This is a genomic window from Bacillus cereus (assembly GCF_002567495.1).
GTDB lineage: Bacteria > Bacillota > Bacilli > Bacillales > Bacillaceae_G > Bacillus_A > Bacillus_A cereus_AQ.
Genome location: NZ_NVAP01000068.1, coordinates 1 through 41,637 on the forward strand (window position 1 = coordinate 1; position 41,637 = coordinate 41,637).

Below are 41,637 nucleotides of genomic sequence, written 5' to 3' on the forward strand. Positions count from 1 at the left end.
GGGTTAAATGGGGTAAATCTAATTACACCAACAAGGTGACGACAAAGCATAAACGCTTATATGTCGCCATCTTGAGGGAGCTTAGGGTAAAGCACAAGTTCGAAATCATCGAGCCTTTGCCACTTTTCCTTTTTATAAACAGCCTTTTCTAAAACCGACTTTAGGAGGCTGTTTTTCTTTTTGGGATCATCTGTTTTAAAGTACAAATCAAGAACATGTTCTACTTGAGGAATTGTATCCTTCTTCACTTTTTCCTTCTTAATTTCTGTTTTAATTTCTTTCTTTAAGTTTTCCATAGTGAAAGTAATTTCAGTTATACGGTCAGAAACTACATTCGAGCGTTCTAAAAACATATCGACTGTGTAAACGCCACGTTCTAATAAATCATGTAAATTATTTTTTTGTTTTTGGACATCTACTAATTCTTTTTCAAGCTTACGTAATGCAGCTTCATTCATTTGAATAACTTGTGTTTCTTTTAATTTGTCATCTTGCTTATGTTTTTCAAAATCAGCTTTATAATTGATGTACCATTCTTTTAATGCCTCGAGTAAACGCTTCTCAATTAATTCTGTATAACTTGATTTGTTTTCACAGCCACGGTGTTTACAATCCATCGTTTCTTTTCGATTCTTTGGATAACGTTGTACCATACTGTAATTACATTTAGCGCATTTAATAATACCAGCCAATGGATTCTTTATTCCGTTCGTATTGTAGGGAATGTGATATCTTGAGTTTAATTTTTCTTGTACTTGCTCAAATAAGCTTTCGGGTATGATAGGCTCATGTTTGCCATCAGCAATAATCCAATCTGATTTATCTTGTCTTGCACAACTACGTTTCAAAGCGTCAGGACGTTTTACTTCTTTTCTCTTTTGCCAAGTCACCTTTCCGATGTACACATGGTTTTTTAATATATCTAAGATGCTGTAGGGGTTCCAGTCATTACCTAACTTACTTTTGTAGCCAAGATCATTTAACTTGCTCCTAATTGCATTTGCTCCCATATCCTCATTTGCATACCAATCAAATATCATTCTTACAACTGAAGCTTCTTCTGGATTAATCGTTAAAGTACGTTCTCGTTTATTTAAGCGATGGATATCATATCCGAATGGTGCATGTGTACCAAGGTAATTTCCAGCCTCTACACTGGCGATACGACCTCGTTGCATACGTCGTGTAATAATCTTTAACTCCTTACGAGCCATAAACGCTTCAAATTCGCTGTATTCTTCGTCCCACTCATCATTAAGGTCATAAGTCTTCCTAGGTGTCATAATCTTCGTATTCGAGCGTTTAAACGTCTCTAAAATGATTCCTTGCTCTTTCATACCGCCACGACCTAAACGGTCCATATCCATACAAAGAACAACATCATATTTGTTATCTTCAATTTCTTCAAGCAATGCTAACATTTCAGGTCGTTTCACTAAACTTTCACCAGAAACGATTTCCTCACGAACAGCTAAAACATTTAAGTTCATTTCCTTGGCAATTTTCAGCAGGGTAGTGCGGTGTTTTGCTAAAGTTTCACCTTCGCCGCGTGCTTCGGCTTCGAGATCGGCGCGGGATTTTCTTAGGTAAATTGCGGTTTTCATAGATAGACCTCCTTATTAATATATTATTTTAGGTGAGGTAATAAGTTTATGAAACAATTAGAATAAAAGAAAAGCCCAAAACAATTGGGCGTAGAGGGGGAATGTGAAAATTAAACATTTTTCAGTGGGCTGATATAACTATCTTTCTTAATTTCAGTTCCCTTCCCTTCCACTTATAACTTCCTTGAAAAGTCTCAGGTTTGTTTAATATTGTTTTGGGTATTAATTGAATAAGTGAATAAGCATTTTTATCAAATATATTCTTATTTATATTCACTTTTGATGCAATAAATTTGCTGCGATAATGTATTTTTTTATCTATTATAAACTCCAGGTATGATTATCTTTCATCTTCAGATATATTATCATGGTTCGAATCAGAAGTATTTTTAGAAAATTTATTTTTTAGATATTCATAAATGTTTTTAAGTGTATTTCCACCGAAAGATTCTACTAATATGGGTTCTTTTTTTACATCGTCAATAGGTAAAATGATTATTTTTCTATTCATGTCCTTACTTTTCATATATAGGCGCGGTTGACTATATAGAATAACCTCATTTTTATTTGTTAATCTTATTATATACATTTTACCATGTTTTTCGTGCTCTATATAAAAGGATTCTTTTCCTAAGTAGTCGGCAAACGTACTGAAATATACTTGTGCGACTATTATCCAGGTAAATATGAAACATACCAAAAAGTAGGCAGCAATGAAATTAACATCTTTTCTTAATTCAGGGTTTGGTAGTGATATGTATTTTTCGAAAACATTTACAGAAATGGCTGTTAGAAATAAGGAGATTATGGTTACATGTAACAGGCGAATAAATAAGTTTTTTTCAGCTGTGAAAAATAATTTTTCTATTTTAGGAGTTGATACTAAAACAAGAGCTTTTAAAGTTAAAAGTATTATGGCACCAATGGTGGCTATGTATGGTATTGGAATTGATTTTAATATTGTTTGTGTATCCATTTGTTTAAGTCCTACCTTTTGTACGTTTATAGTGATTTGATAAGATAAGTAGATTTATTAATAAAAACATATTAATGTCTTTTAAACGTTTTTAGTATGTTTTTAAGTTAGAAAAATTTTGTAGCTAGATAATAGAGATAGTATCAGCTAATAGTCGAAAGAAAAGCTCATAAAAATTATGAGCTTTTAAAGATTATTGAACAACAATAAATTTCTTAAAGAAGGCCTTACGTTTTGTCTTATCGTACACGTAGGGATCATTAAATTTCTTGACCCAAGATTTGTCTTCAACTTTTAAATCTTCAATTTTAAAGCCTAAGTATGTATTTAAAGATTTTCTATCTAAGTTAATACTGTATGTTTTTCCTTCAAATGGAACAGTCATTTTTACAGCATTTAAATCTGGAAATTGTCTTAGTAATCTTGCAGGTTCACTTACAAGCATTTTTTCAATAGCATCTCCAGTTGAAAAATACTGTTTATATTGTTCTTCTGTGACATTACTATCTGGTTTTGCTGATTTAAAAGCTGAAAATGAATCATGGAATGTAATTTCTGCTTCTTTTGCATTCAATTTCATATCTTTAATAAAAGCATTGCCCTTAATGTTTTGAGCATAAGCAACAAAAGCATCTTCACTGATTTCTACCTGTTTTGGTTGTTCTTGTTGCGTTGTTTCATTTTTCTTTGTTTCATTATCTTTATTGTTTGCAGTTGTTTTTACATTTTCAGTAGAAGTTGCTTCCTTCTTTTCCTGTGGCTTGTAAGTTGAAACTGCTATAATAAGAAAAATGATAGCTAAAATAGAGGCAATACCAGCGAATTTGAAAAACTTTTTGGCATTTTGTTTTTTTCTAATAAGAAAAACAAATGATGTGACTAGTAAAACTAATGCAGCTAGAATTGATAATAAGCATAATGTTGAAAATAGAGCGTTCATTTTTAGTTCTCCTATTCTTAATTTATGTATTTAATTATTTTAATGTATTAAACGACTTTAAGCGAGTAAAATTCCATAAATTTCTGCTACCTCTCGGATTGAGAGGGTAGTATTTTGATGTTCAGAAATCATTTCATCAGAGAGTAGGAGTTCGACCGCAAATGTATTTGCTCTAAATTTTAATCAATCTACAGAAAATAGAGTTTTATTTCTTGAAAATGGAGTATTGGTTTTGGGTTGTAATAGAGCATACCAAAATTAAAAACTTTAAATTACTACAAAAAAATTTCTGAAATTGATTTACCTTTTTCGAGTTGTTTAATTACTTGCTTTGTTGCAACTTGCTATTTTATCTTAATAATCAAGTGCCTGTTTTTTTGCGATCGGATTGTCATCCATTTGTTCTAATTGAGATAACGCAGAACGTGCTGTATCGCAATCCATTTTTTCAATTTCTTGTCTCTCGAATCGTTCACGGCGAGAGGCTGCCGCCCTATCGAAAGCTTCCTCTTTCTCTTTTGGATCAGCGGCTTGAAGTTTTCTTATTTGCTCCTCCTTGAATCGCTCCGATTCGGGTCCTTCTATTTTTGGTGCTGATTGATTACTGGAATCATTTTCGTCGAGTTGTTTTTGTTTTTCTTGATTCTGTTGTTGTTCTGCTTTGGCTGCTTGTTCTTGCTTCGCTTTTTCTTCTGCTTGGCGTTGGGCTTCAGCTTCCTGATGTCGTTGTTCTTCTTGCTTCATTTTTTCCTCTGCTTGGCGTTGGACTTCAGCTTCTTGACGTTGTTGTTCTTCTACATTCTTTATTTCTTCTTGTGTGTGTTGTTCGTCTTCTTTAACTGGATTGTTAGTATCACAACCAACTAGTCCAATAGATAAAAAGAGCGCTGTAAATGGTACTAGGTATTTTTTCATTATTAATCCTCCATAAGTTAATAGAATTACGCCTGCTTTCTTAATAAACGTAAGTTTTTAAACGAGCAAATCCTCCAGGAATCCCATGGACCTCCGCAATTTCTTGAATAGATAAACGAGTATCTTTATAAGCAAAAATCATTTCATCGGTAAGTAACAATTCTACAGCAAATGTATTTGCTTCGATTTCTAAGCGATCCACTGAAAAGAAGGTTTGGTTACGCAAGAAGGGGGTATTTGCTTTAGGATGAAGTACAGCATGACCTAATTCATGCGCACAAACAAATTGTTGAGTAGTTTCGTTAATTTGATTATTAATATGAATGAATTTAAAGCGTTTATAAGTGTTGTAAAAACCAAGAGTATTCCCAAGGTCTTCAAACAACACTATAATATCTTTTCGTTTAGCAATTTCAAAGGGGTTTGTTGTGCCGTGTTTTTTTACGATTTTCATTACGTAGTCTTTAATTTTCATTTCTCGCTCCGTTCAATCTTTTTTATACTTGTTTGGAGTGAATTTTTGTTTTGCTAATTGTTTTGCCATGCGCATAGAGTTTTCTAGAGAAATGCGAATCATTTCTTTTGTATGATCGTCTATTGGTTCCCCGTCAAACATTAACGCTTCATCGCTGTTTTCTAGCTCTTCTAAGGTTTTTTCTAAATCACGTGCAATATCACGTTCTTCCTTAATTGATAATTTAGATGGATTATTAGATACCATTTCTTTTGTTTGTGTTCTATCTAACAGATAATCTGTTGATACCTCAAAAAAGTCTGCAATTTTCTTTAAAGTATCATAATCTGGTTCACGCTGGCCCTGCTCATAATTAGCTAATTTTCCTCTTGAAAAGCCCAAACGATCAGCGAGTTCATATTGACTTAGTTTTTGTTTTTTTCTAAGTTCCGAAATCTTTTTTCCAAGCATAAATTCTTCCTTCTTTCTAAATAAGAATAGGCGCTTTTTATTAATTATAGAAACGTTTAGTTTCTAAATCTATAAAGGAAACAAAAAGTTTCCAATAAACATTGACAGAAACGATTCGTTTCTTTATATTGGAGTTACAAGGAAACAAAACGTTTCTTTCTGGAGGTGGTATATTGAATGAAAAAAGAAATAAAATGATTGAATTTAGAAGTAATCAATCAAGAAAAGTCGTAGCAAGGCTTTTAAAAATTACCCCTCAAATGCTAGGAGCAATTGAACGTGGTGATAGAACGCCTTCATTAGAATTAGCTAAAAGAATAGCTGATTTTTATAAAACAACAATAGACGATCTTTTTTTTAGTTAAAAAAGAAACGAAATGTTTCTAGGGGGGTGAGAAAATGCCATCAACTAACATGGCAGTACCAACAGATCCGTCGCATAAACATATAAAAAGCACTTCAAGAGGTGACACCATGAGCCAACAAGAAGAATATGCGGCGACTTATGAATTTGGAAAAACGAAAGTCCATGTTGTGGCTCCTGAGCCAAAATCACAAAAGGATATTGATAAAATCCGTCAAGCATATTACAAGGCTGGTTGGGCCATCATCAAAGAAATACAAGTAAAAGAAAATGTTGAGGAATAGTTCCTCTCTTTTTATAAGAAAAGTAGACAAGTTACATATGTACTAAGTTCATTGTAACCATTTGAAAACTAAATATGGAGGCGAACAGATATGGGAACAAGCATATACTGCAATTCAGCAATAGGAGAATTATTACAGAATGCTAGAGAATGTTGTGACAATGTTCAGCTGAAAACGAAGAAAGGGCTATCTAAGTACCTTGGTATTACACATGAACGATTAACTCGTATTGAATCTGGACTTTCTAAACCAGAATTTGAACTTGCTATGGATTGGTGCCATGCAACAGGAGCAAAATTGAATCAACAAGCAATCAAACATATTTATGGTGTTGGGTTACCGCCTACAGATCCACGTTTAACTCAAGATGTAAATCTACAATTGATGAATTACATTAAACAAGCTGAAGAGGGAATTGCGGCAGCAAAGGAAATTATGAACTTACAAGTTACGACAAGGTCATGGAAGCATGATGAAAAAAAGAAACATGAATACGCAGTTCATGCAAAAGAAATCTTCGATACAATCCAAGCTACTCAATGTGTAGTACAAGCTCTTGAGCAAGTTCATTTTGGCATTATGGAACAAATACAAAGAAGTTGGTTGCAAAAGGCTATGGCGGAAAACGTTATTATTCAATCGGTGGATAGCTTAATGAATTTAACAAGGGTGCTGTAAAGGAGGAAGGAAAATGACAGTAGATTATAAGAAACCGAGTCTAAGAGAATACAAGGAATTAATTCGATATGATGCAAAATTAACTGGTGAAATTAAAATAGCCGAATTACTTAATGAGGATTCAAAAACAGTCGAGTTAAAGCAAGAGAAGAAATTATTGGGGATTCGAATCAAGATTATTGAAGCGTCATTTATTTTGAAACATAAATGGGTAAATAAAAAAGCTACCGCCTAGACAACAGTAGCTCTGAAAAATATCGTAAAGCAATTATAACATTATATAAATCATTTGGACAAGCCACTGTGCTTGTCGTTATGACCAGAAAGGGATTGTTCCTCCCATACCCCTACAATATGTTCCTTTCTGGTTGTAACGATGCGTACAGCATCAAATTAATTAGAAAGGAGATGTAATTCATGAACGATAAAAACAATCGTCTTCATGATTTAGTTCTTCCTGGGGATTTTTCATTTGCGAATAAACTTCGTAACTGTATGAGTGAATGTATTTATAACATGTTTAATGCAGAATCAACCGAAGAATCGAATCACTGGGAAGAAGAGCTTGAGCGATGTATAAGGGAATTTAAAATGCTTCGTGATACAAAAGAGGAACATGAGGCATCGATGAGTTATCGTGTAGTAATTAAAGATTTAAGAGCAAGAGGAGTTAACGCTTCGTTAGTAACACGTAGAAAATAAAAAAGATCTATCACTTGGCAGAGTGATAGACAAACGGTTTTGCAAAAGATCTTAGGATTAATTATATCAAATTAGCATTCGTATAACAACGGAGTGTGCTACATGCTTTTAGACAAATCATTACATAGAGTGTTGCTGAATCCTAAAGTGTTTCAACAAGTGACATCAGAGCAACACCTAATTTACTTAGTAAAACAATATCTCAAAATAGGATACAAGAATTATCGCTTATTACGTGTAGAGGACGGATTCGCGATATGTAAACGGGAGGATGAATAATATGGCAGTTTATAGACCAGTACACGTTTCATTTTGGCAGGATTCATTTGTTTTAGATCTTACACCGGAGGAGAAGTATTTCTACTTATATTTGATGACAAACAGTAAGACGTCTCAATCAGGAATCTATGAGCTTCCACTTCGTATCATTGAAACTGATACAGGATATAACCGTGAAACTGTTATGAAGCTATTAGAACGTTTTGCTGAGTACGGAAAAATTAATTACAACCAAAAAACAAAAGAGCTGTTCTTAATCAACTGGTTAAAATTCAATCCAATTAAAAATGTAAACATTGAAAAGTGTGTCTTAAAAGAGATTCAAACTGTGAAGGACCAGGATTTTTTAGTTGATTTCTATGAAACTTGCTTGCAATTAGAACGAGAACAAGATTTTAAAATTCCTCGTATTAAGGAGTATTTATCAGTCCGTTTGGAGGGGCTTATAAGGGGCTTCCAAGACCCTAGCAAGGAAGAAGAAAAAGAAGAAGAAAAAGAAAAAGAACAACAACAAGAAGAACGCGCAAGCGCGGAAGAAGTTGTTGAGGTTAATCCAATTTCTTTTTACGAGCAAAACTTCGGATTCATTACACCTTTTATCGCAGATGGTATTTATGCTTGGATAGATGATTTAAATGCAGAACTAGTTATTAAGGCTATGGAGCTTGCTTTAGAAAAGAATACGAGAAACATGTCTTACGTAAATACGATTTTAAGAGATTGGCATCTTAAAGGTTTTAAAACAGTAACTGATGTTGAGGCAGCTGATAAAGCATTTCGTGTTAAGAGATTAACAAAAGCGCAGCAACAGACACAAGCGCCTTATCAACAAAAAGGTTTATCAGAATCTACTAAAAACGTAATACAGCAGCAACAAGCATGGGAGCAGAACATTCCAACAGAAGAAGAACTTGCAGTACTTAACCAACAGAATGCGTGGTTGGCCAAATGAGTAACGATATGATTCGTAATGTTGAAGCTGAACAAAGTGTTTTAGGTAGCATAATCCAAGAAGGCGATTTAATTAAAGATTGTCAGCTAAAGGTAAAACAGTTTTCTTTACCAACGCACCAAGTGATTTTTAGGGCAATGAGAGAATTAGAGGATGCTGAGGTTCCCATAGATCTTGTTGCTCTCATTGGAAAATTCGATGAAAGCTTTATGCATCAAATTGGCGGAATTGAATTCTTTGTAAACTTAACAGAAGTTGTTACGACTACTAAAAATTTCTCGTATCACGAAGGCTTAGTTATTGAAGCTTGGAAAATGCGACATGCTCAGGAGGTTGCTGGTAATTTATATAACCGCCTTCAGCAAGATAGGGATATGAGTGCTATTAGTACATCAATTGATGAATTAAGCGCCATTGAAGAAACGGGTTACTCAGATGAATTTAACTTGAAAGATACGCTTGTTGATTTGTATAAGAACATGCAAATTGATGTAGGAGATTTAACCGGTATACCAACTGGTTATGACGACCTGAACAGAATGACAGCAGGATTACAAGAAGGTGATTTAATTATTGTTGGGGCCCGCCCTTCAATGGGGAAAACAGCATTCGTATTAAACGTTGCTTTTCATGCAGCGAGTGCTCATACAGCAACAGGAATCTTCTCGCTCGAGATGGGGGAGGAACAGCTACTTAAGAGGATGATTTCAAGTACTGGAAATATTGATGCTACAAAATTAAAAAATCCTAAGAAGCTATGTAATTTAAAAGATTGGGAAAAGATTAGTCAAGCGATGGGATTAATTAATGATTTGCCATTAGAAATTTATGATAAAGCAAATGTAACGATGCAAGAGATTTATGCAAAGGCTAGGAAATTAAAGCGTAAGTACCCTGATAAAAAGGTTTTAATTGCAATTGATTACTTGCAGCTTATTGTAGGGGATCCAAAGCATAGAGGGAACCGCATGCAAGAAATCGGTGAGATTAGTCGTAAGTTAAAACTGATGGCAAGAGAGCTAAATGTATGTGTAGTTGCATTATCACAGTTAAGTCGTGCTGTAGAAAGTAGACAAGATAAGAGACCATTGTTATCAGATTTACGTGAGAATGGTCAAATTGAGCAAGATGCGGATTTAATAGCATTCTTATATCGTGAAGATTACTATGACCGCGAGACAGAAAATAAAAACATCACAGAAATTATTTTAGCGAAACAGAGGAACGGTCCAGTTGGTGTTGTTGAACTAGCATTTATTAAAGAATTTAGTAAGTTTGTAAATTTAGAGAGAAAGTTCAACCATCAAAAGGAGGCTTAATGATGTTGTTACATCAGGAAGTAGGGCGTAGAAAACTAATAATCATTCGTAAATTATTGGGATTAGGATTAGCTGAAATTAACGGACAAACATTAGATCAATTAACGTTAACGCAGCTTGAAAGAATTTTACTTGCAAGCTTGCAGGTATTGGAGGGACAAAACAATGCCAAAGCAATTAACAATTTTTGACGTGGAATCAGTTGTATCATTTGATCCTAAGAAAGCTCATATTCACCGTTTGAATTCAAAATTAAGGTATACAGATGTGGTTGTGCAAATACCACGCCAAGCCAAAGCGATTGATGAATTAAAACCAACGACGGCGCCTGATGAACGTTATGAGTTGTTTGAAGATTACACAATTGGAATTTGGCGTTACAAACGAAAGGAGGATAAACAATTTGTATGGGAAGAAGCTGAAGAAATGTGTAAGCGAGCAAGAGATGAAAAAAAGCCGATTCCAATTCGGCTCCATCTATCACTGGAACAATCATTTGTTCCGGAAAATGTTATGCAATATTTGTAGACAAATAAAAAAAGCCGAGATTACTCTCAACTTACTTCGACAAAGTAATTATAACATATGGGAGTGATTTTGGTGGGAATTAGAAAAGAAAATCTTGTTGAAATGACAGCTGAAATAGATTTGAAAACAAACGGAATATATATTGTTAAAAATGGTCAGGTTCATCTAATAGAGCCACCTCAAGGTGGATTTGGTGAACAATCATTTGTATATCAAAGTGGAAAAGTAATTCGTATGGAAGAACGAAAAACACAGTTATTATAATCAAATTTGAATTTTGTACAAAAATACACAGAGTGATAAATACAGTTCTATAAATAAAAGCTCCACTCTCAAAAGGGTGAGAGTGGAGCCTATGGATGAAATTACTGAGTTCTTGGGATGGTGAACATCAGCACATAAATAATAGCATGAGTATTCGGAAAAATCATTGAATAAATGTTTCCGATTTTTCAAATTATAGTTAATTAATTTTTATTAAACAAAAGCGTTATTTGAATAGAAAATGGCAGGTAATTGAATAAGTTACCTGCCGCGATCCAAAACAGTTCGGAGGAGCAAGCTCCGATTTTAAAGAGTGTAGTTATGGGAAGCTGACTTGTAGTTATTATGTGTAAGGTAAAAAAGATTATTCTTTATTCGTAAAGGGGAATGAAAAAAGAGTACATATCAAATATGTACTCTTAAAAAAAGGAGAACCCTATGAGAATGATAGTACATCATATGCTTGTCCAAATAAAAGGTGAGAAGTTTTTAACAAAATAGTTATTTAAAAACAAGAAGCCTTAGAGTTAGGGCTCTAGGGCTTCTTGTTTTGGTATTCTCACATGGTTTTTCAAAAAGATTAGAACATATTGAAGATAACATGTGAATGTTTCATAAATGTATCAAAAAAGTGAACAAAATTGCTATTGCAGAAGAAGAAGAAATGAAGTTTCTAATACGTAAGTACATGAAAGGTATTATTTCCAATGGATAAAATGAGCATGGGGCACCTAATCATTATTTTATGGGAAGAAAAGAATATGTTATGAACTTGGTTGAATGAAAAAATGAAAATTTAAATTTTAGAGTGAAATTGCACAAAATTCTTATTTCATAACAAGCAAAAAAGAGCACCCGGGAAAGCGCTCTTTAACTAAGACACATATCATATTGAAAAGTGAAAATGTAGCAGCAATATATCTTATGTATGTTTTAAGTGTATGTGCCAAGTTAAAACAAAGTCCTCATTTGGATAGTAAAAAGGAAAAAGACAACGACCGGAGGGCTTGTTGTCTGAAAAAAAGTGGAATGTCATCAAAATATTAGTTGAAGACATAATAGGTTATTTAATGTATATGAATTGTGTATAAAAATATGCATTAGAAATAAAAAGAGCGCTGATCGAGAGCGCTCCTTATACCCAATCATAATGGAGGTGGCGTGCTCACATTATATAGAAAGGTAGTAATAAGATCAGTGAATAGATGTAATCTGTATTTAACAGTAAATAAAAAGAGTGCATTTTTATTTGCACTCTTAGTAAGGTAGGTGAATGTCTCATGAGATAGAAAAATCTGTAGATTGTAATCAGATTTTCATGAGTAAATTTTTAATATTGTATGCTTTGCTTGGAGTTATGGAGCCTGTCATTAAAGGAAAGAGGTAAGATGGAGTTTTAACACAAACGATATTTCATAATAAGCGAAAAAGAGCACACATATAAGTATGCTCTTCGATAAGAAAGGTAGGACTCTATGAGCGGAGAGTCTCCATAAAATAGCGTATGTTTGTGTCTTTTAAATGTGCAGAAAAAATCAACAAAATGTCAACGGAAACTCAATGAAAATGCTATTGTAGTAAAAAAATTAAAAAGAACCTGCTGTGGGATAGCAGGTCCTTTACAAAAATACCTATGAGGAAAATCAATGTCAACAATATAGTATCAATAAACGAGAATTCATTCCAGATGCTAAGTATTGAGAAAAAAATATTTGGCGTAACAAAGTGGTCAACTGTATTAGCTAACCACTTGTTACACAAAAGAAAATTAGGCCCTACAAGTAATAGATATGTAACTTAAAGTTACAGTTATAGTGTAAGCCAGATTGGAAATGTTATACGAAAGTTAATCTGATAAAAATCTCATTTTGTAGAAATAAGGAAATTAGAAAAGAGCACCATGCATCAGTGCTCTTTAAGAAAGGAGGTAACTCTTTAAGCGGAACGTCTAGGTTAGAAATATAAGATATGAAAAGGGAATAAGAACAAAATTTTATTTTAGATTTAATATAAAAGAGCAGCTAGCAAAAGCTAACTGCTCTTTTAAAGAACATTTAAGAAGGAAGTTCAAAAATTAAGTGTATTTATAATATAGACAAGTTTAGAGAATTTATTCAAGTGGGAGGATTTTTATGATAAAAAATACATTAGGTGGTTTAAATAACCACTTTTTTTATAAAAATAAAATTTTATTAGTAGAAGTTTTTTAAAAGGGCCTGTTGCGAGGGTAGGCCCTTTTGAGAAGAAATTAATAGTAAAGTTTACGTTGAGGTCACTTATATAATACACAATGAAACTTATTAATTCTATACGTTGAATGTTGAGAAAGAATTTTATGGAAAGAGGAGCAGCTAGCAAAAGCTAACTGCTCAATACAGAGAAGAGAGAATGGGACGGATTAAATGAGTTCTGGCTTATAGCCTGTGTATAGTATTTGTTTAATATTTAGAAATATTCAGTTGTGTCAAAATGAAAAAGAGCACCTTCGAACAGTGCTCTTTCTCGGAGTATATAGTCAAATGAGCCCAAAAATGAAGGTGTATAATAATGTTCAATCCAAAGTATGTAGTACTATATAAAATCGTGCAAAAAAAGAGCAGTTAGCTTTTTGCTAGCTGCTCCATCTAGGTATGCATCTCTGGATGTAATTATAGTATGAACGAAATATTGATTTTTATTAAGAGAGGAAAAATAAAATGAATAAAATTAGGCTGTTCCAACTTGATTTTGGTCTGCAACATCAGCATCAAATGTGTTTGTCGCGCTAACACCGTTAAGAGTATTCACGACAAATCCAACATTAGAAGAGCCAGAACCGTTATAAGCTTTCGTATTTTCTTTCGGTGATACGTTGTAAAAATCCCCTAAATTGAAAGCACCATTACTGTTTTGAACGACGAGATTTCCAACAATAGAAGGCATAGTACGCACCTGCTTTTCTAGAAAGTATTTAAATTAGCATATGGTGTATTGGTCTAGAGGTTCATTTGGATTTAAGATTTCAAAGTTATTGCTTGGAAAGGTCTGAATGAAATAACTATTATAAAATAGGTACAATTCACGTTCAGATTATTTTTGAATGTAATATAGGTATCAAAAGGAGTAAAACGCTCAAAAATGGAAGTGAGAGACATTTGTATGAGAGGGATGAGAGAAATGGAAAATGCAAAGAAAAAGAAAATAAGAAAAGCTATCGCTCGGCGTGCAATATCCGTTGATAAATACCAGGTTAACAAAGCTTGGAGAAACATCTTTGTGCAGGCTGGTATTATCAAATAAATGAAAACAGAATACAGTCCGGCTAGAAAACTAGAGGACACCAATTCATTAAAGCAGCAATAAAAGCTGTTTTAGGGATAGGTGTCCTTTTTATTTTGAAAAGGGGATGGGGGAAATGAAGGCGCTAAAACATCAATTATGTAAATGGAAAAAGCAATTCAAACAAGCAAAGAAGAAAAACAAGAGAAAAAGAAAAGAGAAATTAAGTACTCGTGACATTAAAGTTTTAATGGGAATTCATGGTCCACGTTATGAACGTAGACGCGGAGCTTTAAGACAAAAGTAATTTAAAAATAAAAAGGAGTGGTCTTACATGACTAAACAATTATCTTTCTTACCAAAAATTGATAGAACAGCAACACAGGAGGAATTAGAAGGTGTGTTGGAAAGCGTACGTATACATAGACAATTTGGGATGATGCGTAAAGAAATGAAAGTCACTCCTTCTTATGAAATGCGTGAGCACGGTCCTACACATGCAGTTGGAAAACCATTAGAAGATGTTGCTATAGCAAATATCCAACAAAGTAAACGAGAAGAGTGGCTTGAAAGAATGTCAGCACGTGTTGATCAGTTTCTAAATCGATTAGGGAATGGACGTGCAGGAAGCATTCAAAGAGATATTATTTATAAACGTTATTTAGAAGAAGAGGACGTATGTGACTACATGGTTTATAACGAAATAGGGATGTCAGAGCGTACTTATCGACGTTGGAAATCTAAAGCGTTTTATAAACTTGCTTTTGCACTTGGATTAGAAGTTTACGAGATAGAAGAAACGGGAGGTAATGAATAATGAATTTTGTTCAGCCAATACGTGATCCGGAAGAAATAAATCAGCTAAAAAAGTATTTTAAAGAAAAGAACTTACGTAATTACATTCTCTTCATTATGGGAATCAATACAGGCCTGAGAATCTCGGACATTTTGAAATTGAAGGTAGGAGATGTCAAAGGTAGTCATATATCTATGAGAGAAAAGAAAACCGGGAAACAGAAACGAATACAAATTACTGCAGCACTGAAAAGAGAACTTAAATGGTTTATTATAGAAAGAGAAGACAATGAGTATTTATTGCAAAGCAGACAAGGTAAGAATCGTCCAATTGGTCGTAGCATGGCATATAAGATATTAAGCGGAGCAGCGGCAGAGTTCGGGTTAGATGAAATAGGAACACATACGTTAAGAAAAACATATGGGTATCATATGTACATGCAAACAAAAAACATAGCATTACTTATGGAGATATTCAATCACTCGTCAGAGAAGGTCACGTTACGCTATATAGGTGTAAACCAAGATGCAATGGATAAAGCGATGACTAGGTTTAAAATCTAATCACTGGTTATTTCTTTTTAAATCTAGGGGAATTGTAGCATTTTGGAAAAAACTCAGGCTAAGAGTATGCAAGATTTTATACAGTTCCAGTAACAAACGAGAAATCTAAAACCGCGCCATAATAGGAATGTATAAAAAGATGAATAGCTTTATAGAAAATAAAAAAGGGGGATCCTTCTGAGAGTAAGGATCCCCCTTTTTTTATTGCTACCGATAATGAGGCGTTATGTCAACTTTTTCGTTGAATAAGGAATTTTAATTTAGATAATGCTCCTTATTCCTCCATAAAAAATGCTTTTCGCTCTGTAGTAATCCAATTCTCCAAATTGTCTTGGCTACGTCTAACAAGTCGGTTTACTAGCACGTCATGCCACACATAATCCTCTAATAAATAAATATGAACAGGGTCATCTGTATAAAAAGCAATACTACGCTCATTAACTGATGGTCCATAAATCATCTCTTTAGAATCTATCGACAAAATAAACCAATGCTCTGTAGACTGGGTTTCCGTATAAGGTGTTATACGGTGGGTTTCTAGATTTTTAATGGGATTTTCGACATGCAGGGTGATACCTTGTACCGTGACTTTATCAGCCACCTCAGATAGTTCTTCCTTTAACACTTCGTACATATCATTCCACATCGAAATGACAATACGTTTTTCTGCTTTGTTTATTAATGCCTGACAATAACTAATTATTGTTTTATTGTCTTTTAAAGTAATCACTCGATTATCCGCTTTTTCCTCGGAAGTTTCTAGTTTTTTTAATGAATCACTGATTCCTTCATAAGTAGACTGCCATTCTGATTGCGCCTTCTGTAAAAAGATTTCAACAGGTAGAGGTGAATAGCGGGTGGTGTCATTTATTTCTTCCTTCATGACAATTCCTTTTTCTACAAGGTTACCCAAAATCTCATAAATTCGCGCTCTTGGGACACCCGAATCCTTACTTACTTGGTAGGCTGTAACAGGACCTTGTTTAACAAGAGATACATAAGATTTAGCTTCATATTCATTAAAACCAATTTTTTTAAGCTGTTGCACCATGTAGTCCACTTTTTTCGTCCTCCGATGTTTGTTTTTATATTTCAACGTTACAATAACTCTTTACATTTAGCAAATTATTAGTTACTATTCCAATAGTGACTAAAGAAAGGTTGATAATATGGATTTTTACTTAGACCCATCAGTATTAATTATTTTGATTGTTTTTGGATTTTTAGCTTCATTTATTGATTCAGTTGTAGGTGGTGGTGGACTGATAGCTTTACCAGCTTTATTATTTACAGGACTGAATCCAGCAAGTGCAGTAGCCACAAATAAACTAGCATCGACAATGGGATGTGCAACTAGTAATATTGTGTTTTATCGTTCTGGTAATCTTGATTTGAAATCAGCATTTAAATTATTTCCACTCACTTTCATAGGTTCCATAATAGGGGCATGGACCGTTCATTTAATGAACCCAGAGCTACTGAAACCATTGATGTTGATAATGCTCGGTGTGGTTGCTATTTATACGATATTCAAAAAGGATTGGGGGAGTATTTCTACTCATAAGAAGTTGTCTGGTCGACACTTCATTATTTTTACTTTTTTTGTCCTTGTTATTGGTTTTTATGATGGATTTTTAGGTCCTGGTACAGGTTCATTTTTAATGTTTTCTCTTTTGTTTATGGGGTATGATTTTTTAAAAGCAGCAGGTAATGCGAAGTTTCTTAATTTAGGAAGCGATATTGGGGCATTGTTGATGTTTATGTATGTAGGACAAGTAAACTATACGTATGGCTTCATAATGGGAATTGCACAAATTGCTGGAGGGATCATTGGCTCCAAATTTGCTATAAAAAAAGGAAGTGGGTATGTTCGTGCCCTTTTCATTACAGTAACTTGTTTATTATTAGCGAAAAATATTTATGATTATATTCAATGATTTTTAAAATTAACTTCCTATAACTATAATTATGTAAATAAGCTGTCCACATGGGCAGCTTATTTTATTTTTCCGCATAGCTTAGGTTATTTTGCAAAATGCTGGTGGCATCTCTATACAGTTACTCATAATTTTTGTACTGTGTAACTCAAAAGAGAAAGTTAAATGAAATCAATGATACCAAGGGATTCAGCGAAGGGGGCAGTTACACACAATATAAGATATGGGTAAGTGGTAGTATCAAGGAATTGAATGGTGTATATACATAAATATAAAATGTAAGGGGGAGGTAATGGTGATTCATGTTAAATGAAGAACTATTAGAAGTAATAATTAGATACAAAAGGAATACTGGAAAAAATCCAGATGTGTTAAAGCTAAATCCAACTTATTTTAGAAATATTTTAGAAGAATTGAATTATCCAAAGTGGATTATTAAAAAGAAAATGACAGAAATGAAAAAGAGTATATTTGGTGTACCAGTGGAATTAACAGATGCAGTGGAAAAATTTGAACTATGAAAAGGTTGGCAGAGTCGTGACCGCTTTTTGGCAGGAAATGTGTCGGCTATTTTTGAATTAACGTGTTATATTTGTATTGTGGGAAGTGGCGGGAAACACAACTCACTATATTGTTTCTAAAATTCTAAACGGTTCGTGATGATGGCACATCAAATCCGAAACCAGCAGATGGTAACGATTGAATGATACCGTTATTAAGGAGAGCTTTTGCTCTTCTTCCAGTTACTTAATATTGTTGGAGCAGATGAATGTAGCGATATTAAGTGATTGGAAGAAGAATAAAACTTCATTTACCGTAATTGAATCACTGAATAATATACTGGAAAAGAGGACATTCACAAACGTGGTTGTCCTCTTTTTATTAGAAAGCCTGTACATTTACAGGAACAATAAAGAAAGTACCAGTATACCACCTAGAATGAAACCAACACATAGTGAAGAGTATTTAAGGAAAAGCATTGCGAACACTCCTTTTAGGTAAAGTATGAGTCAATAATGAAGATTTTATTAAAAAGCATCCATTCAGGTGCTTTTTATTTTGGAGGATGAAAGGAATGGCTAATAATAAATTAAAGATTAATATTGATGCTGATACAACTGAAGCATTAAAACAAATGAAGGAAGTAACCGAAGCTGCTAATGAATGTGTGGAAGCATTCGAGAAGTTGGAAAAGGTTATAGGTAAGAGTGAATTGAATGGAATCACAGTAAAAGTTTCTACTATTTTAGATGAGAAGGAAATTAGTGAAACTGTTTCTAGAATTCAGCCAACGGTAAATACAATTGTTTCAAGAACATGCTAAGGAAAGATAAGAGGTGAGAGAAGATGAAGATGGTGGTGTAATGTGTGTAATGAAGGAATACAAAACCAAACAACAGAAGCGTAAGTTCTATGACAGTGGTGAGTGGAAGAGGATACGAGAACAAGTAAAGAAGCGTGACAACTATGAATGCCAAGAGTGTAAGCGAAACGGTCGAATACAAACAGATACCAATGAGTACAGTGAGAGTGCAAAGCGTAAGAAGATACAACTCGTTGTTCATCATAAAAAAGAACTCGCACATCATCCAGAGCTTGCTTTAGAAATAGACAATCTCGAAACAGTTTGTGTGGATTGCCATAATGAAGAACACGGTAGAACATTCAAAAAGAAAATTAACAAATGGGAACACGATGAAAAGTGGTAAAAATGATTCAGTAATAACACCCCCCCTTAAAATATTTCATCAAAAATTGCTCTAAGGGGCACCGGAGGAGGGGGTCGTTTTTCCAGATTTTTAAGTTGTTTCGTATAGGACCCCTACCCAGTATGAAAATATGATTGAATCGAGGTGATATTATGGCGGACATTGATGAACGTGAGGTGCTAGTTAACAAAGAAAAAAATCGTTTAAAAAGATTATTTAAAGACATCCCACCTAGTAAGTTAAAAGTGGTTGAAGGATTAATTATTCAGGCAGCAAGATTACGAGTTTTATTAAATGAGATGTGGATGGATATATCTGAGAATGGTGACTATGAAATGTTCTCACAATCTGATAAAACAGAGCCGTATGAAAGAGAACGACCTGTTGCCCGGTTATATAATACCCGTGATCAATCATATCAAAGGGTCATTAAACAACTAACGGATTTGTTGCCAGAAGGAAATAATAAAAAAGAAATTAAGAAATATTCGGCAAGTGATTTAATATGATTGTTCATAAGTATGTAAGTGAATATATAGAACTATATGAAATAGGAACAGTGGTATTAAATAAAGAACGTATCATGCTTATAAGTTATTTAAAGCAAGATATATTAACACGTAATGATTTACATTTTGATGTGGATTTAATTCATAAATGTGTAACTTTCATAGAAAAGTGGCATTTTAAATTAAATTCTTTTCAGAAATTTTTAATAGCATTTGTGTTTTTATTTGATGAATATGAGGATGTTTATTTTGATCAACACTTCTGGATGATGGCAAGGGGTGCTGGTAAAAACGGATTAATTAGTGCATTAACACACTTCTTTATTAGCGAATTGCACGGTATTGAGCATTACAACGTATCAGTAGTTGCTAATACAGAAAGGCAGGCTAAAACTTCTTTTACAGATGTTTATGAAAAGAATAAAAAACATGAAATATTAGACGAGTTATTTGTATCAACAAAACAATTGATAACAAATAAAGCTACTCGTTCGACTTTTGAATTTCATACGTCTAATGCAGGGAGTAAAGACTCGTTAAGGGACGGGTGTGTTATTTATGATGAGATACATAGATATGAAAATAGCGACGTTGTAGAAGTGTTCTCTAGTGGTTTAGGTAAAGTTCCTAACTCTAGGGAATTTTTTATTACTACAGATGGATTTGTTCGTGAGGGTTATCTTGACAAAATGAAAGAGCGAGCTATGAATATCCTGAAAGGGAAAGAAAAAGAAGATAGATTGTTTCCTTTTATTTGTAAGATTGATAACGCTGAAGAAGTAGATAATCCTGATATGTGGGAAAAAGCAAATCCGATGTTTAGTAAGCCAATGAGTCAATATGCTAGAGGATTGTTTAAGAAAGTTATGCGTCAGTATAAAAATCTAGAAAACGATCCGTCTAATAGAGAAAATTTCATGACTAAGAGGATGAATATACCGGAAGTAGATTTAACAAAGTCTGTAGCTTCATGGGAAGAAATCATGCGTACTGGTTTTGAAGAAGATGGAGAAACGCTGAGAGAAGTTCCAGATTTAAAGCACAAAGTAGCTGTAGGCGGTCTCGACTTTGCCAGCATTAAAGACTTCGCGGCAGTCGGCTTGCTATTTAAGCATGGTGAAGATTATATATGGAAAGGTCATTCATTTGTACGTAAAGGATTCTTGGACAAGGTGAAATTAAAAGCGCCTATTTATGAATGGGCTGAAAATGGCTTACTAACTATTGTGGATGAGCCAGTTATTAATATCTCTCATATTGTGGATTGGTTTGTAAAAATGCGTGAGATATACGGATTTAACACAATAGTAGCTGATACATTCCGTCTTGATCTTGTTAAAACAGCACTTGAAGCTGAAGGTTTCATATTGTTATATATTCGTAATCCAAAAGCGATTCATTCTTTATTAGCACCAAGGGTTGAAACGTTATTTGCGAACAATCGTATTATTTTTGGAGATAATCCATTAATGCGTTGGTACACCAACAATGTTTACGTCCACATCAAAAAGGACGGCAACAAAGAATATCTGAAAAAAGATGAATTTAAGCGCAAAACAGATGGATTCCAAGCCTTTATCCATGCATTATGGCAAGCGGATAACATTCTTGTTGATGAATTCGATTTTATGTTAGACGGTATTAAATTCTAATAAAGGAGGTGATAATCATTGGATGGCTAGATGCGGTTTTTAAAAGAAATAGTGAAGTAGGATTTATGTTTGATGTGGAAATGTTTATTGAGAAAGCCAATAGAGTACACATGAAGCGACTGGCGATTGATACCTGTATATCCTTTTTAGGGAGAACAATTAGTCAGTCAGAATTTAGAGTGAAAAATGGTGAAGAATTTGAAAAGGATGAGCTTTACTACCGATTAAATGTCAGACCGAATAAGAATATGACTGCAAGTACCTTTTGGGAGAGTTTCATTTACAGACTTATTTATGATAATGAAGCTTTGATTATCCAAGTGGATGATGGTGATTTACTTATTGCTGATGACTTTGAACATAACGAATATGCTGTGTTTGAAGATACTTTTACAAATGTCACTGTAAAAGATTATCAGTTTAAGAGAAGTTTTAAACAAAGTGAAGTCATTCATTTAAGATACAGGAATGATAAGTTATCACCTCTTATCGATGGTTTGTTTACTGATTATGGGGATTTATTCGGTAGAATATTAAGTTCTCAAAAACGTAAGAATCAAATTCGCGGAACAGTTGATATGGACATGCTCGCTGCAAAGAGTAAAGAACATCAAGCAAAGCTTCAAGAATTCATTGATAACATGTATAAAGCGATTGGAGAAAAAGACGTTGCTATCATTCCACAGCAACCAGGATTTAAATATGCTGAAACATCGGATGGTGGAAACTCCGGTCAAAGTGTGGAGGAAATCAATAAAGTAACGAACGGTTTCTTAAACCAAGTAGCAATGGCTTTTGGTATTCCAACTGCTTTATTATATGGGGAAATGGCTGATGTAGAGAAGCAAACGAAGAATTACATGCTTTTCACAGTAAAACCTTTGTTAAAAAAGATTTCAGATGAAGCAAACGTTAAATTTTTTGAAAAAGAAGAGTATCTTTCAGGTCAAAAAATTGAAATTAAAGCTGTTTCTTATCAAAGTATATTTGATCTTGCGACAAGTATCGATAAACTCATTTCTTCAAGTGCGTTTACAGGAAATGAAATTCGATTAGAAGTAGGATATGAAGTTTCTGATGATCCTAACTTAAATACACATCATATTACGAAAAACTATACGAAACTAACTGATTCTGAAGGAGGTGAGAATACAAATGACGGTGAAAATTGACGTTAAAGGACCAATAATTTCAAATGATGAAGCTTGGATTTATGATTGGTTTGAAATGGATGCTGCAAGCCCAGGTAAAATTTCAAAAGAACTAACTAATGCCAATGGTGATGATTTAATTGTATCGATTAACAGTACTGGTGGTTATGTACACGAAGGATCAGAAATTTATACAGCATTAAAAAATTATCCTGGTAATGTGGAAGTTCAAATTGTTGGTTTGGCTGCAAGTGCGGCTTCTGTTATTGCGATGGCTGGTGATAAAGTCCGAATTTCACCTACAGCACAAATTATGATTCATAATGCTTCAATGTGGAATGGTGGAGATCATCGTGACATGGAAAAGGCGGCTGAGATGTTAAAAATAACAGATCGAGCAATTGTAAATGCCTATGTTATTAAAAGTGGTAAATCAGAGGAAGAACTACTTAACATGATGGCTGAAGAAACTTGGATGGGTCCGCAACAAGCATTAGAAAACAATTTCGCGGATGAAATCATGTTTATGGAGAATCCAGTTAAAATGACAGCTTCAACGGCTACTGCTGCCATGCTTCCGCAGAAAGTAATCGATGGCTTTAGAAATGGAACTATGAACAAAGGCCAAGGAATCACAAAAGAAGATTTAAATGCAGCATTATCAGGATTAAAAAATGAAATCCTGAATGATTTACAAAACAATATAGAGGAACCAAAGGAGCCGAATCCTAAACCTGTAAAAAACAGTGGGATTAAAGGGCTCCTTTTAAAATTATAAAAAACGGGGGAAACACATAATGGTTATTAAATTTAATAAATCTGAAGCATTTAATAAGGCAAAAGCAAAATTGACGGACACTTTAACTAACGCGGAAAGTACAGAACAAGAACAAACGTCAGCATTTGAAGGTTTCTTTGATGCACTACAAACAGATGTAGCAAATACGGTCCGTGAACAAGTAAATAACGATATGCTTGATCGTTCAATTTTACAGCAACGTGGTCAAAATGTTTTAACTTCAGCAGAAACAAAATTCTTCAATGCAGTTGTTAAAGAAGGTGGATTTACAGATGGCTCAATCCTTCCTGTAACGACTCAAGAGCGTGTGTTTGAAGATTTAGTTACAGAACATCCCTTATTAGCTGAAATTGGTTTGCAAGATTTAGGAGCAGTTACGAAGTTTATTTACTCTGATGCAACGAAGGCGTATGTATGGGGCGAATTATTCGGGGAAATCCGTGGGCAAATTGATGCTATCTTCAAACAAGAAAAAATTGGTCAACTTAAATTAACTGCATTTGCAGCAATTCCAAATGATATGAAGGAACTTGGCCCGGAATGGATTGAACGTTATGTTCGAACTGTTTTAGTAGAAACATATTCTGTCGGTCTAGAATTTGGCTTTATTAATGGTGGCGGATCTGTAGCACATCAACCAGTTGGTTTAATGAAAGATGTAAATCCAGAAACAGGCGCTGTTACTGATAAAAAATCTTCTGGTAAACTAACATTTGCTCCGTCTGATAAAGGGGTAATTGTAGCAGGCGAACTTTATGAAGTAGTAAAAGCTTTATCTGTTGATACAAAAGGGAAATCCAGAAAAGTATTAAATAAAATTGTAATGGTAGTTAACCCGATTGATGCGATTGGCGTACAAGCACGTAATACAATCCAGACCGCAACAGGTCAATGGGTAATGGCATTGCCTTATAATATTAAACCTGTCGAGTGTGAGGAAGTTCCTGTTGGTAAAGCATTATTCTTTGTAAAAGGACAATATATTGCTGCAATCGCAGGTGGATACAAGCTAAAAGAATTTGATCAAACATTAGCTTTCGAAGATGCTACCCTTTATACAATTAAACAATTTGCTAATGGGAAACCGAAAGATAATAAAGCGGCTCTTGTTTACGATTTAGAAATTTCATTTACACCACCTACAGAAACAAAAACTAAATAAAGGGTGAAGTGAATGAGAAACGCAACAATTTCAGATGAAATATTGCAAGAATTTAAAGAGAGGATGCACTTAGGGGATGAGGAAGATGATAACCTAAAACGCATCCTTTTTACGTCTAACAAGGCATTACTTAGGGTTTGTGGGAATTATAATTTAAATAAAGACGAGGAGTTCAAGGAATTAGTCTTTGAACGCTCTCGTTATGTTTATAACGATGCATTAGAGTATTTTGACAAGAATTTTTTAAGGCAGATTAATAGTTTAGGTATTGATAAAGCATTAGAAGAAATTAAGCTGGACGGTGAGTAATATGCGTCCTTTTCAGTATAAAAAATCACTGAATACAGGTGATTTTAGAAATCGAATTAGCATTGAACAGCCTGTAATAATAAAAGATGAATTAAACCAAGTAATCCAAACATCTTGGCAAGAATTAAAGAAAGCCTGGTCAATGATAAAAACGGTGAAAGGTTCCGAGTACATTGAAGCTTCAGCTTCACAAGCTACACGGGTTTATCGTTTTGTGATTCCTTATGCTTCTGATATTACAGAAGAAATGCGAATTAATATGAAAGGTCGTATCTTTGATATTATCGAACCGCCAATGAATGATGATGAAATGTATCAAACATTGACTATTATCGCAAAGGAGCATACTTAATATGAATGATTTTGCGAGTGAGATTGCTAGAGAATTACAAAGATATGCAAATGTTGTGGAAGAGGATATGGAAGCCGCGAAGGAGAAAGCAACAGACAACCTTTTGAATGAATTAAAGCAAAAAAGTCCTAAAAGTAAACGCACCAGCGGACGAAAATATGCAAACGGATGGCGTAAGAAGAGAGATAGTAATGCAATTATCGTTCACAATGCATTGAAACCACAATTAACACATCTTTTAGAAAAAGGACATGCGAAGGTTGGTGGTGGACGTGTACCAGCTAAAGTTCATATCGCTCCAGCGGAAGAAAAAGCGATAAATGAATTTACTGAACTTGTTGAAAGGGCGATTCAACAATGACATTAGGAGAATTAACAAAGATTCTTGAAGCTACAGGTTATCCTGTGGCTTATTCGCATTTCACAGCAACACCAGGTAATCCAGTTCCAGCGCCACCGTATATCTGTTTTCTTGTGGATGTTTCAGCAAATTTAATGGCTGATAACAAGGTGTATCACAAGATAAATGATGTAAATATAGAGCTTTATACAACTAAGAAAGATGTAGTTGCGGAAGCCAAGCTAGAACAAGTCCTAGATGATCACGAGATTCCTTATGACTCGTATGGGACTTTTATTGAATCTGAAAATATGTATCAAAAATTTTATGAAACGAGGTTGATATAAATGAATGAAAATAAAGTAGCATTTGGTTTAAAGAATATCCATTATGCGCTTTTCAATATTAAAGATGGTGTAGTTACATTTAATACACCAATTCCATTACCTGGTGCGGTTGAATTAACGTTTGATCCACGAGGGGATTTAATTGAATTCTACGCTGATGACATGCTTTATTACGCTGCAAGTAATAACCAAGGGTATGATGGAACGCTTTCTATTGCGACTATTCCGGAACAATTTGCAATTGATGCACTAGGAGAGGAATTAGACGAAGAAGATGGTGTGCTAAATGAGTTAGCGGATGCGAAAGGAAAATCATTTGCATTATTATTTGAATTTGATGGCGATGTACGAGCAACTCGACACGTTATGTTTAACTGTTCTGCAAGTCGTCCAACACTTGCATCTAAAACGAAAACAAATTCAGCGGAGCCAAATACAAATGAACTTAAATTTGTATCCAGCCCTATTGATATTAATGGAAAACGTATGGTTAAAACGAAAACTACTACTAAATCAAAAACAGATATTTATAATAATTGGTACAAAAAAGTGTATACAAAAGTACCTGTATTACCAAAAGGAGCGTAAGTAAATGGAAAAGACAATTACAATAGACGGAAAACAGGTCAAATTAAAAGCTAATGCAGCATCGGCCAAGCGATATAAGGCGCAATTTAGACGGGATTTATTTGCCGATATGTTTAAATTAGGAGCTATAGGTACATTCGCTTCGCAAGATGCAACAGAAGGTACTATTGATTTTTCCAACTTAGATTTCGACAAAGTAGATTTTGAAGTTTGTTATGATTTAGTTTGGTTATACGCTAAAACAGCTGATCCTGAAATTCCAGACCCGATGACTTGGTTAGAAGGATTTGATGAGTTTCCTATTTACGATATAATGCCGGAAATTAATGAGATGGTTCAAAAAACAATGGGAGCAAAAAAAAAGTAAAGAAAATTAATGGAGAGCAAGGGGCTTTCGGTGATGAAGAATTAAGCACTGAATTGTTCCTTGCTCTTTGTTATGAAGCAAAGCTCACATATTGGGACTTAGAAGTGATGACGATTGGTGATTGTTTTGATTATATCGCTGAGTATGCTGAAATGAAAAATCCAGGAAAAGAAAAAGTTCGAAAAGCAACTCAAGAAGACTTTAATGCTTTCTAAGAAAAAGGGGTGAGATAATGGCAGGAGGAAAAATTAAAGGAATTACGATTGAAATTGGAGGAAATACGCAGCCGTTACAAAATGCCTTAAAAGACGTGAATAAGCAAAGTGATTCTTTGACTAAAGAGTTAAGAGATGTTGAACGTTTATTAAAGTTTAATCCCGGTAACGTTGAGGCACTTGCTCAAAAGCAACAGTTGCTTACACAACAAATTGAAAAAACTACACAAAAGCTCGATAAATTAAAAGAAGCGGAGCAACAGGTTCAAGAGCAATTTCAAAATGGGAAAATTTCAGAAGAGCAGTATCGCGCATTTAGGCGTGAAATTGAATTTACACAAGGGTCACTTGATGGTCTGAAAAACAAGCTCGGTAATATGAAAGCCGAACAAGAAAATGTAGCAAGTTCAACACGGCAATTAGAAACTTTATTTAGTGCTACAGGAAAAAGTGTTGATGATTTTGCGAGCACATTAGGTAATCGTCTTGTAAATGCAATTAAAAGTGGATCGGCTACAAGTCGACAGTTAGAACAAGCAATTGGTCTTATTGGTCGTGAAGCTTTAGGAACTGAAGCTGATATTGAAAAATTACAACGCGCCCTCCGATCTGTGGATGCCGGAAACTCTATTCAACAAGTACAAAATGAGTTAAGAGATTTACAACAAGAAGCTGGCAGAACCGAGAAGAAGTTTGAAGGTCTAAAAGTGGGATTAGAGAATGTTATCGGTGGATTAGCAGCAGGTGGTGGAATTGCGACAGCTGTTGAAAAAGCACTTGATATGTCAAAATTGAAAACCAAAATTGATATATCTTTTGATGTCCCTGAATCCTCGAAAAAATCAGTAGAAGAAGCAATAAGAGGCGTAACAGCTTATGGAGTGGATGCTGAAGAATCACTTGCTGGTGTACGTAGGCAATGGGCTTTAAATAAAGATATTAGTGATGAAGCGAATGCATCTATCGTTAAAGGTGCAGCAACAATCGCGCAATCCTATGAAGGTATAGATTTTACAGAGTTGATTCAAGAAACCTATGAAATAGGAAATGAATTAGGAATAACGCAAGATAGTGCTCTTGGTATGGTTGATGCCTTGTTAAAAATGGGATTTCCGCCAGAACAGTTAGACATCATTGCTGAATATGGTAGCCAGCTAACCCGTGCAGGCTTTAAAGCTGAGGAAGTCCAAGCAATTATGGAGGCTGGTGTTGAAACTGGTAGTTGGAATATCGATAATCTTTTAGACGGACTGAAAGAAGGTAGGGTCCAATTAACTGAATTCGCACAAGGAGCTGATAAGGCATTAAAAGAAGCGCTTGACGGTTCGGGTATTGCAACTGAACAAATAGAAAAATGGGGAGCATCTGTCGCTAAAGGCGGAAGAGATGGCGCAGCAGCGATGGTAGAAGTAGCTAAAGCTATTGACGGAATAGAAGACCCAGTTAAGAAAAATCAGGTTGGGGTTAAAGTTCTAGCCACTATGTTTGAAGATCAAGGTCAAAATTTAACAAACACTTTAATTGAAGCTTCTAAGAAAACAAAAGATCTTCAACAAAACCAAGACAACTTAAATGAATCTGTTAAAAAATTAGATGCAAATCCAGCTGTAAAGTTCCAAAAAGCGATGGGCGATTTACAAATGGCTCTTGAACCTATACTAGGAGTAATTGCTGATGTTGTTGCTAGTATTGCAGATTGGATTTCTAATAATCCAGAATTAGCAGCGACATTAGCAGCAGTTGCAACGGCTATCGGAGTAATTTCAGGGGCACTTATGGCTATTGCACCAATTGTTGTATCGGTCATGGGGGTATTTGAAATTGGAGCCGCCGCGGCACTAGGTATAGTTGCTATTGTTCCTATTATCATAGCCACTATAGTTGCTCTAGGAGTGGCTATTTATAAAAACTGGGATGATATTAAAAATTGGACAATAGAAGCATGGGATTCTATTAAAGAGTACTTAATAGAGCTTTGGGATGGGATATCCCAATCCTGTAGTGAAGCATGGTCTTCATTTTTAGAAGCAATGCATGAATTTTTTGATCCGATAGGTCAATTTTTTAGTGATTTATGGGAGGGTGTAAAGCAGGCGTGTAGCGATGCATGGAATTCTACTGTTGAATTCTTTTCTGAAGCATGGTCTTCTTTCATAGAAATGATGCGCAGTTTCTTTGATCCGATAGGTGAATTCTTTAGTAGTTTATGGTCTGGCATTGTTGAAACCGCTTCCTCTTGGTGGTCCTCTTTAGTTGAAACGGCGTCTGAATTGTGGGGAACATTAACGCAAGCATGGCAAGAAACATGGGATACAATTCTTACTGTTTTAGATCCAATTATTTCGGCAGTTTCTACCGTTTTAGAAGCTGGTTGGTTGTTAATACAGGCAGGTGCACAAATTGCATGGGCGGCAATCTGTCAATATATTATTCAACCGATTCAGGAAGCTTACGACTGGGTAAGTACACAAATCGGTGAAATGGTCACTTGGCTTGGTACACAATGGGAAATTGCAAAAGCTATGGCACAAATTGCTTGGGGACTATTTAAGCAATATATTATTCAACCTGTTCTAGACACTTGGAACTTAGTAAAAGAAAAGTTCAGTGATTTAGTTTCTTGGCTAAATTCACAATGGGAGACAGTTAAATCATATACATCAGCAGCATGGGGGTTATTTAAACAATATATTATAAAACCTGTACAAGATACTTGGAATTTAGTAAAAGAAAAGTTTAGTGATTTATCCAATTGGATGTTAGGAATTTGGGCGAAAATAAAAGGCTATACACTTGAAGCGTGGAAGATGGTTTATACATACATCGTTGAACCAGTTATTTCAGCTTATAATTCTGCAAAAGAGAAATTCAATGATATGTACAATACAGCACGGGAAAAATTTGATTCTGTTAAGAATGCAGCTCAAGAAAAATTTGAAGCGGCAAAACATTTCATTATAGATCCAATTAAAGATGCAGTTGACAGTATAGAAAAATTCATTGGAAAGATTAAAGGATTCTTTAGTGACTTGAAGTTGAAAATTCCAAAACCAGAAATGCCACCTCTTCCACACTTCAGCTTACAAACAAGCACGAAAAATGTTTTAGGTAAAGATATTACATTTCCGTCAGGAATTAATATTGATTGGCGTGCAAAAGGCGGTATCTTTACTAAACCAACTATCTTTGGAATGAATGGCGGAAACTTGCAAGGTGCAGGAGAAGCGGGGCGAGAAGCAGTGCTTCCTCTGAATAAAAAGACACTTGGAGATATTGGTGCAGGAATTGTGGCAGCTATGCCACGACAACAATTTGCTATGCCGAGAGAAATAAATCAACTAATGGGTGACATGAGCCGTATGATGGCTAGTTCTGTGAGGCAATTATCAGGATTAAAGAGTGTCATGAGTGGTGTGTATGGAAGTATGTCAAATAGTAGACAAGCTATGGCAAGCAGCGTATCAAATCAAGTGATTAATTACGGATCTGGTTCATCTTCTAGTGGTGAAGTTATTCCAATGCTTGGTGGAGATTTAGTTATTGAAGTGCCTGTTAATTTAGAAGGAAGAGACGTGGCACGCGGTACTTATCGCTATACAACCGAGTATCAAGAAAGAGAAGCAAAAAGAAACTCAGCCTTTTAGGTTGGGGTTTCTTTTATTTTATAAAGAAATGAGGTGTTGGCATGAGTTCTTTTACTTTTAACAACCAACGAAAGGAGTACATTCAAATAGAAAAGGGATGGAGTCCACCAACATGGGCACCTTTAAAACGTAATTTCTTAAAAACACCTGGATATCCAGGTGCGAGATTATTAGGAACGGATACTGACCCTCGTCCACTTCCTGTCCCTGTAGGAATTATCGTTCCAGATGGAACAGATTTAGAAACGTTAAAAGAAGAAATAGCAGCATGGTTAATTACAGAAGAAGCAGTTGAGCTAGTATTTGATGCAACTCCTGATCGAACATATTTAGCTATAATTGATGAAGATTTTAATCTTGATGATTTCGTTACGTTAGGTAAAGGTACTTTGAAGTTTATTTGTCCGATGCCTTATAAATTAGGACCTACCCGAACAGTAGAATTTCAAACAGGTGCACTGGGGTTAATGGCAAATGTTCAAAACAAAGGAACCGTTCATTCTAATCCTATTATTGAGATTGACATTAAAAAACCAAACACTTTTTTAGATGTATGGTTCGGTGGGGTATCTTTAAGTGATAGGGATTATTTTCGTATCGGTATGCCACTAAAAACTGTGGAAAAGCCTGTAGAAAGGAATCAACGTATTGTATGGGATGAAATGGCTACCACGGTCGGATGGAGTAAAGTCAGCTCAATGGAAGATGGTGAGCCAGTTGGCGAAATGAAATCAGATAAATATCAATTTTATTGTTCTGATTTTGGTACTGGAACAGGGAAAGGATGGCATGGTGCAGCTGTTAAAAAGAGTATACCTGGTGGTCCAGTACAAGATTTTATTATGCAAGCCTATGTTACTTGTAAGAGTAAAAAAATCAATGAAATGGGACGAGTTGAGATAGCAATACTCGATGAAAATAGTAAGGTACTTTCAAAAATTGCTATGAACGATCTCTATTGGCAAGCCGAACAAAATTTTGGAACGATGGTTATTGGATACGATAATAAGCCAGGGAAAACAGGATTGATTTATGAAAGCGGTGATTATCCGAATACATGGAATCAATATTTTGGTCGATTGTGGATAGCTAGAACAGGAAACGTATGGGAAGCGTATATTTCAAAATTCCTTCCTGGGACAAAAAAAGATGATTCAGAACGTTTCGCACGGTGGACTGATGAAAATAACTATCACATGGAAAAAGCAGCTCAAATACAGATTAGCATTATGCAATGGCAAGATGTACCTCCAGTAGAAGCGATGTCAGTTAGTGATTTAAAGTTTTGGAAAGTAAATTTAAATACGAAAAATACACCGCCTTATATAGTAGATGTTGGCGATAAAGTTGTAATTGATACTGAAAATAGTCATGTAACGATTGAGGGGAAGGATGCAATTAATATTAAGGACATTTTCAGTAATTTTCCTGTCATCAATAAAGGTATGAATACACTAGAAATCATGCCTTCTGATATCGGAACAGCAAAGGTTAAATATAGGGAGCGGTTTAGATGAGAACACCAGGTGGAGTCTTACATATTATTGATTTTAAAACGAGTCAAACCGTTTCAGCTATACAACCAAAAGATTATTGGGATGATAAACGTCATTGGGAAATCAAGAATAATATCGATACTTTAGAGTTTAAAGTATTTGATAATACGAAATATGCCGCAACACTTATGCAACAAAACTTAGTGTTAAAAGAAGTAAGGGATGGGCGTATTGTTCCGTATGTAATCACTGAAGTAGAGAAAGATCCTAATGATAGATCCGTCATTACTTATGCATCAGGTGCATGGATTAATCTTGCTAAAGATGACTATATTCGTCCGCAGAAAATTGAAGGTAAGACAGTAAATGAATTTATGGATATTGCTCTTGTAGGTACAAAATGGAAGCGTGGTAAAACGGAGTATGCTGGATTTCATTCTACGACTATTGATGAATTTATAGATCCATTGAGTTTCTTAAAAAAGATTGCTTCCCTATTTGAACTAGAAATTATATACCGTGTTGAAGTGGTTGGTTCTCGAATTGCAGGTTGGTATGTAGACATGGTGAAAAAAAGAGGAAGAGAAACAGGAAAGGAAGTCACGTTAGGTAAAGATTTAGTTGGAATTAAACGTATTGAAAACTCACAAAACATTTGTACAGCTTTAATTGGCTTTATCAAAAAAGAAGGTGGAGAAGTTCTCACTATCTCAGATATAAATAAAGGTATTCCATATATTGTGGATAACGATGCATTTCAACGTTGGAATGAAAAAGGTAAACACAAATTTGGATTTTATACTCCAGAAACAGAAGAAGATATAACACCAGAACGCTTATTGACTCTTATGAAAATAGAGTTAGCAAAACGTGTGAATACCTCTGTCTCTTATGATGTTCAAGCACAAAGTATAGGGCGTGTATTTGGACTAGCTCACGAGTTAATCAATGAGGGAGATACAATTCGAATTAAAGATATTGGATTCACACCTAAGCTTTATTTAGAAGCAAGGGCAATCGCTGGTGATGAATCACATACTGATCCTTCGCAAGATAAATACGCATTTGGTGATTACCGTGAGATTACAGATCCAAATGAAGAACTACGAAAGATTTACAATCGTATCCTTAGTTCACTAGGTAGTAAGCAAGAACTGATAAATCAGTTAGATAAATTAGTGAAAGATGCAAATGAAACAGCTAATAATGCTAAGAAAGAATCAGAAGTAGCAAAAACACTGGCTGAAAAAGTTCAAGAGAATCTTAAAAATAATACGGTAAATATTATTGAAGCTAAAAATCCACCGACCGATAATCTTATAGTAGGTAAAACATTATGGCGAGATATTAGCAATGGTAAACCTGGTATTTTAAAAGTGTGGAACGGTAAAGGTTGGGAGCTTCTTATTCCTGATGTGGAAACTATCAAGAAAGAAACAATGGAGCAGGTTAATAAGGATATTAAACTTACAAAAGAAGAATTAAATAAAAAAGTGGAAGAAGCGCAAAAAGAAGCTTCGGGACAATTCAAGGAAGTTAAAAATAGTCTCCAAGAAGTTTCGCAAACTATTAAAAATGTACAAAACTCTCAAGGTGAAATTAATAAAACTGTCTCTGAAATGAAACAAACCAACGAAGGTTTTACTAAATCTATTGAATTATTAACAAAAAAAGATGGTGAAATCACTGGAAAGTTAAATACAGTAGAAGAGACTTTTGAAGGTACAAAAAAGTCAATCTCTGAGGTGCAGCAAACAACAAATGCTTTAAAGAAAACTACAACTGAAATTACAGAAAAGGCTGGTCAGATTAGTAAGAAGTTGGAGAGTGTAGAAAAGAAAGTTAATAACGATAAAGCTGGAGGACGTAATCTGTTATTAGATTCAAATGCTAAATACGAAAAAACAGATTATCTAATCAATCCATATTCTCTAACCGAAAATTTCTCTACAGGTGAAGAATATACATTTGTAATTAAAGGTAGCGTTCCGAAGGGGCAGAAGTTCGGGATTTGGCAAAATGGCGGTTCGAATAATGTTGGATATGCAACAAGTGTTTATGCGAATGGAATTACCTATGTAACTTTTAAAGCTGTAGCAGCAACGAGTGGAAATGAAAGGAAGTTGAGTCTGTATAACTTTCCAAGTAACACTACAAAAGCCATTGTAGAATGGGTTGCTTTATATAAAGGTAATAAGCCACAGGATTGGACACCAGCTCCAGAAAATCAAGTAACGAGCGATGAATTCACTAAGAAAACAACCGAGATTGAAAAAAGTGTGGATGGTATTAAAGAAAGTATTAAAACGGTAGAAAAAACACAAATCTTTTTTAATGAACGTGTTAACACTGTAGAAAAGAATGCAGAAGGAACAACTGCAAGTGTTAAGAAATTACAGGAAACACAAACTGAGCAAGGGAAAACATTAACTCAGGCGGCCACAACGATACAGCAACACTCTGAAGCATTGAAATTAACAATGAAAAAGAAAGATGTTGAGGATTATGTAGGCGGTTTAGGTACTGTCAACGAGTTGCGTGATGCTGATTTTAAGTTAGGACAGAAATATTGGTTTTGGAATAGCGGTAATGGGGCTATTGGTTCTGTTGATACGAATTTAAAATACAAAGGTATGAATACATTTGCAATTACCGTTACTGGCCAGACTCAAGATCGTTGGTGGGGACTTACAAGCCAATTCATTGAGTGTCAGGTTAACGAAGAATTTGTTGCATCAGGTTATTTCAATACTGATGGGAAAACACCTATTGATAGTGGTGGTGCATTTATTGAAATTGAATGGTGGACTGGTGACAAAAAAACTCGCATTAAAACAGCTAGAACAAATATCAAGGTTGTAAATCATACATGGGTTCGTGCTGTATGTTCAGATAAAGCGCCAGCCAATGCATCGTTTGTGAGATGGCGTTATTATGTTACAAGAAATGGGCGTTTATGGTGTACTGCACCTATGTTACAACGTGGCACCATAGCTACAGAATTTTGGTTACATCCGAAAGATCAAACGGATGTTGATAAAATGCTAGAAGATATAGCTAATAGAGTAGCTACTGAGAAATACAATCAGAAAGTTACAGAGTTAGAAAGAAGTATTGGCGCAAATGAAAAAGGTATTACAATCGTTTCTAGAAAACAAGAAACGTTTATAAATGAGACTTATAATGCCTATGCAAGGAAAACGGAATCTAGGTTAGAAGTTTTAGATGAAGGGATTTTAGCGCAGATTTTAAAGGACGGAATTGTCACTGCCATCAATATGTCCCCAGGGAAAATTACAATCAATGCTGCAAAACTGGATATTAATGCAGATACAATGGTCAAATGGCTAACAGCAAAAGGTATTGATACGAATCTTATTAGAATTAACGGTGATAAGATAACCATTGATAAAGATGGTGTAACTGTTAAAATGCTAGATTTTCTATTCCAAGACGAATGGGGAACAAAAACAACTGCGGTATCAAGACGAAACCTAATAGCAGATCCTGACTTTTCTAGTGTTACAAAGAAAAACATTGGACATAACGATTATTATGGATTTGAAGGTGGATATGGTCTTACTTGGAAGTCGTGGGGCAATGTAGTAATAGAAAAGAATACGCATATATTCGATTACGAACAAATGGTGAATGCTGCAAGGGTAGATATGTATAACTATCCGGAAACGATCGTGAATAATGGCATACATCCCGGAAATGAATACACAGTATCTGCTCACTTTAGAGCATCTATGATAAATGGTGTACGTAAAACAGGGAAACCACGTTTGCATGTATGTTGTGTTAAATTCCGAGACAATGTAAGTTACGATATATGGAATGAACAAAAAATGGACTTTCCTGAGCCGTCTACATTTTATGGAGAAATCAGAAGATATTCATTTACCTTCAAAGTGCCGAAAAACTATATCCCGCAACAACACGCATTGATTATTAAAGTTTGCTCTGGAAGTGCTGACATGAGACAAGGGACAGCGATTTGTGTAAGTGGTGTAACGCTATACAGTGGCAAATATGCATCTATGTATAATTGGGATCGTGCTGCAGCAGAAAGAGCAGATGGCATTCAGCCGTTTAACGCACTTGCTGTAGGCGGTGTGAATAACAATATATCTCCAGCACCAGACGGACAAACGTTTGATATAAGTACTGAAAAAGAAGTTAAAATCTTTAGGAATATACGAGCAATGCAGGGAGTTAACTTAGGTGGCGGTGGGTTCCAACAGTGGGGGCATATTCGTTTTACAGACGGTAATGCTGGAGCGGGTTTTTATGCGAGTACTCCAAGTGGTTGGAAATTTAATGCACTTGGATAGAAAGGAGAAGTAAGAATGAATGAGAATCAAATGATGCCACTTCAAGCAGGTGGAAGCTTTCCTTTTATGGGTAGGCTGGTGGAGGCAGAGCGCGCAGAGACAGGGGTTTTTGTTCAAATACCTGCTGATATGTTAAATAATGCAGGTATTCTAAAAGGTACTAGCAGGGTTGAAGTATGGAGAGAGATGGATGGGACGATAAGGTTTCGAATTGCTACACTGTGTGAAATATGTAAACGCGGAGCGCGTTTGTACCCACTGGATATGGGATTTGCGAAAAAGAACATTTGTTTAGAGTGTTATGCATCACTTACAGGGAATTACCCATCTCAAGAACCGCCAACACCAACTAATGAAAATAACACACAAACAGAGCAGGAGCAGCAATAGCTGGTCTTTTTTATTTTGAACAAAATACGGCTTTTGTATGGAAATTCCTACGATGTATTCACCAGGAATAAGGTTGTCTCATATCATATAAAGATTGCTTTATTAAGATGATAAAAGGATGTGAATGTATTGGAAGATGTATATGTAAAAATCGATAGTTTAAAAGCAGAACAAAAAGAAATTATGCGTGATATTCGTAATTTAGAAACTCGCACAACAATTAATGAGAAAGACATCGCTACAATTAATAAGCAATTAGAAAAGATTAGTATGAATACAACTTGGATTTTACGAATTATTATTAGCGCAATCACAATGTCGGTTTTGGGTTTAATATTAAAAGGAATGATATAAAACCTTAAAATAAAAGTACTTATTGAAAGAGGGACAAGCGTCTCTCTTTTTTATTGTAAATAAGGAGATGAAAAGATGGATCGTATTGATGTATTAATGAAAACATTTATTGCTACATTCGGTGGCTTTTGTGGGTATTTCTTGGGAGGATGGGATGCAACATTGAAAATCTTAGTAACGATGGCGGTTATTGATTATCTAACTGGCATGATTGCAGCAGGTTATAACGGAGAATTAAAAAGTAAAGTTGGTTTCAAAGGCATCGCCAAAAAGGTGGTGCTTTTTCTTTTGGTCGGAGCGGCAGCTCAATTAGATGCAGCGTTAGGGAGTAATAGTGCTATTCGTGAAGCAACAATTTTCTTCTTCATGGGTAATGAATTACTTTCACTGTTAGAAAATGCCGGACGAATGGGTATTCCGCTTCCGCAAGCTTTAACAAATGCAGTTGAGATTTTAGGCGGTAAACAAAAACAAGAAGGTAGAAAAGGAGATGTTAAGTAATGGGACAAATTATTGATATTTCAAAATGGAATGGTGACATTAACTGGCCAATAGCAAAGCAATACATTGATTTCATCATCGCTCGTGTACAAGATGGTTCAAATTATGTAGATCCATTGTATAAAGGATATGTACAAGCCATGAAGCAACATGGTATTCCTTTTGGTAACTATGCATTCTGTCGTTTCGTTTCTGAAAATGATGCAAGAATAGAAGCTCGTGACTTCTGGAACCGTGGAGACAAGAGCGCGACAGTATGGGTTGCAGATGTTGAAGTAAAAACAATGAATGATATGAGAGCGGGCACACAAGCATTTATTGATGAACTACGCCGATTAGGTGCTCAGAAAGTCGGTTTATACGTTGGTCATCATATGTATGCTCCGTTTGGTATGGCAAATGTAAAATCTGACTTTGTTTGGATTCCTCGTTATGGCGGTAATAAGCCAGCTTATCCATGCGATATTTGGCAATACACAGAGACAGGCAATGTACCTGGTATCGGTAAGTGTGATTTGAACCAATTGATTGGCAGTAAATCATTATCTTGGTTTACAGGAGAAAAACAACCAGAACAAGCTATTGCCAATGGCGGCTATCAATATGTTAAATCTGGTGGTTTTGGTATTTCATTAGTTCAGGAAGTCGTAAACGCTATGAATGAGCGTGGAACAAAAGGGAAGGTTGTCTCTGATCCATTAACTGGTTTAGCGTACTTACAAACTGAAGTACTACCTAATGGCGAACTTGATATGATTACAGCTTGGATGGATGAAAGAAACTGGTGGTACGAGTACATTAAAAAATAAAACAAAAGAATAGTTTTATGAACAAAAATTATTATCTGGTTCTATATGTAGATAACTATATATTGATTTTCATCTATATAAATGTTAGTGTAAATATACACCGTTTCTTATTTATCTATGAGTACTGTCTGTAGAACGAATAGAATAATTTGAAAAAGATCCTCTTTTGCACCTATATGCAGAAGGGGATCTTAATTTTTATGAGATTTAAAATTTACTTTTAGATAACGCTTTAAGTACTGGCTTTACAATTAAACCTATTAAACGAAAAATTTTAAATATAGAGCGTACAACCTTCATGAAGATGCTCCCCTTAAATTAAAGGACATATCTTATTCCTTTATTTCTTTTATTGCGTTTAGTGAATCTTTAAAGTATGCCAAACCATCCATTACAGATTGTTCATACCCTTTAACCTTTTCTTTATCCTTTTCGTCTAAGCCTGAAAACATGCCGGCTACTGCCTTTTGATATACTGTTAAGGAATCTATCAGTCCGATTTGTAAATCTGTGTACTCCTTAGGTGGGTGAAGAGATTTTATCTTGTCAGCCTCTACTTGTACTTTATCATACTGCGCTTTTAATTCGTCTTTATTTGTCAATAGTGTTTTATCTTTTTCAATTATTGGTTTCGTTGCGCGTAATTCAGATTCAAACTTATTAGCAAGTTTATACACTGTCTCTTGATACTCTTTTATAGTACTGAATCTCGTATTGTCTTCTATCTTGTCTTCCTTTTTAATTACATCTTTCTCTTTACTTACTTCTTTTTTACTAGCATCTTCATCTTGTATTTTCTTCTCTAACTCGTCTTTCTCTTTACTTATTTTTTCTTTACTAGCTTTTTCATCTTGTATCTTCTTTTCTAACTCGTCCTTTTCTTTATGTAGTTTATCTACTTCTTCATTTAACGATTTTATAACATCCTTATCAGATCTTGTTTCAGTTTTCTTTTCTGACTCTGCTACTTGTAAGTTATCAGTTTTCTTTTCTTTTTCTATGTCATTATTTGAACAACCTATCGCTGATAACATAATTGGAAGTGCTAGACATATTAGTTTCTTGTTTTTCATTTCTCCTACCCCTTTACTTCTTATTTTGTAGATTCCCTTTATACTCTATTGTTTACGTTTTTATACAGCTTACTTGCTTCTTTAGCGTTTCCTTGCTTTCATTACTACTTCACTTTCTAATTCCATCATTTCAAATGTATCACCGTTAAAGGATAATACTTTGAATTCCGCATATGGTGGTAAGTCTATACCTTCTTTCTCTGAGCCATGCTCTATAAACTTCTTATACTTGAAGGTAATTTCTTTCTTAATCCCGTCATACTTCCATTCACCTATCATATGAGTTTGATTACGCTCTTCCTTGTTTTCACTCTCATACATGAGGAAAGAACCATCTTTCTTTAAGTCAAAACCTAGATTAAATTCACCATTTCGATATGTACCCCAATCAGCTACTAACTCCTTACCGTTTGCAGAGATATTAACAGTCCCTTCATCAGAGTCTTTCTTTTCTTTCTGTTTCTTATCCATTGCTTTCTGTTTTGCCCCAGGATAATCCGCTTCAAAATCTTCGAATAAGGTTTCCAACAAACGAGGTCCGTAGTTTACATCATTCATACCTTTTTCTAGTACTTCTTTTAGTCTTACAGTACCAATTCTACCGTCGCCGAACTTTCTAATATCTTCTTCTACTCTATTTAATCCTTCTCTACTCTTTGTTACAGCTTCTTTAATTAGGTACTCCTGCTGCTCTTCATACTTTTTCGGTGCATTCATGCTTTCTAAATCATCCAATACAAGTCTCGTATCCGTAATAGCATCTATTGTAGGCTTTGTAATTGATTCACCATCTTCCATCATTGATTTAGCTTTTGCTTTTATACTATCTATTTCTTGTTGTAAGTCTAAACGTAACTCAAATGCACGATTGACATATTCTTTTTCGGATAATTTATTTGTACTCTTTTCTTTCTTATCTATATTATCTGTAGGAAAACCTTCTGTATCGTCTTTATCAGAGGATTGTTTGTCTGTATCTGTTTTCGTTTCTTTACTGTATGAGTCTAATTGTATGTCTTTTTTCGGTGTAGACTTTTTTTTCGTTTCTTCTTGCTTAGCCGTAATAGTTGCTAATGCACCTCTTAGTTGTTTTTCAATATCTTCATCACTATAATGCATTTTTTTCATATCTTCTATCATTTTATCTGCTTTAAACTCTTTGTCTACCTGTCTAAACTCTGATTGAGTAAGTCCATATGTCTCTGTTGTACAAGCTGATAATAACATGATAGGTAAAGCTAACGTTATAAGTCTTTTTGCTTTCATTATGAATCCCCCTTGATAACTAAAGCCTTCTTATTTCAATGTTTTTATTGCTTCTATAAACTTGTTTGAAGCCTCGTTCGTTAGGTTTAATCCTCTCATAAACTCTTCGCTTGCTATGTTGTCTATGCTAGTATATTGAATACTAATTGCATCTTGCATAGTCTTCATTGAGTCTAAAATAAGTTTATGAGTTTCTTCTTGTTTATAGGCTGGGTCATGACTTGGTTTCAAGTTATCATACTTCTTTGTTACGTCTCTTAAGTATAATAGTGCGTTTTTATAACTATCTTTTGAAACACTTAAAGTGCTATCTTTAGCAACTATCGTAGACAGGTCATTCATGGCGCTTTCTAGTTCTTTGTTTAAGTCAAGTACAGAAGCTTTATAATCTACTGCTACTTGCATTTGGTTCTCCTTAACTGGAGTTTCCTTCGTTGAATCCTCTTTAATTGTAGTTTCTTTCGCTGTACTATCTTTAGGGTGGTCTTTAGACATATCACAACCTACCCCTAATAACATGATTGGAAGTGCTAAACATATTAGTTTCTTTGGTATCATTGTGTATACTCCTTTTTAAAATTATTGTAATTAATTAACATATGGAACCATACCATAAATTACATAAATAAGATATATAAATTTTTGTCTTTAAGAAAAATTTTTGAGTGTTTTACCGATATGAAAACATGTATTACGGTTTAGAGAATCTCATATCATATGCTTTTTAAAAATTTCTCCCTTATCCCATCCTCAGTGTTTGGGATTTTTTATGCTTATAAAGGTTGAGGAACAAAATAGAAATTGACTACACAATTAATGTAATACCGTGAAATTTGTTTATTGTATTAATGAAGAGTTCGATAAACATGCTTGGAAATGAAAATAAATTTACAGACTGTGAAATGAATATATAATAGAAGAAAAAAGAAATATTTCTATTGTCATTACCCTGTTGGCGTCAACCTCATGCGCCTAATGGCCAC

At 34.7% G+C, this 41,637-nt stretch carries 47 protein-coding genes and 1 pseudogene; 36 read left to right on the forward strand and 12 right to left on the reverse strand.

Going from position 1 to position 41,637, the window contains the following annotated elements; genetic code table 11:
* Positions 1-56: 56 nt before the first annotated feature.
* From COK05_RS27860 to COK05_RS27890, 7 genes and pseudogenes are all read right to left on the reverse strand, one after another.
* A complete protein-coding gene (locus COK05_RS27860) occupies positions 57-1,604 on the reverse strand; it encodes a recombinase family protein (RefSeq protein WP_098615112.1) in 1,548 nt (515 codons plus the stop codon).
* Between the two features lie 340 nt (positions 1,605-1,944).
* A complete protein-coding gene (locus tag COK05_RS27865; protein WP_098615113.1) occupies positions 1,945-2,580 on the reverse strand; it encodes a hypothetical protein in 636 nt (211 codons plus the stop codon).
* Between the two features lie 193 nt (positions 2,581-2,773).
* A complete protein-coding gene (locus COK05_RS27870) occupies positions 2,774-3,520 on the reverse strand; it encodes a hypothetical protein (RefSeq protein ID WP_098615114.1) in 747 nt (248 codons plus the stop codon).
* 57 nt (positions 3,521-3,577) lie between these two features.
* Positions 3,578-3,772 (reverse strand): annotated as a pseudogene (locus COK05_RS31935) (ImmA/IrrE family metallo-endopeptidase); the annotation flags it as partial.
* A 102-nt stretch (positions 3,773-3,874) separates the two neighbouring features.
* Complete coding sequence (locus COK05_RS27880; RefSeq protein WP_098615115.1) at positions 3,875-4,435, reverse strand: hypothetical protein; 561 nt, start codon at positions 4,433-4,435, stop codon at positions 3,875-3,877.
* 40 nt (positions 4,436-4,475) lie between these two features.
* Entirely contained in the window at positions 4,476-4,910 is a 435-nt protein-coding gene (locus tag COK05_RS27885; protein ID WP_098615116.1) for an ImmA/IrrE family metallo-endopeptidase, read from the reverse strand.
* Positions 4,911-4,922: 12 nt separating this feature from the next.
* Positions 4,923-5,360, reverse strand: a complete 438-nt coding sequence (locus COK05_RS27890; protein ID WP_002088140.1) for a helix-turn-helix domain-containing protein — start codon at positions 5,358-5,360, stop codon at positions 4,923-4,925.
* A 173-nt stretch (positions 5,361-5,533) separates the two neighbouring features.
* On the opposite strand from COK05_RS27890, the gene COK05_RS27895 reads away from it, so the two are divergent.
* The 10 genes from COK05_RS27895 to COK05_RS27940 all read left to right on the forward strand — a co-directional run bounded on the left by COK05_RS27895 (position 5,534) and on the right by COK05_RS27940 (position 10,730).
* Complete coding sequence (locus COK05_RS27895) at positions 5,534-5,725, forward strand: helix-turn-helix transcriptional regulator (protein WP_098615117.1); 192 nt, start codon at positions 5,534-5,536, stop codon at positions 5,723-5,725.
* A 34-nt stretch (positions 5,726-5,759) separates the two neighbouring features.
* The gene (locus COK05_RS27900; RefSeq protein WP_001141264.1) at positions 5,760-6,008 is read left to right on the forward strand and encodes a hypothetical protein; all 249 of its coding nucleotides are present in this window, start codon (positions 5,760-5,762) and stop codon (positions 6,006-6,008) included.
* Between the two features lie 90 nt (positions 6,009-6,098).
* Positions 6,099-6,686 (forward strand): sporulation sigma factor-processing peptidase, encoded by a 588-nt coding sequence (locus COK05_RS27905; RefSeq protein ID WP_070179463.1) that lies wholly within the window; start codon positions 6,099-6,101, stop codon positions 6,684-6,686.
* A 13-nt stretch (positions 6,687-6,699) separates the two neighbouring features.
* Complete coding sequence (locus tag COK05_RS27910; RefSeq protein ID WP_000215317.1) at positions 6,700-6,921, forward strand: hypothetical protein; 222 nt, start codon at positions 6,700-6,702, stop codon at positions 6,919-6,921.
* 182 nt (positions 6,922-7,103) lie between these two features.
* Positions 7,104-7,388, forward strand: a complete 285-nt coding sequence (locus tag COK05_RS27915; RefSeq protein WP_043937853.1) for a hypothetical protein — start codon at positions 7,104-7,106, stop codon at positions 7,386-7,388.
* 280 nt (positions 7,389-7,668) lie between these two features.
* Positions 7,669-8,619, forward strand: coding sequence for a DnaD domain-containing protein (locus COK05_RS27920; RefSeq protein ID WP_098615118.1), 951 nt, complete (start codon positions 7,669-7,671; stop codon positions 8,617-8,619).
* Positions 8,616-9,938: a replicative DNA helicase gene (gene dnaB / locus COK05_RS27925; protein WP_098615119.1), complete on the forward strand. Its 1,323-nt coding sequence runs from the start codon at positions 8,616-8,618 to the stop codon at positions 9,936-9,938. Before COK05_RS27920 ends, dnaB begins: the two co-directional genes overlap by 4 nt.
* 2 nt (positions 9,939-9,940) lie before the next feature.
* Positions 9,941-10,129, forward strand: coding sequence for a hypothetical protein (locus COK05_RS27930; RefSeq protein ID WP_098615120.1), 189 nt, complete (start codon positions 9,941-9,943; stop codon positions 10,127-10,129).
* Positions 10,104-10,466, forward strand: a complete 363-nt coding sequence (locus COK05_RS27935; RefSeq protein WP_098615121.1) for a cell division protein SepF — start codon at positions 10,104-10,106, stop codon at positions 10,464-10,466. Before COK05_RS27930 ends, COK05_RS27935 begins: the two co-directional genes overlap by 26 nt.
* A gap of 72 nt (positions 10,467-10,538) precedes the next feature.
* Positions 10,539-10,730, forward strand: coding sequence for a DUF3954 domain-containing protein (locus COK05_RS27940; protein ID WP_098615122.1), 192 nt, complete (start codon positions 10,539-10,541; stop codon positions 10,728-10,730).
* Positions 10,731-13,436: 2,706 nt separating this feature from the next.
* On the opposite strand, the gene COK05_RS27945 is transcribed toward COK05_RS27940, so the two are convergent.
* Positions 13,437-13,652: a spore germination protein gene (locus tag COK05_RS27945; protein WP_098615123.1), complete on the reverse strand. Its 216-nt coding sequence runs from the start codon at positions 13,650-13,652 to the stop codon at positions 13,437-13,439.
* A 234-nt stretch (positions 13,653-13,886) separates the two neighbouring features.
* Between COK05_RS27945 and COK05_RS27950 the strand changes: the two genes are divergently transcribed.
* The 4 genes from COK05_RS27950 (at position 13,887) to COK05_RS27965 (ending at position 15,347) form a co-directional block, all read left to right on the forward strand.
* The gene (locus COK05_RS27950; protein WP_098615147.1) at positions 13,887-14,009 is read left to right on the forward strand and encodes a DUF3983 domain-containing protein; all 123 of its coding nucleotides are present in this window, start codon (positions 13,887-13,889) and stop codon (positions 14,007-14,009) included.
* Positions 14,010-14,124: 115 nt separating this feature from the next.
* Positions 14,125-14,295, forward strand: a complete 171-nt coding sequence (locus COK05_RS31490; protein WP_098615124.1) for a hypothetical protein — start codon at positions 14,125-14,127, stop codon at positions 14,293-14,295.
* Positions 14,296-14,322: 27 nt separating this feature from the next.
* Positions 14,323-14,805 (forward strand): ArpU family phage packaging/lysis transcriptional regulator, encoded by a 483-nt coding sequence (locus COK05_RS27960; protein ID WP_098615125.1) that lies wholly within the window; start codon positions 14,323-14,325, stop codon positions 14,803-14,805.
* Positions 14,805-15,347, forward strand: coding sequence for a site-specific integrase (locus tag COK05_RS27965; RefSeq protein ID WP_098615126.1), 543 nt, complete (start codon positions 14,805-14,807; stop codon positions 15,345-15,347). The genes COK05_RS27960 and COK05_RS27965 overlap by 1 nt, the downstream gene beginning before the upstream one ends.
* Positions 15,348-15,621: 274 nt before the next feature.
* Here the strand turns inward: COK05_RS27965 and COK05_RS27970 are convergent, their stop codons facing one another.
* Positions 15,622-16,407 (reverse strand): TrmB family transcriptional regulator, encoded by a 786-nt coding sequence (locus tag COK05_RS27970; protein ID WP_098615127.1) that lies wholly within the window; start codon positions 16,405-16,407, stop codon positions 15,622-15,624.
* 109 nt (positions 16,408-16,516) lie between these two features.
* Here COK05_RS27970 and COK05_RS27975 point away from each other — a divergent pair, with 109 nt between their 5' ends.
* The 22 genes from COK05_RS27975 to COK05_RS28090 all read left to right on the forward strand — a co-directional run bounded on the left by COK05_RS27975 (position 16,517) and on the right by COK05_RS28090 (position 38,315).
* Positions 16,517-17,284, forward strand: coding sequence for a TSUP family transporter (locus COK05_RS27975; protein WP_098615128.1), 768 nt, complete (start codon positions 16,517-16,519; stop codon positions 17,282-17,284).
* A gap of 302 nt (positions 17,285-17,586) precedes the next feature.
* Positions 17,587-17,805, forward strand: a complete 219-nt coding sequence (locus tag COK05_RS27980; RefSeq protein ID WP_000930971.1) for a hypothetical protein — start codon at positions 17,587-17,589, stop codon at positions 17,803-17,805.
* Positions 17,806-18,359: 554 nt separating this feature from the next.
* Positions 18,360-18,608 carry a hypothetical protein gene (locus COK05_RS27990; RefSeq protein WP_098432539.1) on the forward strand — a complete coding sequence of 83 codons (249 nt, stop codon included), beginning with the start codon at positions 18,360-18,362 and terminating at the stop codon, positions 18,606-18,608.
* A gap of 49 nt (positions 18,609-18,657) precedes the next feature.
* Complete coding sequence (locus COK05_RS27995) at positions 18,658-18,993, forward strand: HNH endonuclease (RefSeq protein WP_098432542.1); 336 nt, start codon at positions 18,658-18,660, stop codon at positions 18,991-18,993.
* A gap of 152 nt (positions 18,994-19,145) precedes the next feature.
* A complete protein-coding gene (locus tag COK05_RS28000; protein WP_000763336.1) occupies positions 19,146-19,502 on the forward strand; it encodes a hypothetical protein in 357 nt (118 codons plus the stop codon).
* Positions 19,499-21,154: a terminase TerL endonuclease subunit gene (locus COK05_RS28005; RefSeq protein WP_098615129.1), complete on the forward strand. Its 1,656-nt coding sequence runs from the start codon at positions 19,499-19,501 to the stop codon at positions 21,152-21,154. Before COK05_RS28000 ends, COK05_RS28005 begins: the two co-directional genes overlap by 4 nt.
* Positions 21,155-21,162: 8 nt before the next feature.
* Positions 21,163-22,326: a phage portal protein gene (locus tag COK05_RS28010; RefSeq protein ID WP_440898760.1), complete on the forward strand. Its 1,164-nt coding sequence runs from the start codon at positions 21,163-21,165 to the stop codon at positions 22,324-22,326.
* Complete coding sequence (locus tag COK05_RS28015; protein ID WP_098615131.1) at positions 22,310-23,083, forward strand: head maturation protease, ClpP-related; 774 nt, start codon at positions 22,310-22,312, stop codon at positions 23,081-23,083. The genes COK05_RS28010 and COK05_RS28015 overlap by 17 nt, the downstream gene beginning before the upstream one ends.
* A 19-nt stretch (positions 23,084-23,102) precedes the next feature.
* Positions 23,103-24,266: a phage major capsid protein gene (locus tag COK05_RS28020; protein ID WP_098615132.1), complete on the forward strand. Its 1,164-nt coding sequence runs from the start codon at positions 23,103-23,105 to the stop codon at positions 24,264-24,266.
* A 12-nt stretch (positions 24,267-24,278) separates the two neighbouring features.
* A complete protein-coding gene (locus COK05_RS28025; RefSeq protein WP_098615133.1) occupies positions 24,279-24,575 on the forward strand; it encodes a hypothetical protein in 297 nt (98 codons plus the stop codon).
* Position 24,576: 1 nt separating this feature from the next.
* Positions 24,577-24,927, forward strand: coding sequence for a phage head closure protein (locus COK05_RS28030; protein ID WP_098615134.1), 351 nt, complete (start codon positions 24,577-24,579; stop codon positions 24,925-24,927).
* 1 nt (position 24,928) lies between these two features.
* Positions 24,929-25,288 (forward strand): HK97 gp10 family phage protein, encoded by a 360-nt coding sequence (locus COK05_RS28035; RefSeq protein ID WP_373605411.1) that lies wholly within the window; start codon positions 24,929-24,931, stop codon positions 25,286-25,288.
* Positions 25,285-25,614: a hypothetical protein gene (locus tag COK05_RS28040; RefSeq protein WP_098615136.1), complete on the forward strand. Its 330-nt coding sequence runs from the start codon at positions 25,285-25,287 to the stop codon at positions 25,612-25,614. Before COK05_RS28035 ends, COK05_RS28040 begins: the two co-directional genes overlap by 4 nt.
* Entirely contained in the window at positions 25,615-26,202 is a 588-nt protein-coding gene (locus COK05_RS28045; protein WP_098615137.1) for a major tail protein, read from the forward strand. It abuts the gene before it with no gap.
* Positions 26,203-26,206: 4 nt separating this feature from the next.
* Positions 26,207-26,569: a hypothetical protein gene (locus COK05_RS28050; protein WP_000415912.1), complete on the forward strand. Its 363-nt coding sequence runs from the start codon at positions 26,207-26,209 to the stop codon at positions 26,567-26,569.
* Between the two features lie 232 nt (positions 26,570-26,801).
* Positions 26,802-30,428 carry a DUF2207 domain-containing protein gene (locus COK05_RS28060; protein ID WP_098615138.1) on the forward strand — a complete coding sequence of 1,209 codons (3,627 nt, stop codon included), beginning with the start codon at positions 26,802-26,804 and terminating at the stop codon, positions 30,426-30,428.
* A 41-nt stretch (positions 30,429-30,469) separates the two neighbouring features.
* Positions 30,470-31,945 (forward strand): distal tail protein Dit, encoded by a 1,476-nt coding sequence (locus COK05_RS28065; RefSeq protein WP_098615139.1) that lies wholly within the window; start codon positions 30,470-30,472, stop codon positions 31,943-31,945.
* Positions 31,942-36,261, forward strand: coding sequence for a phage tail spike protein (locus COK05_RS28070; protein ID WP_098615140.1), 4,320 nt, complete (start codon positions 31,942-31,944; stop codon positions 36,259-36,261). The genes COK05_RS28065 and COK05_RS28070 overlap by 4 nt, the downstream gene beginning before the upstream one ends.
* A gap of 15 nt (positions 36,262-36,276) precedes the next feature.
* Positions 36,277-36,651 carry a hypothetical protein gene (locus COK05_RS28075; RefSeq protein ID WP_098615141.1) on the forward strand — a complete coding sequence of 125 codons (375 nt, stop codon included), beginning with the start codon at positions 36,277-36,279 and terminating at the stop codon, positions 36,649-36,651.
* 129 nt (positions 36,652-36,780) lie between these two features.
* On the forward strand, positions 36,781-37,005 hold the full coding sequence (locus tag COK05_RS28080) for a hypothetical protein (RefSeq protein ID WP_000390479.1): 225 nt from the start codon (positions 36,781-36,783) through the stop codon (positions 37,003-37,005).
* Positions 37,006-37,080: 75 nt separating this feature from the next.
* Positions 37,081-37,506 (forward strand): phage holin family protein, encoded by a 426-nt coding sequence (locus COK05_RS28085; RefSeq protein WP_098615142.1) that lies wholly within the window; start codon positions 37,081-37,083, stop codon positions 37,504-37,506.
* Positions 37,506-38,315 carry a GH25 family lysozyme gene (locus tag COK05_RS28090; RefSeq protein WP_098615143.1) on the forward strand — a complete coding sequence of 270 codons (810 nt, stop codon included), beginning with the start codon at positions 37,506-37,508 and terminating at the stop codon, positions 38,313-38,315. The genes COK05_RS28085 and COK05_RS28090 overlap by 1 nt, the downstream gene beginning before the upstream one ends.
* A 332-nt stretch (positions 38,316-38,647) precedes the next feature.
* Here the strand turns inward: COK05_RS28090 and COK05_RS28095 are convergent, their stop codons facing one another.
* From COK05_RS28095 to COK05_RS28105, 3 genes are all read right to left on the reverse strand, one after another.
* Complete coding sequence (locus COK05_RS28095) at positions 38,648-39,388, reverse strand: DUF7018 domain-containing (lipo)protein (RefSeq protein ID WP_098615144.1); 741 nt, start codon at positions 39,386-39,388, stop codon at positions 38,648-38,650.
* An 81-nt stretch (positions 39,389-39,469) separates the two neighbouring features.
* A complete protein-coding gene (locus COK05_RS28100) occupies positions 39,470-40,654 on the reverse strand; it encodes a DUF3994 domain-containing protein (RefSeq protein WP_098615145.1) in 1,185 nt (394 codons plus the stop codon).
* Between the two features lie 30 nt (positions 40,655-40,684).
* Positions 40,685-41,149 carry a hypothetical protein gene (locus tag COK05_RS28105; RefSeq protein WP_255290361.1) on the reverse strand — a complete coding sequence of 155 codons (465 nt, stop codon included), beginning with the start codon at positions 41,147-41,149 and terminating at the stop codon, positions 40,685-40,687.
* Positions 41,150-41,637 lie beyond the last annotated feature (488 nt).

Coding starts and splice junctions, on each gene's coding strand:
- COK05_RS27930 (WP_098615120.1), top strand. CDS start 9,941: ATGTTGTTACATCAGGAAGTAGGGCGTAGAAAACTAATAATCATTCGT.
- COK05_RS27885 (WP_098615116.1), bottom strand. CDS start 4,910: ATGAAAATTAAAGACTACGTAATGAAAATCGTAAAAAAACACGGCACA.
- COK05_RS27950 (WP_098615147.1), top strand. CDS start 13,887: ATGGAAAATGCAAAGAAAAAGAAAATAAGAAAAGCTATCGCTCGGCGT.
- COK05_RS27965 (WP_098615126.1), top strand. CDS start 14,805: ATGAATTTTGTTCAGCCAATACGTGATCCGGAAGAAATAAATCAGCTA.
- COK05_RS27880 (WP_098615115.1), bottom strand. CDS start 4,435: ATGAAAAAATACCTAGTACCATTTACAGCGCTCTTTTTATCTATTGGA.
- COK05_RS28070 (WP_098615140.1), top strand. CDS start 31,942: ATGAGAACACCAGGTGGAGTCTTACATATTATTGATTTTAAAACGAGT.
- COK05_RS28060 (WP_098615138.1), top strand. CDS start 26,802: ATGGCAGGAGGAAAAATTAAAGGAATTACGATTGAAATTGGAGGAAAT.
- COK05_RS27935 (WP_098615121.1), top strand. CDS start 10,104: ATGCCAAAGCAATTAACAATTTTTGACGTGGAATCAGTTGTATCATTT.
- COK05_RS27870 (WP_098615114.1), bottom strand. CDS start 3,520: ATGAACGCTCTATTTTCAACATTATGCTTATTATCAATTCTAGCTGCA.
- COK05_RS27995 (WP_098432542.1), top strand. CDS start 18,658: ATGAAGGAATACAAAACCAAACAACAGAAGCGTAAGTTCTATGACAGT.
- COK05_RS27920 (WP_098615118.1), top strand. CDS start 7,669: ATGGCAGTTTATAGACCAGTACACGTTTCATTTTGGCAGGATTCATTT.
- COK05_RS27915 (WP_043937853.1), top strand. CDS start 7,104: ATGAACGATAAAAACAATCGTCTTCATGATTTAGTTCTTCCTGGGGAT.
- COK05_RS28085 (WP_098615142.1), top strand. CDS start 37,081: ATGGATCGTATTGATGTATTAATGAAAACATTTATTGCTACATTCGGT.
- COK05_RS28000 (WP_000763336.1), top strand. CDS start 19,146: ATGGCGGACATTGATGAACGTGAGGTGCTAGTTAACAAAGAAAAAAAT.
- COK05_RS28105 (WP_255290361.1), bottom strand. CDS start 41,149: ATGTCTAAAGACCACCCTAAAGATAGTACAGCGAAAGAAACTACAATT.
- COK05_RS28035 (WP_373605411.1), top strand. CDS start 24,929: ATGAATGATTTTGCGAGTGAGATTGCTAGAGAATTACAAAGATATGCA.
- COK05_RS28025 (WP_098615133.1), top strand. CDS start 24,279: ATGAGAAACGCAACAATTTCAGATGAAATATTGCAAGAATTTAAAGAG.
- COK05_RS27900 (WP_001141264.1), top strand. CDS start 5,760: ATGCCATCAACTAACATGGCAGTACCAACAGATCCGTCGCATAAACAT.
- COK05_RS27865 (WP_098615113.1), bottom strand. CDS start 2,580: ATGGATACACAAACAATATTAAAATCAATTCCAATACCATACATAGCC.
- COK05_RS28050 (WP_000415912.1), top strand. CDS start 26,207: ATGGAAAAGACAATTACAATAGACGGAAAACAGGTCAAATTAAAAGCT.
- dnaB (WP_098615119.1), top strand. CDS start 8,616: ATGAGTAACGATATGATTCGTAATGTTGAAGCTGAACAAAGTGTTTTA.
- COK05_RS27905 (WP_070179463.1), top strand. CDS start 6,099: ATGGGAACAAGCATATACTGCAATTCAGCAATAGGAGAATTATTACAG.
- COK05_RS27890 (WP_002088140.1), bottom strand. CDS start 5,360: ATGCTTGGAAAAAAGATTTCGGAACTTAGAAAAAAACAAAAACTAAGT.
- COK05_RS31490 (WP_098615124.1), top strand. CDS start 14,125: ATGAAGGCGCTAAAACATCAATTATGTAAATGGAAAAAGCAATTCAAA.
- COK05_RS28015 (WP_098615131.1), top strand. CDS start 22,310: ATGACGGTGAAAATTGACGTTAAAGGACCAATAATTTCAAATGATGAA.
- COK05_RS28045 (WP_098615137.1), top strand. CDS start 25,615: ATGAATGAAAATAAAGTAGCATTTGGTTTAAAGAATATCCATTATGCG.
- COK05_RS28090 (WP_098615143.1), top strand. CDS start 37,506: ATGGGACAAATTATTGATATTTCAAAATGGAATGGTGACATTAACTGG.
- COK05_RS28005 (WP_098615129.1), top strand. CDS start 19,499: ATGATTGTTCATAAGTATGTAAGTGAATATATAGAACTATATGAAATA.
- COK05_RS27860 (WP_098615112.1), bottom strand. CDS start 1,604: ATGAAAACCGCAATTTACCTAAGAAAATCCCGCGCCGATCTCGAAGCC.
- COK05_RS27910 (WP_000215317.1), top strand. CDS start 6,700: ATGACAGTAGATTATAAGAAACCGAGTCTAAGAGAATACAAGGAATTA.
- COK05_RS28100 (WP_098615145.1), bottom strand. CDS start 40,654: ATGAAAGCAAAAAGACTTATAACGTTAGCTTTACCTATCATGTTATTA.
- COK05_RS27990 (WP_098432539.1), top strand. CDS start 18,360: ATGGCTAATAATAAATTAAAGATTAATATTGATGCTGATACAACTGAA.
- COK05_RS28095 (WP_098615144.1), bottom strand. CDS start 39,388: ATGAAAAACAAGAAACTAATATGTCTAGCACTTCCAATTATGTTATCA.
- COK05_RS27975 (WP_098615128.1), top strand. CDS start 16,517: ATGGATTTTTACTTAGACCCATCAGTATTAATTATTTTGATTGTTTTT.
- COK05_RS28075 (WP_098615141.1), top strand. CDS start 36,277: ATGAATGAGAATCAAATGATGCCACTTCAAGCAGGTGGAAGCTTTCCT.
- COK05_RS28030 (WP_098615134.1), top strand. CDS start 24,577: ATGCGTCCTTTTCAGTATAAAAAATCACTGAATACAGGTGATTTTAGA.
- COK05_RS27945 (WP_098615123.1), bottom strand. CDS start 13,652: ATGCCTTCTATTGTTGGAAATCTCGTCGTTCAAAACAGTAATGGTGCT.
- COK05_RS28040 (WP_098615136.1), top strand. CDS start 25,285: ATGACATTAGGAGAATTAACAAAGATTCTTGAAGCTACAGGTTATCCT.
- COK05_RS28020 (WP_098615132.1), top strand. CDS start 23,103: ATGGTTATTAAATTTAATAAATCTGAAGCATTTAATAAGGCAAAAGCA.
- COK05_RS28065 (WP_098615139.1), top strand. CDS start 30,470: ATGAGTTCTTTTACTTTTAACAACCAACGAAAGGAGTACATTCAAATA.
- COK05_RS27980 (WP_000930971.1), top strand. CDS start 17,587: ATGTTAAATGAAGAACTATTAGAAGTAATAATTAGATACAAAAGGAAT.
- COK05_RS27960 (WP_098615125.1), top strand. CDS start 14,323: ATGACTAAACAATTATCTTTCTTACCAAAAATTGATAGAACAGCAACA.